We start from the raw sequence: 57,671 nt of genomic DNA, 5'->3' as shown, positions 1-57,671 counted from the left end.
TTTACTTCACAAGAGTTTGGTGATGGTAGTAGTGGTAAGGACGGCGCACTTGTTGTATTACGTGCAGGCGAAGAAAATGATCAAACAGTTGTTTTTAAGGCCACATCCCAAGGCATGGGGCACGGTCACTTTGATAAGCTAAATTGGATTTTTTACGATCATGGTAACGAAATTGTGACCGATTACGGTGCTGCGCGTTTTTTAAATGTTGAAGCTAAATTTGGCGGCCGTTACTTACCTGAGAATAACTCATTTGCAAAGCAAACCATTGCGCATAACACTGTCATTGTCGATGAAACTAGCCACTTTAACGGTGATGTCACTACAGCTGAAAAATATGCGCCTACTGTTCACTATTTTGTTGATGATAAAAATTTAAAACTCACCTCTGCCAGTATCGATACTGCCTACGATGGCGTAAACCTCAGTCGTACTATGGCACTATTAACTGTGGAGGAAAACACCCCAAGTGTTGTCATTGATATATTTGATGTGCAAAGCGATAAACCTCATCAATACGATTTGCCGTTGCAGTACAATGGTCATTTTATTGATAGTAACTTTGCCATTAAAAATAATAGTGAAGTACGACGCCCGCTTGGCAAACAAGATGGTTATGAGCATTTATGGTTAACCGCGTCTGCAAAACCTGAGTCTGATAATACAAAAATTACCTGGCTTAACAGTAATGGCCGTTTTTACACTCAGACCAGTGTTGCCGATGATAATACACACATTCTATTTACTCAAACCGGCGCAAACGATCCTAATTTTAATCTGCGTAATCAAAGTGCATTTATTCAACGGGTAGAAAACACTAATAAACACCAGTTTATAAGTGTGATAGAGCCGCATGGTGAGTACAACCCTAGCAAAGAGTACACATTGCAAGGGACTAGCCGGGTTAGTCAGATCTCAAGTGAAAAACTCGCAAATGTACAAGTCGTTGAAATTAAATTTATAAATGGCAAAACGGCGCTACTGGCGATTAACCAAAATAAAGAACTTTCTAAGCAATCATTTAGCTATAAAGGGAAAAAACACACCTTTGGTGGGCGCTATTTGTTAGTGCAATAATAGGGTGTGCTTAAGAACATTAAAGGCCTTACAACTAAGAGTAAGGCCTTATAACCACAATAAATCGTTTTAACGACTAAAGGAAACAGAATGTTATTTTCAGAATATATGGCGGGTCAAAAATTATTACCGATCATCCAAACCGATTGCCCAGAAACGGGTGTTGCTATTACTAAAGCAATGCATGAAGGTGGTGTTAATTTAGTTGAAGTGGTGCTGCGCCACGATACGTCGTTAAGTGTTCTAAGTGCAATTAAAGAAGCATTCCCAGATCTTAAAGTCGGTGCTGGTACTGTGATTGATAGCACTATTTTAGCGGATGCCTTAAAAGCGGGCGCTGATTATATTGTAACACCCGCAGTGACTCCTAAACTGTTAGAGGCATTGGTTGATTGTGGTGTTCCGGTCTTGCCTGGTGTGTCTAGCACCTCAGATATAACATTGGCACGTGAGGCAGGCTTTAAAGAAATGAAGCTATTCCCTGCTAATCTTGCAGGTGGTATTAACTTTTTAAACACAGTAAAAAGTGTATACAGAGATTGTCAGTTTTGCCCAACTGGCGGTATTAATGAGAAAAACGTCGGTGACTTTTTAGCATTGACTAATGTATTTGCAGCCGGTGGCACGTGGGTGTCTGCTCAGCAATGGATTGATGATAAAAACTGGCAAGCAATTACTGAAGCTTGCCAGCAGGTTGTATAACAGCGTTTCCCTGAGGCGTTAATTCTGTTGTCGGTTAACGCCTTATTTATCAGCTGGGTAGACCACCCCTAATTGCTGCCGTGCTTTATCAAGCACTGCCATAACATCTATGGCGAGTTGATGAGTATTGACCGTTGATTCACAACTATTGCTATTAGCGGTTGCTATAAAGTGGGCCATTTCATGGCGCATAAAGTGTTCATCAAATGGCAATGATAGCTCTTCAACCGTGCCATCATTAGCAATAAATTGCACCCGCTTTAATAGCGAGACAGCTTCTATTCTAATTCGACCTTTTTCACCTTGTATCTCTGTGAAATTATCACCTTGTGATATTTTTGAATAACTGATTACAGCTTGTTTGTCACTGTAATTAAGCAATACATCTCCGGCGCCATCGACTCCGGTATTGAGTAACACACCGCTAGCTTGCACCGAATTAGGTGTACCCCACAATGCAATTAATAGATATAAAGGATAAATACCTAAATCGACCAAAGCACCGTTAGCAAACTCGGGTAAAAACGTGTTTGGGCGTTCACCATTTTTATATTTATCGTAGCGAGAAGAGTATTGACTATATTGGCCTATGTATTTACGAGGTGTGCCGATTTTTTTTAGCGCTTGCCTTAGTACTTCAAAGTTTGGCAAGTGAGTGGTCATCATGGCTTCCATGTATAAGCGTTGATGTTGTTTTGCTGTTGTAAGTATCTGAGCTAACTCATCACTGTTCGCAGCCGAAGGCTTTTCACCAAGTACATGTTTATTCGCTTTTAAACACGCAACCGCGTAGGATTTATGTAAGCTATTTGGCGCAGCAATATAAACAGCATCAACATTATCATCGGCGCAAACCTGAGCTATGTTAGTAAACACTTTGCCCTGCTGCTCGTTATGTTTAGCTAAAAAGGCGTTACCACTTGATTTTGCGCGTGAGCATACGCCGTAAAGAGTAAACTCACTCACTGTTTGTGCGGCTGCGAGTAACGTATCGCTGATAAAATTAGTGCCAACAATTACAAAATTCATCTATTTTTCTCAGTATTATAGTTTTTTAACCATTGCTGCCAATCATTTTCAAGTGATTGCATTTGCAGATGCTTTTTTCCGTTGAAGTGTTTTTTTTTGTCTTCTTCAAAACAAAAGGGACCCGCGCGACATAGCGTACAATGATTATCGGTTAAATAGTTAGGGTAAGTCAGTTTCGACCTCAGTTCTTTATTTTCGCTCGGGCTGAATACATAAGTAATACCGCTGGTGTCTTTAACGTGTTTATCTCTGTCAACATTACGCACTTTATAGCCAGGGAATAGCCTTATATCAAACGGCATTTGGCCGAGGTAGTGCGCGTTTAAACCTTGCGCTAAACTGCCTTCAATATTCCAATGTAGGTATGGTTTAACATCTTTAGAGGTAATATAACAAAGCTGGGGGCCAGCTTTATCAAGTGCATAATCACACGCATTTTTAATATATTGATGAAGTAATGCACGGTTCAATGTATTTGAACTCGCTTGTTGCTTAAAAGTCTGTTCGTTTTGAAATGCAGGTATAAGCGGAAATTGAAAAATAACCACGTCAAATTTTTGCCCATCGAGTTGTTGCCAAGCTGATGGTTTTGTCACGTCGAATTCAGTCAGTATATTAATGCCTGCGTCGCTTAGGGTAGTTAATGCATTATCAGTATACTTAGTCGTGACCGTTGTTCTGCTGTCATAGGTTGAGGCCACTAGGCTATTTGGTTGTAAGGCTGTACGAACAGCATTAGAAAAAGACAAATCGCCATCACCAACCGTGAGGATCCGCCAACTAGGGTTTAAATACATTTATTCAATCAATTGCTAAAACTTAGTTTAAGCAGTATACCAAATATATTAGTCGAGGGCTGCGTTGCAGCATGATTTGCTGTTTTATCTACATACCTTTACCCGACCGAATTTGAGTAGCCAGTAATATAAAAAACACAATTGCCCATTAACATCTAACCTATTATATGGGTGCTTGATTTAAGCTATAGTAAAAGTGGTTAATGCCAAAAGGGATAGCAAAAAGTAACTACAGCGTTAACTTTTTACCTGCTTTTCAGTTTCTGAGGCTGCCACAGTACAGAGCGCAAGTCGTGTTTTGAGCCCCTCAATTGCGATTTGTTTTAGGAGCAAATTAAAGGTTAACAGCACAGCAAAAACAAGATGTATAGGGCCATGGGTAAAACCTTCGCTTGGATCAAAGATCATTAATCCAAACAATAAAAACAGGACCACTAAAAAGATTTCAATGAGTTGGTTTGAATAAAATGACAAACGGCCTTCGCCTTTACGGTCTTTTTTTATGTGAATAGCACAGAAAAAAGGCAGAACTTTTATTTTAAATAAACCATTTTTTTCAACATAGTTTTCACCAAGTTGCTCTAGTTTTAGGCGTAGTTGATCTATCATGCTGGCTCCTTGAATTGGGAGGCGCAATAGTACAGGATCCGTGGGGTTTGCACCACCTAGTCATTTACTTAGGGTATAAACTAATACCGATCACCAATATATGGCAAACAAAAACCACAGAGCTTAAAACAAAGCGCATTTTTTGGTAATCAACATGATAGCTTTGCCATTGTGGTGAGGCTTTTTCAAATAACAGCACGAGCCAAAAGCTTGTCGCTAACCAAGCTAACATCCATTCAGTGGGTAAAAACGATAAAAAAGGAATCGGTATTACTGGTGCAACGGCTTTAACTGCATTGCCATAGCTTTGCTCTCCAGCATGCCATAAGTTACCTGCCATAAAAGCAAGTATGCCAATGCTATAAAAAGTAAAAAATTCTAAATTTACACTATTACTGCCAAACATAAGCGGCCAAGCCACACAGCCTAAAAATGGGAGTAATCCCAAATAGCCCAATTGGATGTGGTTGATAAACTTTTCCATAACAGTTATGCCTTGTTTGTATGTGTATTAAGCATGAGTATTGTAACAGTTTTCTTTACAGTGAGGTAAGTAACCTAGCCTAAGTTAATAACGAATTGAACGTTATAATAGTTTCATCTTAAAAATCGATTGTTTTAATCTAAACAATCAATTTTATTTATTTTGTCGAAGGCCTTATTGTATTAATCAAGCCAACGCAGAATGCCTATATCATTAGGTTGCGTTGAGTAACTTTAATCTTAAAACAAATGAGGAATACTATGAGCACTTCATTAATTAACACAAAAATTCAACCTTTCAACGCAACTGCATACCACAACGGTGACTTTGTAGAAGTATCTGAAAAAGATGTACTTGGTAAGTGGTCAATCTTCTTCTTTTACCCAGCAGATTTCACATTTGTATGTCCTACAGAGTTAGGCGACCTTGCAGATCACTACGCACAGCTTCAAGAAATGGGCGTAGAAGTTTACTCAGTATCAACAGATACACACTTCACTCATAAAGCATGGCACGATACCTCAGACACAATTGGTAAAATTACTTACCCTATGATTGGAGATCCTACTGGCCGTATTACTCGCAGCTTTGGTGTAATGATTGAAGAAGAAGGCCTTGCACTTCGTGGTACTTTTGTAATGAACCCAGAAGGCGAAATTAAAGTAATCGAAACTCATGATTTAGGTATTGGTCGTAGCGCTAAAGAGTTAGTACGTAAAGTACAAGCTGCACAATACATTGCCACTCACGACGGTGAAGTTTGTCCAGCATCTTGGCAGCCAGGTGAAGATACACTAGCTCCTTCACTAGACCTAGTTGGTAAAATCTAATTTGCCAAGCGTAGCTTAGCTACATTAAGCGCTACTTTCAGTGGCGCTAAAATTCCCACTACACAACGTTTAAGCACATTAGCATGTAATGTGTAGTGGGTTCCTTTTGCTGAAAACAAGGGCAGAGCCATGTTAGACAACAACATTAAAAACCAATTAAAAAGCCATTTTGAATCGCTTACTCAACCTGTTGAGCTGCTTATCGCCTTGGATGACAGCAAAAAATCAGCAGAAGTCGAAAGCTTAGCAAATGATTTAGCATCATTAAGCGATAAATTTACTGTATCAAACAACCCAGATGCTAATGCACGTCGCCCATCTATGGTTGTTCATTCAGCGATTAAAAATACCCACATTACGTTTGCTGGCGTACCGATGGGACACGAATTTACAAGTTTAGTGTTAGCGCTTTTACATACTGGCGGACATGCAAGTAAAGCGAAAAGCGAAGATATTGAACAGATTCAATCTTTAGATCAAGAACTAAACTTTGAAGTATACATTAGCTTGAGCTGCCAAACGTGCCCGCAAGTAGTGCAGGCGCTAAATACAATGGCCGCGACTAATAGCAAAATTAAAGCAACAATGATTGACGGCGCACTATTTCAAGAGGAAGTAGAAGAGCGCAATATTTTAGCAGTACCGGCTGTCTATTTAAATGGCGAACCATTTAGCCAAGGTGCATTAAGCCTAACTGATATATTAAACAAAGTAGATAGTAAAGGTGCTGCACGACAAGCCGCGGCACTTAGCGAAAAAGATGAGTTTGATGTATTGGTTATAGGGGGTGGCCCAGCAGGGGCATCCGCCGCTATTTACTCAGCACGTAAAGGTTTAAATACCGGTATTGTTGCGGATAGATTTGGTGGGCAAGTGGCTGATACGTTAGCTATTGAAAACTTTATCTCAATAAAGGCCACGCAAGGGCCAAAGCTTGTTGCACAGCTTGAAGAGCATGTTAAAGAATACGATGTTGATGTTATGCATAACCAACGTGCCGCAGGGCTTGAACGCATCAATAATCAGTACGAAATCAGCCTAGAAAACGGTGCTATTTTAAAAGCTAAATCATTAGTACTTGCAACAGGTGCTCGCTGGCGTGAAATGAATGTGCCTGGGGAGCAAGAATACCGTGGCCATGGTGTTGCGTATTGCCCACACTGTGATGGTCCATTATTTAAGGGTAAACCTGTGGCGGTTATTGGTGGTGGTAACTCCGGAATAGAAGCTGCAATTGATTTAGCAAACATTGTTGAACATGTAACGGTACTTGAATTTGCAGATACATTACGCGCCGATGAAGTCTTGATCCGTAAAGCAAATAGCTTGAGCAATATCACGATTATTAAAAACGCACAAACCACAGAAGTGTTAGGTGATGGTAAAAAAGTCACCGGTTTAAGCTATACCGACCGACTATCAGGTGAAAGTAAAAACCTGAGCCTAGCCGGTATTTTTGTCCAAATTGGCTTAATTCCAAATACTGAATGGTTGAAAGATTCAGAGCTAGAACTTAGTCAATTTGGTGAGATTTTAGTGGACGCTAAAGGTGCAACATCGTTACCTGGTGTATATGGTGCAGGTGATGCGACAAATACACCATTTAAGCAAATCATTATAGCAATGGGCAGCGGTGCCACCGCAAGTCTAGGTGCATTTGATTACTTAATACGCCACAGTGAACAAACTACCGACGCTGCTTAACTATGGTTTAGTTAAAAACCTCTTGATTTAACAGCCATACACCCATGACTGTTATTCTCCAAAGTCGCCCTCTCCAAAGGCGGCTTTTTTTAGTTTTTGAAATACATATCTGTGGTATATTTTATAAAAATAATTGGAGATATGTATGTACCAAGGAAGTTGTTTATGTAAAAAAGTCGCGATTCAAATTGATGGTCTAATCGACAGTATTATCCATTGTCATTGTTCGCTATGCCGTAAGTCCAGTGGTACAGCATTTGCCACCAATGGGTTTGTTAACCGCGTTGATTTTAAAGTCATAAAGGGTCTGGATAGTTTAACGGCGTTTGAATTTAAACCGGGGCGTATTCGTCATTTTTGTACAGCTTGCGGCAGTCCAGTTTACAGTGAGAATCTTGATGACCGAGCTCGCTTGAGGTTACGTTTAGGTATTTTAGACAGTGATATTAATGAGCGCCCACTCAGTCACAACTTTTGCAGCTCTAAAGCAAACTGGGAAGACTTTGATGTAAAGTTACCGCATTATAATGGCTTTGAGCCGAGTAGGTAATAATCGCTTACTGATACTTAGCAGCACCTGCTAAATCCCGCTTGAATTCCCCACTGAATAGTGCTCGTTGGGCGTGAGTAGCAAGCTCTAACTGGCTTGGTGAGGCGGGAGCAGTCAATATAGGCAACATATACATACCACCAGCAAAACCAATAATAAATACAACCACATACGACAGTAAACGTATTAAGCCATTTATCATCATTTCGACCTTAACGTAATTTAAATACTTTTTTTGATGAAAGCTGTAAACGTTGCTCAATGTCACCAAAAAAGGTTAAATATAAAGCGTCAAATTCTCCACTTTTTTGCAATTTTGATAAACCCAACTCAAGTAAGTCAATGAGTTCTTGATTTCTACTATTTGAGTAGAAAAAGTAATTACTTGGGTACTGCAACATAATCGCAGGTTCAATCATCAAATTAAGATGCTTTTGCTTAGCTGTTTCTGCTTCAATCGCTGTTACTGAACGAGGAAAGTAGTCAGCTAAACCAGAATCTAACGCTTTAATCATACCTTTATAATCTAGTTCACCATTAACAGTTAAGCCATTTCTTTTTAACACTGCAAAGTCTGACCAACTTTTCTTTTGCAATGCAATCAATGGCTTTAACTCATCAAGCTGGTTTATTTGAGAGAAAAGGTGTTGTTGATTTTTATTGATCATCAACAAGCGTTTACCATGCAGCCCTTTATAAATTGGCGTACTTGTGTGTATCAAGGAAGGATTAGATTCAGAGGGAATAGAGAGCCAAGCCAAATCAATACTATTAGGACGTTCAAGCTCTTCAACAATCCGCATTTTATTCATTGGTTTTACCGAATAAATAAAATTGACTGTTTTGCCCACTTTAGCAAAGCTTTGTTCTAATAAATTATGAAGGTATTGATTTTTGGGAGAGTCAATGATGCTAGGTCGAGCTAAATGCAGATTAATAACATTTTGTGTTGCACTAGATTGACAGCACCACAAAAAAGAAATCGTAAGTATTAGGCTTGTTATTAGTTTATTAATCATAACTAGTAATTTAGTTTTTAATTTAATTCGACTATAACAAAATTACGGTGATATTTACTACCTAGATTCAAATTGTAAGTGCATAACTTGTTTTGGCTAGATTAAGTGGTCAGTTGCTCATAAGCTAACTGCTTTTTCTCCGGCAAGAGATTTTACAATGAGACATTACAAACAACTGACCTATGAGCAAAGATGCCAGAGCGCTGTTCTAAAGAAAAAGCGGTTTTACGCAACAAAGTATTGCTGAGCTAACTAATTTATCGCAATCTACGATTTCAAGAGAGCTTTCTAGAAATACAGGCAAGCGAGGTTACAAATACAAACAAGCTCATGAGCGGGCTTTGTCTCGCCGAAGAAATGCAAGAAAACCGCTTAAGATGACACTTGAAATGATGGCTTTAATTACCCAGAAGCTTAATGAGAAGTGGAGTCCTGAACAAATAACGGGATGGTTGCGCAAGGAAAATGAACAATCTGTCAGTCATGGATGCATTTATCTATATATCTGGGAAGATAAAAAAGCAGGTGGTGAGTTATATCTACATTTGCGCCGACACGGTAAGAAATATCACAAGCGCAGCCATGGTAAAACAAACCGAGGGCAAATAAAGAATCGTGTTAGCATTGAAGAACGTCCACAAATAGTTGATGAGAAAGGCCGTATCGGAGATTGGGAAATAGATACCGTCATAGGTAAAGGTCATCGCGGCGCCCTTGTTACCATTGTGGAGCGGGTCACTCAATTCACTGTATCAACTCAGGTGGCAGGCAAAACAGCAGAAGCCGTCACTGCGGCGACTATAGAACTATTAAGGACATTATAGGTCAGCGCTTCATACCATCACGGCTGACAATGGAAAAGAGTTCGCTTATCACGAGCAAATCACAGAGACATTAAGTGTTCCTGTTTATTTTGCTCACCCTTATCACGCATGGCAGCGCGGATTGAATGAAAACACGAATGGATTACTACGCCAGTATTGGCCGAAGAGCATAGATTTTAAGGCGGTAACACCAGCGCAAGTTATACCAGTACTTGAGCAACTTAATAATCGTCCGAGGAAGACACTTGGATTTGAAACGCCTGCAAAATTGATGCAGGATCACTTGGCGGCTAAAGCCGCCTAAACGTTATGCACTTCAGATTTGAATCCGCGAACATCGATTCAACATAAAAGTGCAGTTAATAATTGTAATTAAATAGCCTCAACCCACATCACACCGACTTCTTTTTTTACTACTTTAACATGTGTTCCAGCATTAAGCGGTTGTTGGCTTTTCAGCTTCCAAGCAATACCTGAGTAGGTGTGTGTTGTGAGACCTTGTTCATCAATATCATTTGCAAGCACAAAATCAAGTTCAGCAAAGTCGCTTTTGACTTCTTTGCTATCTACATTTTCTTGCATACGTTTAAGTGGCTTCCATAATAGTAGGGCGCAAGCAGCTGTTATAAGTGTATTGCTCCACAGTGCAGTTGCTAATGAATCATCCAATAAGCCAACATTCATCATTAAGCCAGTCGCAAACAGCGAAATACCTAAAAACAATAATATGAACGTAGACATACCTAGCACTGCCACTTCAATGATCAGTGCTAATACACCTAAAATCATTAATGCTTCGGGCAGATTATTAATTATAAGGTCCATCAGTTACTCCACAGATTAACTTTTTTGCTTTTGGTTTAACGTGTTAATAATTGACATGCCTTGGGCGACAAGCGAACTGGCATCGGTGCCGTTATCTGGTAATAAAACAACCGATGACTCACGGGCAATAGCTTCTTTAGCCGCAATAGCTTTCGTTGCTAGATCTAATTGAATGGCTTTTTGACCTTGTTCGGTATCAGCTGCTTCACCGACTTTACGCAGTGCATCCGCTTGTGCTTCGGCGACAGCAATTATCGCTTTAGCTTCACCCTCAGCTCGTAATATTTGCTCTGATTTATCGGCTTCAGCTGCTAATACTTGCGCTTGTTTTTTACCTTCTGCAACATTGATGTTAGCCTGACGGTCACCTTCTGATTCCAGTATTTGCGCACGTTTAACACGCTCAGCTTTCATTTGTGCTTCCATTGCTTCCATAACCGATTGCGGTGGCACAATGTCTTTAATTTCATAACGTAATACTTGAATGCCCCACGGCTCAGCCGCTTGGTTAATTGCCGCGACAATATTGGTGTTGAGCAAATCACGTTCTTCAAAGGTTTTATCCAGTTCCATTTTACCCAGCTCAGAACGCATGGTTGTTTGCGAAAGTTGCGTAACGGCAAATACATAATCATCAACACCGTAAGTTGCTTTGTATGGGTCAAGTACTCGGAAGTATAAAACGCCGTCAACAATCAGCGAAATGTTATCTTTGGTAATTGCAGATTGAGACGGTACGTCTTGCGCTTGCTCTTTTAAACTGCGATCGGCAGCAATCCGGTCAACAAACGGCACAATAAAGTTTAACCCGGCTTCTTTAGTCGATTGATATTTACCAAAACGCTCAATCAACCAAGCACGGTTTTGCGGTACAAATTTAACACTGCTTTTAAGCAGCACTAAAACAAAGATCAGTAAAAACGCTTCAACAGTAAACACCATGTTGATAATTTGCGCGATAGGGTCCATAAATGCTCTCCTTAAATTATTGCCAAATTGGCGAGTCACACAGTTATGTCTGTACTTATAAGCGTGACTAACTTTAGATTACCATTGAGAGAAGCGCTCTCCAAGCGAAAAATCGTGACAAAGTATGTCAAAAAATCATATCGCTATGAAAAGAGCTGATTAGTGCCTAAATCTTGACTTTTAATCTAAAACCGTTGTTATGATATGTTTCAAGTAAACATTTTAGAACTAGGCTGACATGAAACCAAATAGCACTTTTTTACAAAACATAAAACAATCAACTGCGGTTAAGCCTACTTCTGAGCTTGAGCTATTATGGCAACGAATAGATAAACATACCAAACGTAACGCAAACTTTGAGATTAAAAAAGCGACTTTATTCAACCAGTTTCAAGAACAAGTTGAACCACACGAGCACCACCAAGCGAGTATGATAGCAAAGCAAATCATCCACTTGAGCAAGTTTATTCCACGTAAGAGTTTGACCGCAGAGCAGCGTAATGAACTTGTAGATTGGATAAATGCAGATATAGATTATCTATCAAATCACCCGTTTACAGGTGACTTAGATATGGAAGCAATAGCAAATACATTTCGTTCACACCTGGATACGCATAATCAAGAAGCGGTAAACGACATTCCCTCATCCGAGTTGAATATTTTCAGGAGTATGCTCCAGCAAGATTTTCCTGGTTTAGAATTAACGGATGAACAATTAAAGGAAATTACGCTTGATCCTCAACTGCTCTACCAACACCTAGATGAACAAGGCTTTGGTGATAACCAAGAGCATGACTCAGAGTACACAGATGATCCGTTTAATGCCGGCGATGCGCACAGTGATGATGATGAAAATTGGGATGATTTTTTTGACCAGTTTGAACGATTTGATCGTGATGAAATTAAACAACAAAAGACAGATGCAAAATTAGAAAAGCTATTTAAAGGCTCGCAGCTTAACAAAATGTATAAACGTTTAGCGTCAAAGCTCCACCCAGATAAAGAGCCTGATCCTAGCAAAAAAGAAGAAAAGCACGAACTAATGCAGCTATTAGGTCAGGCTCGTAAAACAAAAGACGGTTTTACCTTATTGCAGCTTTATATAACGCATTTTGACGACGACGTAGACTTTGACGAAGAAACTAAAGCTAATTTAGTGCCGTTACTGAAAAATAAGATAGCTGAGCTGAACAAACAGCACCGCCAACAAAAAGAAGGCAATGATCCGCATTCACTCGTGTGGCGTCAATTTAATGGCCGCAGTAAAGCGCAAATTAAACTTAACTTTACTAATCATATCGCAGCATTACAGGGTGAATGTGATGAAATTGCAGAGCGTTTAGGTTATTGCACCTCAGTAAAATTACTCAAAGAAGAACTAAATGATCGAATTTTAGATAAACGCCATATGCCCATGTCTATTGAAGATGCGCTCGAAAGCATGTTTAATTTTTGATTTAAAACAAGCTTATAAAGCAGAAAAGGAATTCTGCTTGTAATCAATAATTTTTCTGATAACGTTAATTAATCATAACAAAAAGAGTGCAGGGAATGCATGACTCCACAATTCGATTATATTTGCCAACGTCGTTTTCACTTTATTGAGCTAATCGTAAAATGGGAAGGGCGGTATTAGGTAAAAGCTTCCTGTAATTTTTATACCGTTCTCTCCCGTGAATGGGGAGGAGTCCATGCATCTGTTACAAATATCGGTTTAACGTTTTTCAGACATTTGAATATTATTCCGGCCTGAGTTTTTTGCTTTATAAAGTGCTTTGTCCGCAGTTTTGATTAGCTGTTCAGGTTTTGTTTCAAGGGTTGGTATACAGCTAAATCCACCTATACTTAAGGTTAGTTGGCTTGAAATTTTAGAAAACTGATGAGGAATGGCTAAGCTTTTTATTTTGCTTTGTATCAGTTCAGAAAATTGCTTGCAGTGCTCAGCATCAATACAAGGTAGAATAATTGCAAATTCTTCACCGCCATAACGGGCGGCTAAGTCACCTTGACGTTTACAGACCTCATCTAAGGTCAGCGCGACTTGTTTTAACACATCATCGCCGTGCTGGTGGCCGTAGTTGTCGTTAAACAATTTAAAATAGTCGATGTCGCAAATAATTAAACTGAGTGGTTGTTGTGCGCGTACGGCACGTTTAATTTCATATTGTAAAGCTTGATCAAAACGACGTCGGTTGGCGATACTGGTTAAGCTATCGATATTTGCTTGTAATTCGAGTTCTTTATTTGCTTTGAGTAATTGCTGTTGAATTTGCTCAATGCGTTTTTTATATAACGCATTACTTAATGCTCGCGTTATTATTTCGCCAATTAACTTGATCCGGATTAAATCCGTATTAGTCCAGTTCCTAGCGTTTTTCACGCAGTCGCAACCAATAAAACCGAACATATTATTATCTGCTTTCAGTCCAACACATAACAGTGACTGAATACCTTCGGCTTGAAATTCAGCCTTTTCGGCATTTGCGCAAACAGGTAATTGGTTAACATCAGAAACATTAAACACCTCAGACTCTTTCATTGTTATATAAAAATAAGGGAGTGCATCTTGCGGAATATTCTGCAATCGATCTTTAAAGGGGCTTACATTGTCATTAACCCACTCATGAGTATTGCTCATTAATTTGCCATCACGACTAAATTGAAACAAATAGCTACGATCTGCTTTGCTAAATGTACCAATAGTTTGCAGTACCAACTCGATTTGATGATCAAGATTGTCGGTTTGGATGTCGATTAGTTGAGTGGATATTTTGGCGATGACTTCATCAAAGTTATCAGCTGAAGCTGCATTATTTGTCGGTTCAAAAATAAAAACCTTAAGTGATGGCGTTAATTGGTTGCGCTTTATGTTGAGTTGATCGCTTTCCAATGAAAAAGCTTTGTCGGTAAAGTCAGCATGAGTTATGAGACTGTATAGTGACAATGTTTTGAGTGTATGTAAATCTGTCAGGTCAAGGGTTTTAAGTAGTGTGCTGGAAAGGTCTAACTGATTTGGTAAGTTAAATAATGCCTGTGTATTAGCGTTACAGTAAACGAGGTTGGTTTGTAAATCCAACAAAATAATAGCGATGGGCAGCGAAGATAGCGTATCCCATGTATTTTTTGTTGTTTGCACTTCATTATTTAACGAATATGTCACTGTTGCTTCAACCCCTTATTAACATATTGAGCATACAAGCAATCTATTTGAATTGGTACTGTTTTAATATTAGCTGGTGATGTCAGGTTTATCATCTTTAAAGGGAATTTTTTAGTGCGTTTGGTTAAGGGACGTATTACAATTGAGATTGTATATCATTGCGACGTAATACTTTCACCAGCATGATATCTATCTTCTCAATTAAGCACAGGTAAACTACACCTTCATGACCGATATTACGACGCACCAAGCTTCACGTCGAAGATTATTAATTGCACTTTCTATCACCTGTGCCTTTATGGTGATCCAAGTCATCGGGGCATATTATGCAAACTCATTAGCTGTTTTAGCAGATGCAGGGCATTTATTTGTACATAACAGCTCTTTATTTATTGCGTTAATAGCTTCAAGTTTAGCAATCCATTTAGCTAAAAACTTTAATGATGGCTATCAAAAGGCGGAGTTAACCGGTGGCTTAATTAATGGCTGTCTTTATCTGGCAATTAGTTTAATTATTTTATTTGAAGGTGGGGAACGTATTCTGCATCATCACGAAGGCCAAGGTGCACCAGTCAATAGTTATTTAATGTCGGTTATAGCTGCAACGGGCTTTTTGTTTCATGGTGCTGCTGCTTGGGTACTCTATAAAGGGCGTAAAGCAAGCATTAACGTGTACGCTGTTTTTTTACATTCATTTTTTGATTTAATTTCTACGGTCTCCACTTTTATCGCGGGTGTGTTAATTTATTTAACGGGTTGGACAATTATCGATATTTTATCGAGCATGTTAATTGCCTCATTTGTGATGTTTACGGGTTTAAAAGTCATTACCTCATGTGTGAAAGGGTTAGTACTGAGCAAAGCAAAGCTGCCCGATGTTACAGATATTGAATGTTCAATAGCTCAAGTAGAACATGTTGAAAATGTTCATAATGTAACAGTGGTTCGCCGTGAAGAAAAACTGGTTGTTGGTGCACATGTGGTGTTGAAGCGCCATTGTACGAAAGAGAAGCATGATGAGGCTTGCCGCTTAAAAGTAGAGCAGATACTTGCAAAGCAATTCAATATTGTTGAGAGCGTATTACAAATTGAAAGCAACGGCTGCCAACATTAAATGTGCTAATACGCTACCGCGTTAATTAATACTTGGCAAAATAGATTTTTTCCCTTACTTTTAATACTATTATTTAGTTGTTTGAGTAAGCTTTTGGTAAACATTCAGCATCGCTATTTTGCATTAACTGGCACAATTGTATTAGCGCTGCTCGCTGGCTTTTTCAATTTACTTCCTTTTTGGTTTCTTGACAGTTCAGAGTTTCTTCTCGGTCAATTGTTCGTTTTATTTTGTCTACTTAGCTTTGGCTTGCGTTATGCCGTGTTAGCTTGTGCAGTGAGTGCCGCGTTCATATTTTATCGCTGGGGACACTGCTGGCCTTCCATTGTATTCATGGGGGAAGTATTTTGGCTTTATTATTTTTGCTACTGCCGCGCAAAAAGATTGTTTTTTCTCGGCATGGCATATTGGCTCATAATTGGTCTACCTGTACTTGGGCTGACTGGTATATTTATTATGGAATTGCCAAATTTAGCCGTACTCACCGCGTTAGTGAAATATTTTTTAAATGCTGCTATTGTCCTTAGTGTTGTTGATTTAATTAGCTTTTTCTTCAATGGTCAATCTTGGCATCGTAATTCTTCGTCTTTGTATAAAATTTTAAATTATATCGTTAGCTTATTGGTTATTTTAGTGGTGTTGATAATCACGATAGCACTGACTAATAACCATTATTCTCGCGTGGAATATGAGGTTAAAAGCCAGTTATTAGACAAGTCCAAAGATATAGCGGTTAAAATTGACCTTTATCTTAATGATTATCGTCGTGGGGTAGTTTTGACAGCTAAAGCAATTGAGCAGGGCGTTGATGAAGAGACTGCCTTAGCCAATTTAATGGCTCAATACCCTAACTTTCGGTCTTCAATTGTCAGTGATGAGAACGCAATTGTGCGCGTTTTTAATCCTGGAAGTTTAAAAACAAGTTTAAATGATGATGCTCCGTCAATTGCTGATCGGGATTACTACAGGCAAGGAAAGGAACAGCCAAATGGTTATATTTCGAATATATTTAAAGGCCGAGGTTTAGGGAATGAGGCTATTGTTGGGGTGTCAGCACCAATAACTATTAACGGAGTTTTTCAAGGAATTGTTGAAGGTTCTCTGGTATTTGGTTCATTGTTGCAATTTAGACCTCACTTTTTTGATAATGAGGGGGAGTTAATTGTTCTCGATGCGAGCAAACAAGTCGTCTTTTCTACACTTAGTAAGCATTATACTGTGTTATCAAAATTAACGGATGTTGACCTCTCTCAGTTTAATGGGAATGCAAGGTCAATTATGGAAAAAACGATTGATGGTGAGCAGCACTATGTGCAATTACAAAAAACACAGCAACAGGGATGGTATGTTGCTACTTTGTTTAAGCGCAAATATGCAAATTTAGTTGCAGCAAGTGCTTGGCTTGAGTCTCTGGTGTTAGCCATCATTATTATTTTATTGATCAGCGTTTTTATAACGCAGTTATGTAAGTGGTTGGTGCGTCCAATTAAGGAACTTAGCTCGCAAATTGATGAATTTGACCCACAATTCAATGCGGTTTCGTTTCCTCAAAATGCCAGTTCATGGTTAGAGTTATTCAATCTGCAACAACAGTTTACTTCCATGGCAGTTAAATTAAGTAATAACTTTAATGAGTTAAAGCAAGTTAATACTGAAAACAATGCACTTAATCAACAACTAAAAAACTTTAATGTTGAGCTTGAATATCAAGTTAATGAAAAAACGGATGAGCTGTTGAATGCTGTTGCAGTTGCAAATAAAGCAAGCCAAGCAAAATCACAGTTTTTAGCTAATATGAGTCATGAAATTCGTACCCCTTTGAATGGCATAATAGGTTTAACAGATATTTTGCTTAGCAGTAAATCTAAGCACGATGAAGAGCATAGCCATTTAAAAATGATTCAACAAAGTGCTGATAATCTATTAATTATTCTAAATGATATTTTGGATTTTTCGAAGATAGAAGCAGGTGCATTAAAACTCGATTTACAAAGTGTAAATGTTGAACAGTTACTCACTCGTTTGACAAAAGTGTTTGTTGGCACAGGTTTAAAACCTGAGGTGAAATTTAACCTTGAAATTTCCCCTAATTTACCCGCCACGCTTTTGTTGGATGGTTTAAGGTTCAGCCAGATCATTAATAACTTGCTCAGTAATGCCGGTAAGTTTACCACTGTTGGTGAAATTACCTTACATGTTCAGTATTCAGCATCAAAACTTGCTATTGAAGTAGCAGATACCGGCATAGGTATATCACAGGCACAACAAAAATTACTTTTTAAAGAATTTACCCAAGCCGATATTTCAACAACCCGTAATTATGGCGGGACAGGGCTTGGTTTAGCTATTTGTAAGCGTTTAATTACATTAATGGGAGGACAACTCAAATTAACCAGTGAGGTTGATGTAGGAAGTTGTTTTCGCTTCGAAATACCAGTGAAGCACGCCCAGACTATTAACCAAGTTTCTGATAAAACAGGGGTCCCCGCTTTAACTAATTATAGTTTGCTACTCGTGGAAGATAACTCAATTAACCAACTGGTTATAGCTAAGATGTTAGAAGCGACAGGGTGTACGCTTGCAATAGCGAATGATGGTGAGCATGCTTTAGAATGTTTAGAGACTATTACACCTGATTTAATTTTGATGGATTGCCAAATGCCTAAACTGGATGGCTTTGATTGCACGGCTCATATTCGTGAAAATACTTCAAAGTATGGTGAAGTTATAATTATTGCCATTACAGCCAACGCGTTCGAAGATGATAAAAATAAATGTATAAGCGTTGGAATGAATGACTTTATAGCTAAACCTGTAGATAGAGAGCAATTATACAAATGTCTTAATAAGTGGCTAACCAACTCAATGTAAATGTGAGTATTTAATTAAATTATTAGCTATTTTATCTTAGATTAAACGTTTTGTAGTTTTTGCAGCAAAGGGCTGAGCTCTTTTTCATCTAAAAGCATATTACAGGACATTGGCTTGGCAAAATAATACCCTTGAAAATCGTAGCAGCCTAATTTGGTCAGAAATTGTATTTGTTCTATAGTCTCAACTCCCTCAGCAATGCAATATAAATTTAAGTTTGCTGCTAGTAAGTAAATTGTTTTGATAATAGACTCATTACTTTTATCAGTGCCTATGTTTCTGATAAAGCTTTGATCTATTTTTATTACATCAATAGGAAACTTGCTTAAATAGGTAAGCGAAGAATAACCTGTACCAAAGTCATCAAGTAATAGTTTAAATCCTGCATTTTTTAATAATTGTAATTGCTTTGCCGCTTTTTCTTTATCATCAAGTAAGGTGTTTTCGGTGATCTCCAATTTTAATTGAGTAGGATTAATGCGGTGCTGCGATAAAATTTCCAAAAGCCGAACATTAAGATTTGTTTTTAATATATGTACAGGGGATAAGTTGAGCGATAAATAAAATTTAGGGTTAGCACGAAGCACTGAGGCTAGCTCTGTTAAGGCTCTAATTAGCGCTTGCTCAGTGAGAATATCAATTAAACCCGCTTCTTCAGCTATAGGGATAAATACTGCCGGAGAAATCATTTTTCCTTTGTGCTTCCAACGCATTAATAGCTCAACGCCATTTATTTTTTTTGTTTTGCTATTAACAATTGGTTGGTAATTGTTGAACAATAGGTCGTCTTTTTGCGCATCTTTTAAGGCATTTTCTAATAGTAACTTTTGTGTTATCCGCTCATTCATTTGTTCGGTAAAAAACTTAAAACCATTTCTACCAGCTTGTTTAGCATGCATCATGGCTATGTCGGCATGGCGGATCAGTGTATCTGCGTTATCGGCATCAAAAGGGTATAGGGCAACGCCAATACTGGCTGATATATTGATTGCAAAATCATTTATTTCAACGCGTTTACCAAGCTCTATTGAAACAGATTTTACTAATTCACTCAGAGATTGAGGTGACTCAAGGTTTTTTACTAACAATAAAAACTCATCACCACTTTGGCGTCCTAATAGTGAATTACTATCTAGCATATTGTTTACACGTTGAGTGATATTACATAAGAGCTGATCGCCAACAGCATGGCCAAAAGAATCATTAACAGGCTTAAATTTATCTAAATCAATAAAAAGGAGTGCCGCGAGAGTCCCATCTTGGTGGGCTGTTTTTATAATATAGTTAATTTTTTTGTACATTAAAGAGCGGTTAGGTAGTTTAGTAAGAGGATCGTAGTTAGCTAAATACCGTAATTCATTTTCTGCCCTTTTTTGTTCAGTTAAATCAGAAATAACAATAACATAGTAGCCAATTAAAGGTGCTTCTTTAGTAATGGCGGTGATGCTAACATGAATAGGGTGCGAAGGATTAGCTTTGGTTTTAATATATGCATCACCACGCCAGTTTTCTTTCGCTTTTAGGGTTTTAAGAACATTAATATAATTGAGGTATTGGTGCTTACCAAGGGCTGATAAGAAACGTTTTATATTTAATTTATCTGCTTGTGAGTTGATAGAAAATGCTTCAGCAAAACTGTTGTTGACCGAAAGAGGTTGATAATTACAGTCTAATATTAATAGCCAGTCATTGATTTGGCTAAATGCTTCGCCTAATATCGCGGCTTGTTGCGCGTTTGCTTTTTGTTGGGTGATGTTGGTATAGATCCCTGATACTCGGATCACCTCGCCAGTTTCGTTTCTTTGCGTTACTTTACCAAGATCTTGATACCATAACCAATGGCCTTGAGCATGTTTTATACGGTATGTTGCTTGCCATTGTTGATTGTTATTTTGGGTTATGAAGTTTTCCCAGTCTTGGCTTAGCTTGTTAAAATCGTTAGGGTGTATTAATTTAGAGAACTCCGAAAAATCGATATTATCAGATAAGCTTTTATAACCAAGCTCTTGCTTTAAACGATGTTGAGTACCTGAATGAGTTAGTAAGTTTACCTCCCAGACGCCACTGTTACTGCTACTCAATGCTAAAGCAGTTTGCTGTTGTGATTGCAACACATTTTTGTGAGATTGCTCTATGGTGATTCGCTTAGTACGGTATTGCCAAAAAATAAAAAGTAGAATGAATACGCTCATAAGCCCATATAAAGATAATGCAATTGGTGAGCGCCAAGGGGCGTAGGCAACTTTAAAGTGCAATGTAGCAGGCGTAGTTAACTTTGTGTCACTATTTAAGTATGAGGCGACGGATAATGTGTATTTACCTGGTGGTAATGTAGGTAAAAAGACTTTATTGTCCCGGTAATTGTTATAACTAAATGAGCTAGGCCCAGTTAAAGAAACTTGATAACGGGCTTTATCAATATTTATAAAATCGAAATTCGAAAAACTGACTTCTAATCCCATATCATCGGCGCTTAACTCCAGTTGTTTATTTTCGTAGCGCATTGGGTAATATTGGATATGTTTTGAAAATAATGAAACGTTGGTTATATGGGTGTTGAGTTTGTTTGTAACATCACTTACATCTAAAAAATCTTGCGGGGCGATTGTTAATAAACCTTGAGTAGTGCCAAAGGCAAGACGGCCATCATCAAGAATTGTGTGTGCATCAAGATTAAACTCGTTGACCGTTAAGCCATCTTTGACCGTATATGAATCGACCTGCATTGAATTTACATCAATTTTGTACAAACCATTTTGACTGCTCGCCCATAAAAAACCAAACTGGTCAATCTGTAACGCAAAAATAGATTTAGTATTTATTCCATCGGCGAAATTTAGGCGATGTTTCTCCTTGTAACTGGTTGCATCTAAGGCAATTAAGCCTTCATGGGATGATGCAAGCCATAAGGTATTATTATAATCAATAACCCAATCATCAATCGTTATATACATCAATGGGTTGTGGTTTTTAACTTGGTAGATAGTGGTGAGCTTTTGCGTTGTTTCATTGTAGCGGTACAAAGCACCTGATGCACTAATGAGAAAATCATTGGGGTAATTAGTCAGCGGTTTTAAAAATGTATGCATTACAAGGGGATCTAATTGGTCAATAAGGCCTTTAATGACTCTGGTTTTCCCTGTAGTGCCATCGTATAGATAAAAGTTTTCAGAATTAAGGAAGGCAAATGTGTCCTTTGAGATTTGATGATAGCCAAACGAACCACGTTGATTAATAACGCGTTGAGTTAGGCCATGGCTTTTTATTGGCGATAAGCGTTGTGTTTTCTTATCAAAAAGGGCAAGGCCATCGTAAACTAGTAACCATAAATATCTATTAGGTTTTCCCAAGTCTGCATCAGTGACACCAAACACGGCAAACTCACCAAAAAAAGATTTTTTATCTTCAGTTGATAAAAATGTTTGGCTTTGTAAGGTGGCCGTATTTAGTTTCGTTAGCCCATTACCGGTACCAACCCAAAGTGTATTTAAGGCATCTTGATATACACTTAGAACGAGATTGTTATGTAATTTGCCATTGTGATTTATTTCTATGTTTTTAAATCTTTTCGCAAGCGTCGACCATCTAAATACACCTTGTGAGCGAGAAGATAGCCACGCCAAGCCGGTGTTGTCTAACATTACGTTCATTATGGTGTTGTCAGAGATATTAAACTTACTTTGATCAAAACTAAGAATAAATTCTTTTTCACCAGTATTACGATGATATTGAAATAACCCACTCTCGGTTGCGATATATTCACCATACGGGCTGTTTATGTAATCCCATATGTTGTGTTCACTTATAAGAGTTTTGATCTGCTTTGTATTTAGTTGATCTACCTCATTAAAAGCAATTCTATAAAGCCCTTCAACCGTACCAACCATTAAACCTAGCTGTTGGTCGGCTCTTAAAAATTTCACATTACTGTTATCTGCGTTTTGTTTGAGTTTAGGTAATAAAGGTATTTTGGTTGTGTATCCATCAATTAATGATTGTGAAAATAAGCCGTCGCTAGTACCAATATAAAGATAGTTGTTATGAACTGTAAGGGCACGAACGACATGATCCTTTTTTTGAATAGAAAATTCATGACTGAACGTTTTTTTCACCGCATTATAAATATACACATTTTGGTTAATAGCTAGGTAAAACAGATCACCTTGTTGTTCAACCGCCATAATTGGAGAAAATATTTTATCTACTTCGTTGAGCTTGCCTGAATATATTTTATTTGTCGCTAAGGTCGTAGGGTCAATAATATAAGCACCAGAGTACTCTGTAGAGACAAAAATTTTTCTGTCTTTGGTTTCGTATATTAGTAATATTGAGAATTGATCAAAGTCAGGTAAAATCTGTACTTGATAGCCATCATACCTATTTAAGCCTTGGTTGGTTGCTATCCATATATAACCTAGCTTATCTTGCAAAATATCATTTACAAGGCCTTGCGAGAGGCCTTCATCGGTAGATAAACGTTGTAGTTGTTGAGCATAATTTTTTGTATTTGCTTGCACATTACATAAAGTCGATATGAAACCTAACAATATGATAAAAAAGGTTCTCAAACGCACGTATATGTTTACCCAGCTAAATTTACTATTATAGATAAATATAGCATAGCAATTCGTTAGTAATGATTTAATTACTAAGTATTTATAAACTTTGTTGCAACAAAGTAGACTGAACGTCAGGGAGCAGAATATGAAAAAAGTGTTTTCACCAGAAAGTGCACAGAGCCTTTTGTTGGTCATTGATATTCAACAAAAACTCGCACCAGCAATGACTCGCTATGAGCAAGTAAAAGAAGTTGCTAAGCAGCTGGGTCAAGCTGCAGTACTGTTTAATGTACCTTCACTTGTCACAGAACAGTATAAACAGGGCTTAGGCGAAACAGATGAGGTATTAAAAAGTCAGTTAGTAGATGCGCAGTATTTTGATAAAATCCATTTTAGCGCGTATAAAGAACCTGGATTCAAAGAACTAATTGCGTGCTATAAAAAGCCACACATTATTGTTGTTGGTATGGAAGCGCATGTTTGCGTGCTGCAAACTTGTTTAGACTTACTGGCACAGGACTATAACGTATTTATTATTGCAGATGGCGTATGCTCACGCCAAGACCGTCATCGTGATATTGCAATAGCACAATTACAGGAGGCCGGCGCTATAATCTCGAACGCAGAAAGTGTGATATTCCAATGGGCTGAGGTAGCAGCCACAGAGCAGTTTAAAAAAGTGCTGAAAATCGTTAAGTGACAACACATTTTTTTGCATTGTAAGGAGCATGCTATAATTAATGGATTAGGGATTTAAAATGATCTAAATGGAGGTTCAAAACGTTTAGAGTTGTTTATTAGGGGTGCGTATGACTCATATTAGTCGCTTGTTTACGGTTCTATTTACTTTACTCTTTATAGAGTCACTAGCACTAGGGTTTTATTTTTCAACCCTAATACCTGCATTAATTGTTGGTATTCCCCTTACCTTATTTCCTATTTGGTTGCTACGAGAACAGCCAGATAGCGCCTTAACAGCCCATGTTGCCAGCGCATCTCTAATGCTATTTGCTTTTTTACACATTCAGCAAACCTTTGGTTTGATTGAAGTGCATTTTGAAATATTTATTTTGTTGGCTGTGTTAATTATGTTTGTTAAATGGCAGGTATTTATAACTGCCATTGCCTTTGTCGCTGTGCATCATCTTTCATTTTATTATTTACAAACTCAAGGCTCCGGTTTTTATGTATTTGACCCCGATAGATTAGCTTTCAGTACAGTACTGATACATGCGCTCTATGCTATAGCTGAAGCAGTCGTAGCCGGCTACATTGCTGTCTCTTTGCGAAGAGAACGTAGAGGGGGCCGATCATTAAGTAGTGCGACTGAACAGATAATGGCAGATCCTGAGCATATCCAATTATCAGTACGTGCTGATGATACTAAAAATATAGTTATTCAGGGTTTTAATTCTTTATTAGATACTTTAAGTAAAGTAATTGAACAAGTTAAAGTTCAATCCGGTTCGTTGCATGCTAATTCGCAGGAGTTAGTGGCTGTACACGATGAGTTAGCTGATGCGGCGGTGCTGAGAGCTCAGCAAACGGACGATATTGCACAATCCGGGGTATCGGTTGCACAGGGTTTTAATTTAGTTGAACAAGAAAGTGAAGTGCTTAAACAACAAGTCGATGCAATTACGCTTGCCGCTGATGATGCGTTGAACGATGTGCAAAAAACAGATGATAAAAGCCAAGAATTACGTGGCCACTTAAACCATACTGAAGAAGAAATTAATCATCTAGTGGCCGCTGGTGATGTAATTTCTAATTTGCTCAATGAAATATCAGGTATTGCCGAACAGACAAACCTTTTAGCTTTAAATGCAGCAATTGAAGCTGCAAGAGCGGGTGAACAAGGCAGAGGATTTGCTGTGGTTGCTGATGAAGTCCGCTCTTTGGCCATAAGCAGTAAAGCAACAACAGATAAAATTGCTCGTACGCTTAATGATTTGGTTAAAAATAGCCAAACCTCAACACAATCTATGAGTCAGTGTTTGAGTGTAGTAAATGAACTCACACAAATTAGCTTCACTATGAAAGAAAATATTTTGGGCATGACACAACAAATTGACACGGTGGCAAAAAGCACGGATTCAGTGGCTCGAGTAGTCGCAGAGCAAGTAAGCAATACTGAACAAATTGCTGCTAGCGCAGATGGCTTACGCATGAGCCAACAACTCGACTCTGAAATAGTAGAAAAGCTTACGGCTAAAGTGCAGATGATTGACGTGAGTATTGATGTACTTGAGCAAAGCATTGCTAAATTTAAATAACCCGAAAGTTAGGCTCTACCTGTTGGTTTTGATTTGGCTCGTCGTGGTTGTCTCGGGACTCGTGTATTTTCAGCTCGCGAGCATCACGACGTTTGATCCCCAAAATGAAATGACCCAATCAAAATGGTCAGAACAATTTAAACGAAACATAAAATGGTCACCTTCTGAAAATCCTAAGCTCATTATTGTTATTGATGAGTCATGTGGTTGTTCTAAGCGCGCTGTAAGCCACATGAATCAACTACAAACACATGCTGTGCGAAATACCTATGATGTGCAAATTATAAATCAATCTTTAACAGCTACTAATTTATTACCTAATACTCCAGGTGCCGTATTGTTAGATGCTAGTGGAGAGCTGGTATACGCAGGGCCACTTTCACAAGGTTTAGCCTGTTCTGCTTCCAGTGGTTTTGTTGAGCTCGCCATTGATAACCTGGTCGCTGGTTTTAACTCAAATTTAGTCGTCACTGATAGTAAGGGCTGTTACTGTAAAGGTTCATAATTGACCCCGTAATAAATGCGAGGGCTAATAAGTATGATCTATAAATGATCTTTAACGTTATTCGGTCGAACACTTTATTGCTTATATGTGCTGACAAATTGCATCAACACATAGATTAATTAATAAAACAATTTTAATGAATTAGTTAGACACATCTTTACATGACTGCCTTTTGATAAATGCACTTGGGATAATCACTTTTTGCGGCGGTGCGTCGTTGTTACTAATGTTATCAAGCAGTAATTTCGTTGCCTCTTTACCAACCTCATAAGGGTTTTGAGTGACGACAGTAATAGGCACTTTTAAGTATTCAGCCATTGGAATTTCATCAAATGCTAATAGTGATACATCATCAGGAATGGATATTTTTTCATTATTTAAAGCTTTTAATAATTCAGTGGTAATAGGTAAGTGCTGGGTAAAGAATACGGTTGGAGGGTTAGGAGCATCAAGCATGTTTTTAGGTGTCTGGACAAACCCTGACTCACGATGCCAATATTGCACTAACGCTTTATCTACCCCAATATTATGTTTTTCTAAAGCATCGCAATAGCCTAAGTAACGGTCTTTTCTTGATTTCATACTTTGAAAGTCTTGAGTCAGAAAGCAGATCCGTTTGTGGCCTAATTTAATTAAATACTCAGTGGCATCGAAAGCGGCTTTTCGATAATCAGAAACCACGATATTTTTTTCATTGCCATCATGCTCTAATTGGAAATGAACAATCGGTAAGCCGTTGCTAATATACTTATCAATTAACTGAGTATTCTTACCCGATGAAGCAATAATGATCCCGTCTACTCGCAGTTGATATAAGGTTTCTAATGATTTTGCCTCTATTTCTGAGTCAAAATCAGTGTTGTAAATCAATACATTGTAATTGCTTTTTTTACAGTAGTCGTCAATTCCACGAATCGTACGGCTGGTATAAAAACCGGTAATATCCCTAACAATTACCCCTATGGTTTTTGTTGTATTCATTTTTAAACTACGGGCGATAGGGTTTGGTACATAATCAAGCTCTTGAATCGCGAGCTTTATTCGTTCCTTAGTTTTTTCTGACATATAGTCAAAGCGGCCGTTTAGGTATTGAGAAACTGTACTTTTTGAAACTTCGGCGAGCTGTGCAACATCAATTAATTTTATTTTTTTTTGCATCTGTATTTTCTTTAAAAGTCTAAATACGTTTAATATTGATATTTTGCAATATTGTGATATTTTAATCAACTAAATCGATTTAGTTGCGGTGCTTATAGTGTGCACTGAATTGGAAAGGTTAACCCCTTAAAATTCACCTAAAGTAAGTTTTTTATATAGGTCATCCTCAAATGAGCCCTCGTGCGTATATTCGGCATAATTTTGCATTAGCGTGGCCACTCGCACTTAATGCATTATTAGTCCAATCAATGTTGATGATTGATACATTGCTTGTTGCGTCGTTGGGAGAAGTACCCATTGCCGCTATGGGGATTGCTACCACAATTATTGCATTTGTACTGGGTCTTGAAATCGCTATTGGTAATGGGGTGCAATTACTTGTCGGGCGAGCGTTCGGCTCAGGCAATAAAGCGGGTTTAACAATAGCCTATTGGTCAGGCCTTTTTATAAGTATTTCAACAGCATTGGGCTGTATCGCTATTTTGACTGTGAGCAGTGAAAGCTTAATTGCGTTTATAACTGACGATGTTGATATAGCGCAATTAGCAGAGCAATATATATCAATTACTAAGTATATTGTTTTGATAACAGCTTACACGCAAGTTTGCACGGCCTTTTGTAATGGTCGCGGTAACTCTAAAGTCTCTTTAAAGGGCTTTATCTTCGAATTACCCATTAATGCATTACTTAGCTACTTTTTGATCAATGGGTTTAATAACAATGAAGGGCTTGGTTTAGAAGGTGCGGCATGGGGGAGCTTGATAGCTGTCAGCTTAAGGGCTGTATTTTTTTACGTTGTATTAGGTACAGATGAAAAAACGGACTTATCCTTCCCTAAAAAAACACTATTCTTACGTGAAATTGGGCCGCAGTTTTGTGAAATATACCCAATTGCAGCTAATTTCCTTTTGCTGAGTGTTGGCTCGACGGCGTATCAATTATTGTTTGCTCAATTAGATCTCTATGCATTTGTGGCTATCACCTTAATTTTCCCTTGGTTACGGGCAGGAACGCAGTTCCCTAACGCCTGGGCGCAAGCATCTGCAATTAGTATTAGCCAACTTTTAGGTCATAAAGAAACGGGGAATTTAAAACTATTTTCCCGTCATAGTACGCAAGTTGCCATGTTCTTAGCGGTTATTATTGCAGGGTTGTTTAGTGTACTGAATCAGTACATGGCGTTTATTTATCCCGATATAGAACAAGAAACGCAAATCGCATTAATGATTATTGCACCCTTATATATCATTTTGCCTATCATTAGAGCCTACAATACAGTGGCAGGAAACATACTTCGTGCATTGGGTAAGAGTAATTTAGTGCTAAAAGTTCATTTTGTTACGCAGTGGGTTATAGCATTACCTGTGTGTGCATTATTAGTTTTGTATTTTGAGGTTTCAATTTTTTGGGCTTTCGCATTACTACCCATTGAAGAGCTGCTTAAAACAATTCCGTTTTATCGCTATAAAAAAGCGTTTATCCTAGATTTATAGCGAAAGTAGTAATGAAGATAAAGCAACCATTGTGCTATATCAGCTAAGCTGACCTCAACACTATGGTTGCTGGGGTAGGTTATTTAATCGAGAGTAATAGCCTTATAACTCTTGCCAAAGCTATCCGTTGAAACAATATGCTTTGAATTTAAAATTGTGCCATCACTTGCTTGCCACTTTAGAGGAGTACTTGCTGTGGTACCTTTTGGTAAAACAAAGTTGTTAAAGTCGCTATTGATTTTAAACGTGTCTTTTCCAATATAGGTCACTCCATCAGGTAAATCCACCTGACTAAGGCGATTAGCCAAAAACGCTTTTTCACCAATATACTCAAGCTCTTTCGGTAAGTTTAAGTGGGTTAAACGATTATCTCGAAAAGCACTTTCTTCAATGGTTTTAAGTCCTGCGGGTAAATCCACTGTGATTAAAAAATTAACATTAAAAGCGCTATCTTCAATGGTTGTGATACCTGACGGAAAAGTTACACGGGTTATACGGTTATTTTGAAAAGCAAAATCCCCAATAGATATTACACCTTTTGGCAAGTCGACAATAACGAGGCTGTTATCTCTAAAAGCACTGCCTTGGACGCTTTTAAGTCCTGTAGGCCAGGTTACATGATTAATACTATTTGTTGCAAACGCACCTTTGCTAACAGTTGTGATCCCCGCAGGTAAATCTACACGGGTTAGTGTGTTAAATTCAAAAGCACCTTTGCCGATTGATGTTAAGCCAGAAGGTAATTCGACACTTGATATACGATTATTTTGAAAAGCAAAATCGCCAATAGCGGTGAGCCCTGAAGGTAAGCCTACGGCTTTTAGGCCATTGGCTTGAAAGGCATTATTGCCAATTTTTTTGATAACTTGTCCATCGAGTTTATTGGGAATAATAACCGAAGGACGATAATTATCACCTGTAGCATCAGTGAGTGTTGTACTTGTAAGCACGCCTTTGATGACAGTTACATCATTATTTTTTAAGGTATAAGCAGTTTGTGATTTGGCGGTAAAAGTGAATGCAAGCAATACAATTGTACTCAAAAATAGTGTCCTGATCTTCATATTATGTGATCTCCAGCAATTGTGCATAAGCTATGTTTTGAAGTTAAAAAATGGACCATATTCATATATGGCCGCTATTTATATCATCTAGAAGTGTTAATTTTACCAGCGGTAACTTGCACCAAAAGTAATGCGGCGATCAGTAAGACCTTGGAAACAAAGTAATGCTCCGCCATTGACACAAGATTGAGCCACTTCGGACTCGGTTAAATTAACCCCTTCGATGCCAATGTTTAACTGCTCTGTTACATCATAACTAATGCTGGCATTAAGTTGCCCTCTGTCTTCTTGTACAACCATGAAGCCCCATGGGTATGTAGTTGTACTGCCGAAATCTTCAGAACGATATGCTTCACGCCAGGTGTAACGCATTCTTGCACTTAGGCCAAATTTTTCGTAATACAAGGTGAAGTTATAGGCGGTTTCAGATAAATCTGGGAGCCCATGCAGCGCTGAGACTTCAATTCCGTCAATCCCCGTTGTTGCTGCAAATACCTCATTTGGACGACTTGCGGCATAATCTAATGCTTCACCGCCATCAAACTTTTGATACGTATAGTTTGCTAAAACACCAAAACCTGATGCCCAACCTAACTCACTTTCAAAGCTAGATAAGTCATACTGAACCGCCATTTCAACACCTTCTTGGGTGGTTTCGCCAGTGTCATTGATCGTTGTTGACCAAGGTACACAAACACCCACGCCCACAGGGCCAAATACATTAATATCAGCAATAGGGTTCCAAATCCCCCCTTGTTCGCAATCAGGGCCTGTTGTATCACGGTACCCTGTTTCTGGGTCTTCATATGGGTCGACTTGTTGATTAGCAAATAGGTTGTTACGTGTTTTATGAAAATAGCCAATACTAAATACACTGGCTTGTGCGAAATACCATTCGGCTGAAAGATCAAATGAAGTCACCTCTTCGGGTTCTAAGTTAGGGTTACCAACTGAAACCGGTGGGTTAGGGCTAGTGCTATACGTTACCGAAGTTGAAAGATCATTAAAGTCAGGGCGGCGTATATCTTTCCCCCAACCAGCACGAAGAACTAAGTCCTCTGTTACATCGCCAACAAGGTTAATGCGCGGTAAGAAAAAGCTGTAATCACCTACGTTTGTGACCTTTGATACTGTGGGGTTGCCATCCGTATCGGTAGTAACAGAATTACCAGTAGAGGTTACTTCTGTTTCTAAATATCGCACACCCACGTTACCGCGTATATAATCGGTTGAAAAGTTTGCTTGGGCGTAAAGTGCGTTTGTCGTTTCTTCAATATCAAAAAATGCACTTACTTCAGACGTTGGCGCTGTAATAGGTGTTGATCCGCCATGGGCGGTTACTGCATCGTTTAAAATACGTAACACATTATCTTGATCGGCTGAAACCATCTCAGGGTTTACCATGAGAAAATCACTTACAAATAACTCTCTACCATCAGCATCGCCAAAGTTATCTGGACCCGCAATTAGCAGTTCAGCAAATAAGTCACCTCGCGGGCTATCTGCTGCTGTTCTTAAACCCACATTAGAGCGGATTTGATCTGTCATACTCGTTGCTTTACTGTGGCGTAATCCGAAATCTATACTAGTAAATATTGACCAATCTAAACCGTAAGTTAGATCAACACGAAAAGCGTCTTCAGTGTTTTCTGTTTTATCGCGAGCGGATTGTACATCACGCAGCATATAATTTGCTGGGTTCATCATATCTGCGACTGTTGGGGAGTTCGCCTCATCGAATGCAACACCAAATGCGAGTGAACCTCCAGTTAAGTCATAAATAAATGGTGTGCCATTTTCATTAGATGAATTAAGTGCAGCATTTGGGTTTATAAAGTTAAGTCTGGTGTTGATGCGTGGGTTTGATGAATCAGACGTTGATGTTGATGCTTCAACAACTACTTTAAGGTTGTCACCTTGCCACTCTCCACCAAGTCTAAATATTTCGCTTTTTGTTACCCGAGAGCTGGTATCAGCATTAACACGTAAGTTTGGATCGCCACCACCATCTTCAACAGGAATAACCCCTTGAGTAGCCGCTTGAATACTACCTAGGTTTTGGCCTTTCAAGGTGCCAAAATTAACTGTTTCAAATGCTGTTGGAACACCTACACCAATAACATCACTGACACCGGATGCTTGTATTGCTACACCTTCAGCATAGCGTTGTTGATCATTTATAGTGGCGTCAAAATAAAGTTTTGAGTCAGAATTTGGAGCCCATTCAAATGAGCCTGATATATTCTTAGTCTCATACTCGTGATTATCGTAATCTTGGTTTAGAAACTGAATACCTAAAAAATCAAAATCTTGAGCGTTTGCAGTACCACCATCTGAAGTAATCACGTTATCACGGTCAACACGCGGACGAAAAGCGGTTACATCTTTTTCAGCATAACTTGCACTAATTACAACGCCAAACTCACCATGTTCAGTAAACCAATTATCACCATATGTGCCAGAAAGACGAGGTTTTATACCATCGGTTGACAGGCTACTAGATTCACCTTGTACTCTAACTGATGCGAGAGGTTCACTTAATTGAAGTGGGCGAATTGTACGCAAGTTAATAGTACCGCCTACAGAGCCTTCAATGGTTTTTGCATCTGGCGATTTTGTAACTTCGACACCGGCAATAATGGAAGCTGATACATCCTCAAAATTAATTCCACTACGACCCGCTCCAGAGCCAACAGTTGATACGCCATTTATTTCAGTGCGGTTAGCGTTAGTACCACGGATTTGTACACCTGTGCCAACACCCGCAGTGCGTGTAATTTGCACACCAGTTACATTTTCTAAAACCTCCGCAAGATTTTGATCAGGCAATTTACCAATATCTTCGGCCTCGATAATTTCGACTAAATTATTTGAATCACGCTTTTCTAAAAGTGCGCTTGTCAGCGCACTGCGTATACCGCTTACTTGAATAACTTCAAGGTCATCATCAGCTTGAACTTCCTGAGCATGAATGTTTGGTGCAGCTAAAAATGCGGCTAACGCGGCACTATACAAAGGTAAATATGACCGACGATTTTGCAGTGCAGAGCTTATTTTATTTAATTTTATGTTCATGATTAACCCTTTAACTATGTGTGTTGTCGTTATTGTTCGTGTAAACAAATCGCTTAAAAAATGTAACCAACCAAAAATAAAACCGATTTACTAAATCGATTTATTAAAAACCTAACACATAATAACCAGATGTCAATAGGGTTATATTTGAGCGATTGTAATAAATGTGTTAACGGTTAGTTTTAAGATGCTAGCTTATTTATAAATTTTATTATTGTTCATTAATTAAACTTCTGATATTTCCTCGTTTATCTTATTTATTAGCGAAGAAGGATCTTAAACGGAGGAGATTTGATTTAAGAAATGTTGTTGACTTAGTAATTTTGCATCAGTACTATAATTTTCAACTAAATCGGTTTAGTAAATTTTAGGTTTGGTAATCTAAATAAGGAAAACCAATGGAAATTAAAGACATAAAAGTATTTGTATGCAGCCCAGGAAGAAACTTTGTAACAGTTAAAATAACGACAGATGAAGGGACTTATGGGTTAGGCGATGCAACGGTAAATGGCCGTGAAATGGCGGTGGTTGCTTATTTAGAAGAGCATCTTGTGCCTTGCTTGATTGGTCGCGACCCACAAGAAATTGAAGATATTTGGCAATACCTATACAAAGGTGTTTACTGGCGCAAAGGGCCAATCACGATGGCTGCAATTGCTGCCATCGATATGGCATTGTGGGATATTAAAGGCAAAGTAGCTAACTTGCCTGTCTACCAATTGTTAGGTGGGAGAAGTCGCAAAGGTGTCACGTTTTATGCGCATGCAAATGGCGAAAATATTGACGATACCTTAAATAAAGCCCAAGAGCATATTGATAACGGTTTTAAGGCTATTCGTTTGCAATCAGCTATTCCAGGGCTAAAAGTGACCTATGGTGTGCTTGGCGATAAAAAAGATTATTTTGAATTACAAGGTAACCGCCCGCTACCACCTGAAGAAGAATGGTCAACTGCCAAGTATTTTAATTCAATTGTTGAGTTATTTAAACAAGCCCGAGAGCGCTTTGGTTATGAAGTGCATTTTACTCATGATGTTCACAGCCGCCTTACCCCAATTGAAGCTGCTAAGTTAGGTAAGTTACTAGAACCTTACAACTTACTATTCCTTGAAGATGCAGCCATCGCAGAAAACCAAGATAGTTACAAGGTTATTCGTAACCATACCACCTCGCCCTTAGCGATTGGTGAAACTTATAACACCATTTGGGACTGTAAAGACCTGATTCAAAATCAATTAATTGATTATATTCGTGTAGCAGCAACGCATGCTGGTGGAATTACAGCACTTAGAAGAATTACCGACTTTGCCAGTATTTACAATGTTAAAACTGCGCCACATGGTGCACCAGATCTATCCCCAGTGTGTTTTGCAGCTCATATGCATTTAAACATTTGGGCACCTAACTTTGGTATTCAGGAGTTTGTTGGTTTTGGTAACGAAGGGTTAAACCGTATTTTTAAACACAATTTCACCGTTGAAAATGGCATGGGAATAATGAGTGAAGCCCCTGGTTTAGGCATTGAGTTTGATGAAGAGGCCGCAGCTGAATATCCGTATAAACGCTCGTATTTACCAGTAAGCCGATTAGAAGACGGAACAGTGTGGAACTGGTAAACACAATTTAGTAGCTATAAAAATAATAGATAATTTAAAAGAATCACAGGTGACAAAATGAGTAATAAAGTCAGAGTATTAGTTCACGGAACTGGTTTTGCAGGACAAGGCCACGCAGAAGCATTTAGATACGCAGGTGCTGAAGTTGTTGGCATAGTAGGAAGAACCGAAAGTGTTGTTAACCAAGTTGCCAAAGATATGGGAATTGCGTACGCGGGCACTCATTGGCAACAAGCACTAGAAGAGTGTAAACCGGATGTGGTATCTATCGCCACACCAGGCGGCGCTCATGTTGAGCCTATCAAACAAGCCATTGCTTTTGGTTGCCATGTATTTTCAGATAAGCCATTAACAGCCGATGGCTCTACCTCAAAAGAGTTGTACGATTTAGCAGTAGCAAAAGGTGTTAAAACCGCTTTTGCATCGAGCTTTAGATACATGCCAGAAATTTTACATGCTAAACGTTTAGTAGCAGCGGGAGCTATTGGTGAACCTCTCGAAGTCGAGTGTATTTCTCACTTTAACCTAGAGCGTGATATTCCATTTGGTTGGTCACATCGCCAAGAAGAGGGGGGTGGGCGCTTAAACAATAACTTTACTCATATGATGTCGATAGTGACCTCTGTGGTCGGTGAAAAAATATTATCCATTATGGGAGAGGTACGTGACGATTTAGGACGAGCACCGATTGTTGAAGGGGTACATAATTTTAAAACACGCCGTGACTTTATTCCTAAGGACATCAATGACCCTTCATTAAAGTGGGGGAAATCGAATGTTGAATGGTCTTATAACGTGCTTGCACAACTTGAAAGCGAATTTGCGAAAAAGCCTGTATCGGTCATGTTTAAACATGGCGGCTTACACCCACGTTTTAATGAAGATCATATTGTATTTTATGGCAGTAAAGGCGCCATTTATATTAAAGGTCATTACGGCGCAGGGCCACTCTATTTATATGGTGAAAGTAATGGGGGGGATGCTAAAGCGTGGCTAGAGCAACCATTACCAAGTGACATAGCTGCAAATATACCTGATGTAGAAGGCGATACCGAAAGAAACTGGCGTTATCTTATTCGTGAAATGGTCAGTGATATTGAAGGCAAAGAGGTACAGCCTTATCAGACTTTTAAAGAAGGCAGTCAATATCAGCAACTCATAGACCTAATTCGTAAAAATGATTACTGGGTAGACGTTAGTAAACTTTAATAAAAGGACGATAACATGTTCTATGATTACGCAGTGATAGTAGGTTATTTTCTGTTAGTTATTGGTATTGGCTTTACCTTTAAAAAAATGGCAGCAAAATCAACCAGTGACTACTTTCGTGGTGGCGGGCGGATGCTGTGGTGGATGGTTGGATCTACCGCTTTTATGGCGCAGTTTTCTGCTTGGACCTTTACGGGAGCAGCGGGCAAAGCATTTACAGATGGATTTGCCGTGAGCTTAGTGTTTTTTGCTAATACTTTCGCTTACTTTTGTGGCTGGGCGTATTTTGCGCACCGTTTTCGTCAAATGCGTGTAGATACTCCAACCGAGGGTATCAAGCGGCGCTTTGGTAGCCAAAATGAATTGTTTTTCTCGTGTGCCTTGATCGTTTTTAGCTTTTTAAATGCCGGTATTTGGTTAAATGCGCTAGGCGTTTTTACCAGTGCAGTATTTGAGGCGGATATAAACGTCACTATTATTGTTACCGGTTTAGCTGTGTTGTTTATTTCGGTGTTGTCGGGGGCGTGGGGTGTTGTTGCCTCTGATTTTGTGCAAACGCTGGTGGTTGCAGTAGTGTCTATCGCGTGCGCGATAGTGGCACTAGTTATGGTAGGTGGCCCGGTCGAGTTAGTCGATAACTTCCCATCAGGATTTGTAATGGGCCCTGATATGAATTATGGCTTATTGTTGGTGGGCACTTTTGTATTTTTCCTCGCCAAGCAAATGATCACCATAATGAACTTAAATGATTCATTTCGTTTTTTAAATGCAAAAGACACAGACAATGCACGTAAAGCGTCCTTATTAGCCATGGTACTGATGGGCATTGGGAGTATTATTTGGTTTATCCCACCTTGGGCATCTGCAATTTTATACCCAGATGCAGCGGTTGCGTATGCTGAGCTTGGTAATAAAGCCGCCGATGCTGTGTATTTAGTGTTTGCACGAAATGCGATGCCGATAGGGACTGTAGGGTTATTGTTAGCTGCGTTATTTGCAGCGTCTATGTCATCAATGGATTCAGCATTAAATAAAAACTCAGGTATTTTTATTCGCAGTATTTATCAACCCATTTTAGCAAAGCGCAACAAAGCAGTAACAGATGAGCACCTTTTAAAAATGGGTAAAATATTAAGCTTTATCAGTGGTTTACTAGTTATTGTGATGGCGTTGTTTTTCAAGTCCTTAAAAGAGCTTAGTTTGTTTGATTTAATGATGTCGTTCTCTGTGATGATCCAAGTACCCATCTTAATACCGTTGATTTTTGGTTTATTTATTAAGAAAACACCCTCATGGGCTCCTTGGGTTACAGTTGCACTTGGCTTATTTGTTTCATGGTTTGTGATGAATATATTAACGCCTGATGTTTTTGCGCGTTTTATTGGTATTGCTGAATTTACGCCAAGAGAAGCAACCGATATGAACTTGATATTAACCATCGGCGCACATTTAGTGATCACTGCTGGGTTCTTCTGTTTAACATCATTGTTTTATAAAGAGGAAAACGACCGATATAAAGAGCAGACAGATGAGTTCTTTAAAGACCTTGAGACTCCTGTAATAGCTGATGGTGAACAAGATGATTACGACCGCCAGCAACGTAACAAACTTGGCTCTATGGTGATGTATATGGGCACCGGGATTGTCTTTATGGCATTAATACCTAACCCATGGTGGGGGCGCTTAATTTTTGTTTGTTGTGCGTTGATCATTTTTGTTACCGGTGTGTTGTTGAAAAAAAGTGCAAAGCCAACACACGCATTAGCATAGCGTTTTAATGATTTTCGGCGTTACAAACAGCAAGCGTAACGCCGTATCCTGCAATACACGTTCGTAATAAATTTAGAAGGAGATACCTGTGAAACTAACAAAATTAAGTTATTCGGTTTTATCGCTAAGTACTTTATTTTTTATATTTGGCTGCACGACTGATACCCAAAAAAGTACTGTTAATGAGTATGTGCAACTTACTCATGGTATTGATGAATCCGCAGGGGGCGTTTCTAGCTACATAATTAACACAACTAACGCGACTTATTATCTTGAAAAGAAAGGAGGGGGGTTATCAAGTCTTGTCGATAAAGAGGGGGTTGATTGGCTTGGTTTTCATAATGAAAAAGGCTCAGGGCATAAAGGAGAGTATCGCGGATTTCCTAATGCGATTCATAAACAAGACGGTAACTATTTCCATGCACTCAATGCTGGCACAGAGCTATCTACATCTGTGGTAGATATTGAATCTGAACAACACGTGCGTATTACCTTTACGTCTGAAAACAAACAATGGCAAGGGCAATGGGATTTTTACCCACGCCGGTTAGATTTTACCATGAGTAAAGTCAGTGAAGGATATAGCTATTGGGTGCAATATGAAGGTGTACCTTATGGCGAAATGGATAGAACAGATTTTTGGTATTCATCTGCAGACACTAAAACTCATTTAATTGATGAACCATTCTTAGGTGATTTACCTTCACCTGAATGGATAGCGTTTGGTGATGTGAATAGCCCGCGTATGCTGTACTTATTACATCATGAAGATGACGAAAATCCGGATAATTACGTAAGTAGGCCTGATATGACAGTATTTGGTTTTGGCCGAAGTAATAAAAATAAATACCTTACTACAGCGCAACGGTTTTCAATTGGCTTTGTTGAGTCATCAGAATATGACACTGTGCAAACAACAATAACACAGCTTTTAGAATAAAGTTTTTATAAGTAGGAATGCTTTTGACCACATCAAAACTTGCATAGTGTGGTTTTAAGCATTTAACTAGATCTAAACAAAAGGCTAAGGGCTCCGCGTACGTATGGAATTATTAAAGCATTTTACTTTAATGGCTAGTTATAACCATCGCATGAACACGCAATTTACAGACGCTATTGCTACATTATCAGATGAAGAAATAAACGAAGACTTGGGTGCATTTTTTAGCTCTATAATCGGAACGCTTAATCATATATTAATCGGCGATATCATTTGGTTATCACGGTTTTCGGCTCATTCAAGTAAGTATCAAACTTTAAAAAATATACTTGAATTACCAAAACCAAATGGACTCGCTGACATATTATTTTCTGATTTTAGTTCGTTCAAAATAGCACGGGATAAAGTCGATCTATTACTTTTGCATTGGCTTAAAAGCGAAGCTGATGAGAACGACTTTGCTAAAAAATTAGCGTATATCAACACCCAAGGCATTAAGAGCAATCGTAATTTTGGAGAGTTAGTTTGTTATTTTTTTAACCATCAGACTCATCATCGCGGACAATTATCAACCTTGCTAAGTCAAAAAGGTCTTGATGTGGGTAGTACAGATTTTTTAATGGAGATCCCTGAACGAAAAAAAATATTCCCATCGTAGGTTGGATCAGCCGCTGGAGATAGGTTTATTGTTAGCAGATATTTTATTTAGTTTTTGAACACCCCCATACTCTTCAATAAATTAAGCTCGGCCACGAAACGCAGAAATACAGCTTGCTAAAATTACAAATCCGAAAGATATTTTAAACGCCAATGAAATGGTACTCATTAATGCGTGGCTATTTTGTGCTGAAAAGGTGCTGTCACCAAGGTAATAATGAACAATCAAGTTGATTAAGCTCATGCCAAATAAATTACCAATTGTACGAGATAAGTTCATTGAGGAAGATGCGACGCCTAGCTCACTTTTATCGACAGCCCCCATAATGGCGTTATTGTTTGGGGTTGAAAATAAGCCAAACCCAATCCCTAATAATAGTAGTGAGCCGCTAATGTAAGTTATGCTTGAACTAACCGATAGTTGGGACAGCATAAAAAAGCTAATCATGGCAATCATACAGCCAAATGTGGCAAGTAAGCGAGGCTGTATTTTATCGGCAAGTTTACCGGCTAGAGGCGCCATTATAGCCATTGAAACTGCTTGAAGTAATACTATTTGCCCAGCTTGTGCAGGGCTCAACCCTTTAATATATTGCAGGTATAAGCTTAATAAAAAGGCCAGTGAAAAGTTACTGGCATACATTAGAAATGAAGTCGACAGTGATAGGCTGAACACTCGGCTTTCTAAAAACATTTGTACTCTAATTAAAGGGCGTCGACTTCTACTTTGATGGACAATAAATAACATTAAACAGATGATTGAAAGCACGGTTAATAACCAGCCCGCTGTACTCGGTAAGTCACTCAGCCCTAATACTAAACACAGTGCAAAAAGCGAGAAAATGACGGTACCCCACCAGTCAAAGGGGGTTTTGGTATCATTTTTCCATTCTCCATGTAAAAACAACTTAATAGCAATGAGCAGCATAAGTACCAACGGAATTTGCGAGTAAAACACAGTGCGCCATCCCCATAGCTCTGTCAGCCAACCTCCTACTGCAGGCGCTCCACTGAGTCCTATGTATACACACGCCGCAGAAGTGCCGAGCGCCATACCTCGTTTGTTACTTGGCGTGACCGAAGTAATGATAGCAACCCCAATACCAAAAATCATGGCCCCAGCCGCACCTTGAATAAAGCGCCAAAAAAGGACCCACTCAATAGAGGTTGCTATCGCACACATAAACGAGGCGAGTGCATTTAAGCCTAAACCAAAAGTATAAACGCGTTTACGGCCATAGTTATCTGCAATTTTTCCGCACGGGAGCATAAATATGACACTACTGAGTAAATACAATGTAGGCATCCAAGCGATCATTTTTGCGCTTGCGCCTAAATCTTCAGCAAGATTGGGTATCGCGATGTTAACGCCTGCCATTCCAAGTGGACCAATAATGGATCCGAAGCAAATGATGATAAGTGCAATAGTCGTCGGGGGAAGTTTAAACAAGAAGGTATCCTTTTATACTCTGGGCTTAAAATACCACGAGATGGCGCTTGCCTCCACAAACTTATAAGACGGTTACAAAGAAGTAATAATTCATTCCTAATTCGGGGTCTTGTGTTCCAAGCTGTATATTAATTAACGGTTAGTATATTAACACATAGTTGAGAACATTTTTACGAGCTAACTTAAGAGGCCTATATGTGTCACTCAATTATGCCCCAAACTGGAGAGGTATATTTTTGGGGTGGTGAGCTCATAATACCCCTCCCTCTTTACTTGGCAAATAAAACAGGACAGACACATTTTTTTGCAAAATCCAAAGTATCAACTACTGTTGTTATATGGCTGTGTTGTAGTTGAGTATGGGTATTGAAAATTCATATCATAATGCCTCTTTTATCCGTGTTTGATCTGAATACTCAGTGTTATCTTCCATAAACCTAAACCAGCTTAAATAATTCTCAATGTAGTCTGTACCAATGCCATTAAAACGTCTTAACCATGCCTTCCATCGCATCATATAATTATTAAGTGTTTGGATATGGTAAATACCTTCTACCACTCTTTGGTTATCCAACCCAATCAAACGTTTATGGTCAATGTCGAGTTCTTTAGCAATACCTTTACACGATAAGTTTCCATCAGTACAAAGCACGGAGCCTGATGATAATAAAGGCTTCAATTGTGCTTGAATATTTTCTTTTGTATTTCGTATTAAAACCTTGTGAGATATATCACCACTACGATCAAGAGCAATGAAAATAGGAACTTTTTCGATTTTTCCACCACCACGTTTATGTGACTGACGGTTAATAGCCCTCTTACCTTTAAAAGATTCTGGTAAAGATGTTTCATCAGCTTCAATAACACCCGTTAGGACTGAAGGATTAAAGCTGGCAGGGGCTTTAATAAACATATGTCGCCAACGAAATGACGTTCTAAGTGTTATATCTAAAGCTTTAGCTGATTTTCTAAGGGATACGCCTTCCCACATCAATTTGGTATATTCGATCCACTTCTCAGCCTTTTTCATTCGGTAAAGTGGTGAGTCTGCAAGTGCATTAAATGTTTTGTTGCATGACTTGCACTTAAAGCGCTGAATTCCTTGCTTTGTCATTCCCCAGCGATTTAGATTATGTGAATCACAATGGGGGCAATGAGATATTGATTCTTCATGGTCAGCAATGGCTTGACCTACTTGGTTAGTGGCAATATTTGATTCAACTTCGTGGCGAAGCTTTTTAAGTTGAGCGTAATTTAAGTTGAAAATGTGATGTAGTATATTTTGAAACTGCTTGGAAGCCATGTTGCATCTGCCGTTATTAGGTTTCCATTATATTGAATATAGTTCACCAACACTGAAATACAACATAGCCTTATTTATACAGTATAGTTTGAAGTGTTGAGCATACCAAGGAAATTTTAAATGTTATATATCATCAAAGCTGACTGTATGTAGATTAAATTTTAACAACCAGATGAATTATAATACCCTATAGAATATGTAATATATTTCCGTGGGGAATTTTTGGTTAGATAGATGAGGGCTTAGTGAAACTGCTACCTAAAACGGAAATAAACTTCTGTTTTTTGATAGCGATAACCTAAATACCTATATAAGCAACTTTTCAAGATCTCTTTGAGTTGTAGTTTCCGATTAATGCTATTATTTAATAGGATTTTTAAACAAAATAAGTGAGATGAACGTGAGCATGAAACACGAACCAGAAGGGTGGGTAGTTTTAACTTATCAATCAATAGATGAAAAACCGTGTTACGTTATTTTTGTTCATGGAGAAGTGGGGATGCCTGGCGACTCAGCTCTGCCTCAACCGTGCTACCTCTCTTATCACTGTGCGGGAATTATTGGCTGTGGTCATAAATAGACAGCTCAATGTATGAGTTGCCCATCGACGGTGAAAATGGCTACACCTTCTTCACGGGTGCGTGTTAGAGAATCTGCTGAAAGAGGGCTATAGTGATGGTACACAGCTCACACGTTGATATACCTGATATGTAAGGTGGTTTTGTAATAATAACTTTAAGTTAATCTCAATAGAATTTCAGTGTCTGGGTAAGTTGGTCTAAAGGTGAGGCTGCTTCAATATCGAGTGTATTTGTATTCTTTTTTTGTTTTGCGCCAAATATACACCCCTCCAATCAAAAATAGAGCAACAATCAGAGGTGTCAATTTGTTGTCTGACTTCCAAGCTTGTTCAGATTCTTCATATGATCGAACAAGCTGCCCGTTAACGCTTAACTCAAAAAAATTATAATATATCGTCGAAGAGTAAATAGGTGAATGACTATCAGTAGCCTCATATAAAATAGTAACAATACGATTCTTTGAGCTTAAAAGAGATGATTTAACAACGTCTTGCCCATTTGATTTTGATGGGTAATTAAAATGCATTGGATCGTTAACAAAGCCAAATCGAATTCCATAACCGTATGCCTCAACCCACTCAACAGTACCACGTTTTTCTACAAGCTCACTTTTAAAAGGAAAGCCACTATTAACCTGATTTAGATTCACAAACCCGATGATTAGGCCTAAGGCTATGCTTATAATAGATATGAATGAATTTTTATAGTATGTGGATTTTGTCATTTAATACGTCTAATTTATATTTATAGTTTTAATTTTAAGGAATGATGGGGGGGCTCACTTCAGGGGCTGTAATGTGCCAGATGTAGTCGTTAGATTCAACTGAATACCCTTTGCGGGTCGTAATTTACCAAAAAATTTGCTAGGTTTATCTTACGGCGTGATGTTTTATTAACACAGGTTGTAATTAATGAGCCACTTGATGCTAAATCAACTGAATAGCTGGAAAGACTTAAAAAGATGATCACTGCTCTAATAATATCTTATGATGAATCAGAAAAAAGAATGTCTGTGTTATTCTTTAGCTTATGTTTGGAACATTTCATGTATAAATTAATGTTTACCCTAAACTGATCCGGATAAACCTTAAGCGATGCATATTCCTGCTGCTATATAGTAATGAATTAATCGTATGTTGCATAAATAATCCAATGCTTTTAGAATGATGAAAAATCAAAAAATCTTAAAGGTACTATATGCAATTCAACGTCACACGAAATGCAGCGAGTGTACTTTATAGTATAATAACCTATTTTTGTCTTGTTATTTCCATTCTAGGCCTTAGTGAGTTCATGCTTTATAAATATGAACTTATGAGTGTAATAACTCCTACGACAGCAATCATTTCAGCTCTAATTTTTCTAGCCCTACTTGTTTTGAAAAATATTGATTCCTCTATAAAATCAAAAAAGTTTTGTATCCCGCTAATTTTATTATGTTTTGTGTTTTTTTTGTTTATTCAATTTTCATTTTTGTTCCATATGGGTGTAAATGTGAATCTAGGCTGGGTTGATCGAAATCCATTTACTCTATCTTTAGCACCTCTTTTTTTGTTTATCATATTTTCAGCATTTTTAATTAAGATATATTTTAAAAACGTTCGGTCAGTTGATGGCAATCGTATTAAACTAGTAGCGTTTATTATTATTTTCTCTGGAACGGCAATCTGGCATCAAAGCTCCTTAAACGTAGTCAAAAATGAGGAAGCTATCGCAAGAGAAAGAGTCCATTTAATTGAATCTATGTTAAATAAAAGTCTTAGCTCACAAAAACAAGCAGTTGCTAGAATCAGAGAAAGGGTCGAAAGCCTCAGCTATGATAATTTCAAGGCTTTAGTAAATATTGACGCAAAAAGTTACACAAAAGACTATGAAGTAATTAAAGGTGTTTTGGTTGTCGACAAAAAGTTGGATTTCTATTCAGGTAACGACTTTGCAAAAACATTTTACGCTAATGGGATGCTTGAAAAGCCGACAATAAAAGCGTGGATGAGGCAGAGCTCAAAAGATATTCAGTTTGCTGTAAACTCATTAACTCTGAATTCAGAAATCCCTATACTCATGTTCTTAGCGCCTATCAAGCTTAGTGATGGCAGTAAGTTTTATTTGTTAACGCTATTAGATATGAATTTATTGTTGGAAAAGGATTATTTAAAGCATTTTAGCAAGTATGACACCTACATCGAGTTAACTCCTCAAGTATATTTCTCTGTAGATTTTAAAGATAAAAAAAGAGCAAGTCTCGCAGAGCTTAAATCAGGCTATAATTATTTCATTGCTAACAAAATTTCTGTGCAGGGCTTAGTTGATCATAATACATTTAGCTTTATAAACAATTATATAGCTATCCATCGAAGTACAGTTATAAATCAACTTATTCTCTGGCTTACTTTCGCTTTTGTCTTTGTCGTCGTTTTAATCGCTGATTCATCTAGGCTCGCAGAGCTCAGAGCTAAATATGATGAGGTTACAGGCCTTTTACGGCTAGAAGCCTTAAATCAAGTGTTCACAAACCTACAATCAATGAAAGTGATAAATGGCTTTTCAACTGCTGTTCTAAAATTAGATTTTTTTGAAGCTACATACAATACGCTCGGGCACAAAACTAGTGATCAGCTTTTAAAGGACGTTGCTCTGAGAATATCGAGTCGAGCCCAACACGATGACAATTCAATTATTGTTGCTAGAGGGACTGGAGATAGTTTTATTTTGTATTTTACTAATACACACCTTCCTGAATTAGAAGAGAAATTAAATAACATCTTGCTAGAGGTTTCCAAAGCATATTATTTAGGAAATATTGAATTGAATTTAACAGCTAGTTGTGGAGCTGTATATTACGAACAACTAGCCTCTTTTGACATTAATTATAATGTGCAACAAGCGAATATAGCTTTAGAGCAAGCAAGAAAGCATGGTGGTAATCAAGTTGAGCTCTACCAACAATCTATGGAAAATATTTATAAGGAAACTATTGAAATAAGAAATAATTTATACAAAGCGATTCAAAATAATGAATTAGAGGTCTTTTATCAACCTATTCATTGCTTGAATAACCAAACTATTACCGGAGTCGAAGCGCTAGTAAGGTGGCCACAAAAAGGAGGCTGGGTTTCTCCTGCTAAGTTTATTCCTGTAGCAGAAACAACAGAGCAAGTCGTTAGAGTGGGTGAGTTAGTCTTAAATAAAGTTATTAGTGATATAAAAAAGTATCCACAGCTACAAAATATTATTGTTGCTGTTAATTTTTCAACAAAACACATTGTGAAGAAAGATTTTTCTAGTAACTTAACTTCACTACTTACACAAGGGAATATTTTATTCAACAACTTTACAGTCGAAGTTACTGAGTCCTCTTTTCAGGAAAAAACGATATTAGAAAACACTCTGCATGACCTGATTGAATTAGGAGTAAACGTTGCTATTGATGACTTTGGCACAGGATATTCAAGTTTGTCTTCGCTCGCTAATCAACCAGCAAATATTATTAAGATTGACCGTGAATTTACTTTAGGAGCTGAGGTAGATTCAAAGGAAAGACGGTTATTAGACACTATAATAACTGCTTGTTTTGATTTGGGTAAAATAGTTGTTGTGGAAGGGGTTGAAGATGAAAGATTAATCAACTATTTAGCGAAACATAAAGACATTCGAATTCAAGGGTATTTTTTCTCTAAGCCTTTACCAATAGAGCAATTGATTGATTATATTAAAAATGCATGAAATAAGTTTCCCCTTAATCATCAACTTTAACAGCTAACTACCATCAAATAGTCATATGTTATTGTATAAACTACATGCCCATACAAGAGCTTATTTGACATATGTGATATGTCTTTTATTTTATATATATCAAGTCTCTGGGCAAGTTTGAACTAGGGGTAGTAACTATTGCTGATTAACTTTAGCTTACTATATCCTTTTAGGAATTATATTTAGCATGACTTACATACGAGAAATGAAAGTTGGTCAGCAAGAAATGTTGGCCGTAAGACACCGCCGCCGCCACACGCTTTGTCAGGTTTTAACTACATTGGGTGTTATATTTCTTACTACATTTGGGACTTTAAGCTTAATCAATGGCGCTTACTTCCTAGGCTCCACATTAATAATCAATGCCATTTTGGGCGTAGTAAACCTTTATCTATTAAAGCTAAGTGGCAATGTCGAACGAGCAGCGAGGGTTTTGAGCGGTATTCTACTTGTCTTATCAATGTGTTTATTAATCACAGGCGGTGAGAGTAATACTGGAATGTTATGGATTTACCCTATTGTTGCCATCAACCTCTTTATTAACCGTTTCTGGCCTGCTGTATGTGTGTTTGGTATTTTCAGTGCTGCCAGTATCTTGGTATTATTTACACCGCTGACTAGCTTGTTAATGACTAGCTACTCACTGGCTGAAGCAATTCGTTTTATGCTCACAATGTTGGCACTGAATGCTATCTGTCTCGCAGCCTTGCGTTCAGAGGAGCAGGCATACCAAACTATTCTGCAGCTGCATGCTGATGATATCCGTCAGATGGCTTATTACGACATGCTTACAGGTCTCCCCAATCGTTGGAGCTTTAAATTTAACCTAGAGGGTATGCTAACCCGAGCAAAGAAAGATAAACAACGCTTAGGTTTGTTGTATATTGACCTAGATAATTTTAAGCAGGTTAATGATCAGTATGGTCATGAAGCGGGTGACCGGCTGTTACTTAAATTCAGCGAGCAGCTTAGGGAAACTATTCGTCCTTCTGATGACTTGCACAAACCACAGGCAGAGATACTAGCAAGATTAGCTGGCGATGAGTTCGTTGTGCTATTACCCAACATCAAGGATCCACTTGATGCTAGCAACGTTGCAACACGTATCTTGAATATTTTTGAAGGGGGATTTAAGGTTGATGATTTTGATCACATGGTCTATGCCAGTATAGGTATAGCTGTGTATCCAGATATAACCACCGAGCCCTTTGATTTACTCCATAACGCTGATGCTGCAATGTATGACGCTAAAAATAACGGTCGTAATTGCTTTAGGTTTTTTACCCAAGAAATTGCTGACAAGCTGCAACAACGTCAGTTGATTGAGAAGGGCCTAAGGCTGGCTCTGAATGAAAAGCATTTCTCTTTAGTGTATATGCCAATATTTGACTGCAAAGATAACAGCATTGTTGCCGTTGAAGTGCTGCTTAGGTGTCAAAGTCCTGAACTAAAAGGGGTTGGGCCTAATCAATTTATTCCCGTGGCAGAAGCAACCGGTTTGATCAAAGATATCGATTTATGGGTCATCGACAATGCGTTACAAGCACAAGGTATTTTACAAAATCAGCACAATTTTAAAGGAAAGATCTGCATCAATATTTCAGGTGTAGAATTGCATAACGAGGCGTTTCCTATACAAATAAAAAAATTATTGGATTATCATAAAATTAAACCTGAAAGTGTTGAGCTTGAAGTAACTGAAACTGCATTCGTTGCAGGTGACATTACTTGCCTAAGGATCTTAAAAGCCTTAGATGAGCTTGGAGTGTCCATAGCATTAGATGACTTCGGAACTGGCTATACGGCATTTAATCAATTAATCCACTACCCAGCTGATTGCTTGAAAATCGATAGGTCATTTGTGAATGATCTCTTTTCAGAACGTGAGGCGCGTAATAAAATGGTGATGATAATTCAAAGCTTGGCCAAGCTCTACGATCTTCGTGTAATTGCCGAGGGTGTTGAAACAGAAGCTCAGTTAACATATTTAAGAGAACACGGCTGTGATTGGGCACAAGGCTACTATTTATCGCGGCCACTTGAATGGGGTGAATTACTTAAGGTATTAAAAACTTGAGTGGCTATCAATACTTATTACACAATAGCGCTTCATTTGTTATACACGATGAATTAGTAAAGCTTTTCATGGCGGTGTTGCCGCCATGTTGCCTAAAGCCTGTTCAGCGAGCTACCTTGAGAAATAAATGTCTGTCCTGATGTCTTGATCTTAAATAGGCTAACATCATTAACTAGAGAAACATCTTCTTTGTCACTAAATAGGTTTTTTCTTGCGGGAAGTTCACAAAGTAACGTAAACCACGCGTACCTTCACCTGACGGAAAAAGCAAGCCATTATCAACTAATGATTTTAAATCCCTCGTTGCGGTTACTGGTGGCGTCCCAGTAATCGCTCGATATTTTTCATTAGTTAAACCATCACGCGCAAAGCCGTTAGCGCCTACAGTGAAGATTTTTTTTGTTGTTGGTTGAGTTTGACTGGACTGCCCAGCTTTAACTAGACACTGGCTTATAACCTTAAAGTACAAACCGGAAGTAAACTTCTGTTTTTTGATAGCGATAACCGGACGGTCGTTTAAGCTCGTTTTTGGACAGAAACGCGTTAGAACTATTACCCTAAATCTTTTTTGTCAGATTAGGAAAAGTATATTGAGACCATAGTCTCTTGTTATGTACGTGCCAACTGCTTCCAAAACTTTTTTGCACTTGTTCTGGCGCTTTTTTCTGACTCAGTGATTGGATAGCTAATACGTTGGAGTAGCTTGTTCAAGCAAACTAAGATTGCCTTCATGTGTGAAAAAAGGCTAAATATGTCTTGAATTGTATGCCCATTACCAGCCACATCATAATCGCCATCTTTATGCGCAAGTAGGCTATCCCTTAACAATTTAACTCTATCGACTATACTTGAAGAGAGTAATTCATTAATGCATGTAATACATTCGTTAAAGGTCTCGTTAAACTCAAGCTTTCGGTCTGCAATGTATTGATCATGCCACCCACCATCTTCTTCATCAAGAACAACAGTTATTGGTGGTTTTGCGTATTCCTCTAGCAAGTGCTTTGATTGGAAACTCCTATCAACCAACTGGACTAGCAGCTGATGTAAGCTAAAATTAGATGATTTCGTTGATCTATCAAATAACCAAGCGTGAGTTTCAACAATCAAAGAGGCATACATTGTATCTTGTATAACATGAATACACCTTTGAACCTGTGGCTCCAAATGTTTAAAAGATTCATGCAAATCAATTGATGTTGATAACAGTTCTTTTCGTTCGAGTAGGTTGAAATAGCCAATCATCGCTGCATCAACTTGCTTTTTAAACTTCGGAAGCTGTTCTTTTCGCATTTTACCCTCAAAGTACATAACGCATAGTTCAGTTGCCAAGTGCTGGCGCTAATTTTTGGAGCCAAAATTCGTGACAGTACGATGTCAATTGGAACGTCTTGTGTACGCCCGACATGGGCATTGACTTATGAGGTGAAAGTTCTCTGTAGGAAGATCACCGTTTAAATAACACACTGTTATTAAACGATAACTACTAGCGAATGGCAAGGGCTAAATCGTGAGAGATAGTCTGGAGGAAGCCGCTAGCAAACCTGTGAGCTGATGAACAAAAACATCATATGAGGCGTAGGCTGGAGATGAGCTAGCACAAGATAGCGAAATCATGTGATCTAACGGCCACCATAAATGATGCAGTTGTGCAGAGAAAGTCGATGCACCTTATTCGGGGAAATCTGATAAACACGCATCCGCGCTAACGCTTGGAGATTACCAGTTAGGGACTGCTTGCTCAACCCTTGGCGCTCTGGTTGCTGCGACCTACAGCGAGCGAAATAGCAGTAAACAAGCGTTAGTTTAGACGCGCTTTATCGAGTAATCGCTAGAGTGATTTATCAGAAGTCAGCAGATGGCATAGTAGCCAAACGCCCATCGTAATGGAGGGGACACGGTGAAGGCCTGAACATCTTAACCAGAGGAGATACTACAAATGAACTTGAATTCACATAGCTCACCGTGTTGGTCGTAAAATCAAAGACAAAACACTCATGCGCCTACTCGGTAAGTATCTACGAGCGGGAGTAGCAGAGCGCGAAACAGGTCTGTGGTTTGAGTCAACAAAAGGCGTCCCTCAAGGTGGGCCATTATCCCCTTTGCTTTCCAACATTTTACTCGATGAATTAGATAAGAAGTTAACCTACAAACGCCTTAAGTTTGCACGTTAGGCTGATGACATAATCATTTTAGTAAAAACGAAAAACGAAGGGCTAATAATGCAACGGGACATTACTGCGTTTATCACTCAGCGATTAAAGCTCAAAGTAAATGAATCGAAAAGTCGGGTCAGTCCCGTATCAGGCTCGAAATTTCTCGGGTTTACCTTCCGTTACGGTCAAGTGCAGACCCATGAACAGGCGCTAAAGAAATTTAAAGCAAATGTAAGAGAACTCACTAACCGCAACTTGGGGATCTCAATGACCCTACAAATTCATAAACTCACACAGTATTTGCGCGGCTGGGGACACTACTACCTGATAGCCAACGCTTATCAGCTAATGGTGGATTTAGATCATTGGATCCGACGTAGGATAAGAATGTGCTACTGGCGGCAATGGCGTAAACCTCGCACCAAAGTACGCAGTTTAATGAAATTGGGTGTTGGCGAACGACTCGCCCTAGCCTGTGGTATCACCAGTAAAGGCCCTTGTAGAAGCTCTAAAACAAAAGGAATTAACATTGCGCTAGGCAATAACTACTTAGCTTCACAAGGTTTAGTGTCATTGAGGGATATTTGGAGCAATATTCATTACGGGAGATGAACCGCCCATTGCGGACCCGCATGATGGGTGGTGTGGTGGCTGGAGGTTAGAGACCTCCGGCTACCCGATTATGTGTTTTTAGAACTTTTTTTCTCATTTTTTGTAAGAACCCTAGCTATCTCAATAGCTGATTCAAATATTCTTGGGTCAAAGTTATCAGAGCCTAATTCCCTGAATGAAGAGTCCTTATCAATATTCCAATGCTGAAACACTTCTTTGACATCATCTGGTGTTACAACATCGCCGTAAACTTGGAGGTAAAATTTTCCGAAGGAGATTGCATGTAAACGGTCAGAGTTTTTTAACGACTCATTCATGTAAGACTTTCCTAATGAAAATGCATACTTCGATGAAGCCACTAGAAGACCAACACCAATTAGGCCTTTGATAGATAGCAGAATAATACCTGTGGTATCGACCTTGCCCCCTAAGCTTTCTTTAATAAGTAACAAAGCAGCAAGAACGCCGAGAATCAGCGCGCCATATCCTATCCCATACCATATATTCGCACTAAGTCCCAGTGAGGCTTCTTTTTTAGTGAGACGCTCTTCGGCTTCTTTGATAAATTCTGTTTTACTTACTTCTAATTTAGAAGCCTGCTCTTTTTGTGCCCTTTTCCTTTCCGTCCGTATTGCTAAGTTGTGCTCTACTGCTCGGTGAATATTCGACACTACCTTAGTTAAATTCTCATTCGAAAAGTCTGGAACCATTACCGCCAGTCTTTCTCGAAGAAAGCTAGGTATCTCAATATTACCAACGATTACTGGCATAAAGATTTTGCTATCTATAGCATCCATCTGCGCTTGAGCTACGGTGATCTCGCTAATCACATTCTTGGAACTCAGTGAGTCTTCCGTAATGATTGCTACGACTGCATCGGCCGCGTGCAAAAGCTCATTGAGAGCCTTAGAAATATTTGCCCCTACAGATAATGAGTCAACCCCTACAACATCGTGGCCGATTTCAATAAGCGCATCCTTTAAAGCACCGTGCAGAGCTTTATCCTGATGACTATGGGATATAAAGATTTTGCTCAAAAATTTCTCCTTTCTCTACACATAACATTTTAGTATTTATGCGACACGCAGTTTGTGTTGCATAATCGCTTGTTGGACTAAGGCGCTACCAGCTCAGTGTGTCAGAATTGGTGTTATTTATGCTATGGACTTTACCTATGTAGAAAAGCTTTTTATGACCTAGGCTTTATCAAGCCAATTTAATTGGTGTGCCTGTCATATCTAAGCTGTCCCTGCGTTACTTAACGTTTATTATATGTCCATTAAACCTAATGTTTGTCGGTTAAGCAATTATATTTTTCGTGCGTACAGTCGCCACTAGCCTGAGCAGTTAAGCAGGTTAACTAGTTGATTTGATGCAGCAAGCTAGGCCACTAACTCGTTCGAACTATTTCATTCGTTGCCACATCTAAATTTATCACTCCAATAAACCGTAATAAGCCAACCTTACACCGCTAACTTTCGCTTACGAAACGCATTAGCTAAAAAACCATAGTGGCGCAAACGTTGTTATTGGCCCTTTGAGCAAAATTCTCTAGCTTGTTTTGGGCAGAAATGAGTTGATTATGAATGACTGCTCATGGCACTTTTAAGAAGTTCGGCTTTGAGCGATAACCGGTCAGTGAAAAAGTTAAATTTATTCCTGTGCTTTGAGTAGAAATCTAATTTTGTCCGATAACATTAATAACCGCCGTTTTTGCAAGATAACAAGCTTAATTCCTAGCTATTTTAATTACTTGTTTACAAAGGTAATTATTGGTGGAATTATCAGGGTATGTAATATACACCGTTTTGGTGTTTTATTTTCAGCCCCTAAACCACCTACTTCAGTAGGTGGTTATCATCAAATAGGCTTTGCCTGTAAAAAGTACTCATGTTAATTCCTAAGTTGATTTTTAGCGAAGTCACAAAAGGAAAAAACATGAGTAGATACGAGAAAGCATCGCATGTGTATTGGCGATGTCAATATCATATAGTTTGGACACCGAAATATAGATTTAGGATCCTTAAAAACAAAGTAGGCAGGGATGTATACAGATGCATTCAGGTCTATTGTGAACAGCTTGGATGCAAAGTTGTTGAGCTGAATGTACAAATAGATCACGTACACTTAGTAGTAAAAGTGCCACCAAAGCTGTCAATTTCAAAATTAATGGGAGCATTGAAAGGTAAAATAGCGTTAAAAATGTTTAGTAAATATCCGTATTTAAGAAAGAATAAGTTATGGGGTAATCATTTTTGGCAGCGAGGGTATTTTGTTGACACGGTTGGCATAAATGAAGAAGTAATACGAAGATATGTCAGGCATCAGCAGAAAGAAGAGAGGCAAGAGCAAGCTCAGTTAACACTGGAGTAAACAACGCCCCCTTTTAAGGGGCTAATTCAAAGCCACCTTCTTTAGAAGGTGGATCTTTTACAAGCCATCAAAATGGTGTTCAATAAGCTATTAGTCATTTCAAGGGGTATGATTTGTACCAGTTAAGGTATTGGAATTTATTAAAAGAACTTAAGGCGCAAATTGGCTACCTTCACAATTATGCTTCAGATGATGAATGGACTGATAAAGCTCTCAATATTTTTATGGCAATCGCCTCTTCAGCGAGTATCGCAACTTGGGCAATATGGAAAGAGCATCAATTAGTTTGGGCTTGTATAATAGCTCTGTCTCAAGTTGTTACAGCAATAAAACCATTCCTACCTTATCAGAAACGCTTAAAAGCTATCTCTGAACTTAATAATCAAATACAAGCTATTTTCTTAGAAGCAGAAAGTATTTGGTATAAAGTTTCAGAAGGTCTCCTTACAGAACAAGAGATACATCAAGAAACTGTTAGACTAAAAGGGCGAATTATCGCTGCTGAAAGAGCTAGCCTAAATGGTTTAGTTTTACCACGCAAACATAAATTAAAAGTTGCTGCTGAGAAAGCCGCAGGTGAATATTTTACGGACAATTACTTAGGAGTATAAGAATGTCAGAAAAATCAAATAGTAAAGATAAAGTTATAGTGCCGAACACAGGTCGAAACTTACCAAATATGAAAGTCGATACCCCAATGCCAAAAGTAAAGCCACCTAAAGTACCAAGTTCAGATAATGGTAAAAGGAATGGCTAACAAGGCCTAAATTAGGACAGAATTAAATTAGCTAGTCACTCGTATTTAGCTTATTCAACTTTGTCTACTAGCTAAGCGTTATATTTATTCAGGAGTATTACTTTGAGCATTGATGCTAAAACCTTCATTAAAATCGGAATTATCACATTTGCAAGCGCGATAATCTTTTTAATTCAAACCTATGTATTCCCCAACGCAGGGAAAGATGACATTAGCAAATTCTCTGAATATTCATTTCAAATGAATTATTGGTCAGAAGAAATTCATGAGAAGTTTGATTTTATTAAATACTCACATAGCTATAAGAACCTTTCTTTGTACACTGGCCAGAAAACGGTTAGTAAAAAGTTCTTTGATGATATTGATGAATATCATTATCAAGTTAAGGGAATGCTTAGGGTATTAAAGCGACATGCTGGCGTTGCTGTAAATACTATGGGAGATTCAGAGCCTTTATTAAATAAAGCAGGTAGTGAACTCGGACTAGAAAAATTGAAGCTAGTACATGAGAACTACAAAGAGCTTGATAAGCACCTGGCAATATATTACGAAAAACTAAAAACTATTGAAGATTACATGCCTGAACTTAGAGATGCATTTACATATCAAGGCAAGAGTTTATCAGAAGACGACAAGATTGAACTTACTGTAAAACAAATTGAACTGTTGAAGTCGTTATATTCTAACGAAGAGCTTTTTCTAAAGCATGGTTCTGATCCATTTGAATTTGTTAGGGATTTTGCAAGTGCTTCTGATAAAATTTTGATGGATTATAGGGATATTAATACCGCTTATAATAATGTAGTCAGCCAAGAACAAGACATTAAAAATTCTATTATTCTATTCCTAATTTTTATTGCATCATATTTCACTTTTAGAAAAGAGAGTCAACCATAAAGATAAAAAGCTGTTTAAAAAGGGCAAAGTACAGTTGGCTTTTGCTCCTTCGTCGCTTATTTTAGCCAACTGCAATTTGTCGCTTAAAACGGCGTTATGATTTTCGAGGGAGTTATGGAATCTTTAGTTAGCGAAGAATATATAGTACCAGTAGTTTCCGCGATCATATCAATGACTACTGCGATAATTGCTTTGGTTGGTTTGTCCTTTACTTATCGTAAAAATAAGTTTGATAATCGACTTGCGCTCGACAAGGAGCTTTTCGAAGCAGCGATCTGAAAACTTGAATCTGCTTTTGAAATGCTGACACAAGGTATGGCAGAAAATGCTCTTGCTGTAAGTGATCGATCAAGTTGGATTATGTGTGCGCGAGAAATAGAAAAGTTCAAAGTATTTAAATCAAAACTGGGTACCGAGCACTACCAGTTAGTACTTGGTTCAATTGAGGAATATTGGAGTCATAAGTTTTACGATGTTGTTGGTAAAAATGACTTAATTCAGCAAGGTTACTACCAAGGACTTCACGCCGGTTCGGTGCTAATTGTATATGCGTTTGCTAGTTGGAAAAGAGATCAAGAATGTCCAATCGATACTGTAGATTATGAGCAACTATTAAAGCAATCATCTGTTTTTCAAGGGCGTTATGGGCTTAAAGCATACGTCAAAAACGACAGAGAGTACTCCCATTTAGTACAATCATAACAAACTGTTCAAGAGGAATTCGCAACTCGTGATATTTTTCTATGCGTTGGATTTAGTGTTTAAAGTGGTATATGGCGGCTTAAATATTACGTTGCTCACCCCTAACAGCCCCTTTGTACCAATGTCTGCAAATGACACACAGCAGTCCTTCGTCTATAACGCGTTTATGTCCAAATGTGCTCCCGTCGGTTGTTAATACCGCTTGTATTAAACTATATGTAAGCGTATAGCTAACGACACCTAGCTTTGCTAAAGTTCCAAGGCAGCAGTGGATCAAGGTTATCTGGCCGCTCTGCAATATGTTGCAAGCACGTCGAGATGTAGTCATGCACCACAAGGTCATTTGCCTTTGCGGCTTCAACAAGACTATAAAGTATAGCGCTGGCATGTGCACCATTGCAGGTATTTGAGAATAACCAGTTTTTTCGCCCTATTACGAACGGTTTTATGGCTCGCTCTGCACGGTTATTATCAATACTGAGCCTGCCATCATCGAGGTAACGCCGAAATTTCTCAAACTGATTTATCGCATAGGTAATTGCTTTACCTAGCGCCATTTGGGGAGGGATTTTATCTTTGTGTTTGAGTAACCATTGATACAATTCATCAACGATTGGTTTGGCTTTTTGCTGCCTAACGGTGAATTTTTCATCGGCCAGCTTACCTTTGATGGCTTGCTCAATACCATAGAGTTTGCGAATAAGGTTAAGTGCAACATCCGCTTTAACGGTTTTTTTATTATTGCCTTTGGCCTCGATGAACTTACGGCGTATATGGGCTAGGCACGCAACCAGTGTTGCATTCGTTTGCTCGTAAGCCTTGTAGCCGTCAACGTGCATGTAGCCTTGGTAACCATCAAGGAAATCAACCGCACATTGGCCTGCACGACTATTATGGTAATCAAACAGGACAATATTAGTGCCTTTACCCGGTTTATCATCGCCGCAGCAATACAGCCACATATAGCTGGTTGCTTTATCTGCATTAATGACGTTTAACGGGGTTTCATCGCCGTGAATAACCGGTTGAGATAACAACACGTCTTTTAAGCGTTTATACAGAGGGGACAACAGGTCTGCGCAGCGCAACATCCAGCTCGACATCGTTTGTCTGCTCAACTCAATACCAATATCGGCTAACATTGTTTCTTGGCGATAAAGTGGTAAGCCAAACTGGTATTTACACATGATTATTTGGCTCAGCAGGCTGGGGGTTGCGATGCTTTTTGGAATAGGGGTTGCAGGCATTAGGGCGGTTTTTACTACACTTTCAATCCCTTCTCGCTCACAGTGACGACACGTATATTTTGGGCGAATGGTTTTGATTACTTTGATATGCGCTGGTACAAATTCCAGTGCTTCACTGCTGCTTTCACCCATTTTATGAAGGGGGCTTTGACAGCAATCACATATTTTGTCATCCTCTTCGAGGTCAACAACCACCTCAATTCGCGGCAACTGCGCCGGCAGTGGGCGGCGTTTCGGTTTGGCTTTTTCTTTCTTTACTGAGGGCGATGTAGCCAATAGCGCTTTATCATGTTCATCGAGAGTGTCTTCTGCTTCATTGAATACTTCGCCTGCACCCGGCATCTTTTCAGATTTCTTGGCGTACTCTTTGGCAAGTTTTGCGTTATAAGCTTGCAGTAATTCGTGAATTTTCGCATCTTTTTCAGCTAACTCTTTATCTTTTTTAGCAACGACTTGTTGCAACTCAAGCCACATGCGCTTGAGTTGTTCTGGGTGGTTAGGAAGTGAGTGTGCATCAATTTTCATGTTCGCAATTTAACAGAATTTGACGTTGCTTTCTTGCTTGACGCAAAGATAAAACAGACGGTGTGGCAACGATCATTTACTGTCAATATGATCGATTAGATCACCGATTGATACTGCAATTCTTCGTGACCAAGCACATCATATCCCGACAACAACCAATCCAGTTGCTCTGGACTGAGTTCAAATTCTTGCAGACTTGCTTTGTTTGGCCATTTGAACTTTTGTTTTTGTCGAGTAGCCAGACCCGATTACTCGAGCCCAGCCCTCTAAGAACGGTACGTGCGAGTTTCCCCGCATACCGCTCAAGTCGTTATAACGCCATGTAGGATGGCGCAGCAGTATTTTGACCCCT

General features: G+C 38.6%; 49 protein-coding genes (1 of these 49 running past the window's edge). 29 read left to right on the top strand and 20 right to left on the bottom strand.

Annotation, left to right across the window (positions count from 1 at the left end; genetic code table 11):
• Both QMA12_RS15245 and eda read left to right on the top strand, forming a co-directional pair.
• Nucleotides 1-1,077 carry the end of an alginate lyase family protein gene (locus QMA12_RS15245; RefSeq protein WP_290210524.1) on the top strand. The gene continues 1,116 nt to the left of window position 1, outside the view, so 1,077 of the gene's 2,193 nt are visible here — the last part of the coding sequence; the start codon falls outside the window, past its left edge; the stop codon is at nt 1,075-1,077.
• A 90-nt stretch (nt 1,078-1,167) separates the two neighbouring features.
• Nucleotides 1,168-1,779: a bifunctional 4-hydroxy-2-oxoglutarate aldolase/2-dehydro-3-deoxy-phosphogluconate aldolase gene (gene eda, locus QMA12_RS15240; protein ID WP_290210525.1), complete on the top strand. Its 612-nt coding sequence runs from the start codon at nt 1,168-1,170 to the stop codon at nt 1,777-1,779.
• Between the two features lie 42 nt (nt 1,780-1,821).
• On the opposite strand, the gene QMA12_RS15235 is transcribed toward eda, so the two are convergent.
• The 4 genes from QMA12_RS15235 to QMA12_RS15220 all read right to left on the bottom strand — a co-directional run bounded on the left by QMA12_RS15235 (nt 1,822) and on the right by QMA12_RS15220 (nt 4,698).
• Nucleotides 1,822-2,808 carry a Gfo/Idh/MocA family oxidoreductase gene (locus QMA12_RS15235; protein WP_290210526.1) on the bottom strand — a complete coding sequence of 329 codons (987 nt, stop codon included), beginning with the start codon at nt 2,806-2,808 and terminating at the stop codon, nt 1,822-1,824.
• Complete coding sequence (locus tag QMA12_RS15230; RefSeq protein WP_290210527.1) at nt 2,805-3,605, bottom strand: class I SAM-dependent methyltransferase; 801 nt, start codon at nt 3,603-3,605, stop codon at nt 2,805-2,807. The genes QMA12_RS15235 and QMA12_RS15230 overlap by 4 nt, the downstream gene beginning before the upstream one ends.
• 237 nt (nt 3,606-3,842) lie before the next feature.
• Nucleotides 3,843-4,214: a hypothetical protein gene (locus QMA12_RS15225; RefSeq protein WP_087533408.1), complete on the bottom strand. Its 372-nt coding sequence runs from the start codon at nt 4,212-4,214 to the stop codon at nt 3,843-3,845.
• A 64-nt stretch (nt 4,215-4,278) separates the two neighbouring features.
• The gene (locus QMA12_RS15220) at nt 4,279-4,698 is read right to left on the bottom strand and encodes a DUF3429 domain-containing protein (RefSeq protein ID WP_087533407.1); all 420 of its coding nucleotides are present in this window, start codon (nt 4,696-4,698) and stop codon (nt 4,279-4,281) included.
• A gap of 260 nt (nt 4,699-4,958) precedes the next feature.
• On the opposite strand from QMA12_RS15220, the gene ahpC reads away from it, so the two are divergent.
• From ahpC to QMA12_RS15205, 3 genes are all read left to right on the top strand, one after another.
• Nucleotides 4,959-5,528: an alkyl hydroperoxide reductase subunit C gene (ahpC, locus tag QMA12_RS15215; protein WP_087533406.1), complete on the top strand. Its 570-nt coding sequence runs from the start codon at nt 4,959-4,961 to the stop codon at nt 5,526-5,528.
• A 129-nt stretch (nt 5,529-5,657) separates the two neighbouring features.
• The gene (ahpF, locus tag QMA12_RS15210; RefSeq protein ID WP_087533405.1) at nt 5,658-7,232 is read left to right on the top strand and encodes an alkyl hydroperoxide reductase subunit F; all 1,575 of its coding nucleotides are present in this window, start codon (nt 5,658-5,660) and stop codon (nt 7,230-7,232) included.
• Nucleotides 7,233-7,377: 145 nt separating this feature from the next.
• Nucleotides 7,378-7,782: a GFA family protein gene (locus QMA12_RS15205; protein ID WP_087533404.1), complete on the top strand. Its 405-nt coding sequence runs from the start codon at nt 7,378-7,380 to the stop codon at nt 7,780-7,782.
• A gap of 7 nt (nt 7,783-7,789) precedes the next feature.
• On the opposite strand, the gene QMA12_RS15200 is transcribed toward QMA12_RS15205, so the two are convergent.
• Nucleotides 7,790-7,987, bottom strand: coding sequence for a hypothetical protein (locus QMA12_RS15200; protein ID WP_140394335.1), 198 nt, complete (start codon nt 7,985-7,987; stop codon nt 7,790-7,792).
• Between the two features lie 7 nt (nt 7,988-7,994).
• Nucleotides 7,995-8,594, bottom strand: a complete 600-nt coding sequence (locus QMA12_RS15195; protein ID WP_254911223.1) for a transporter substrate-binding domain-containing protein — start codon at nt 8,592-8,594, stop codon at nt 7,995-7,997.
• Nucleotides 8,595-9,040: 446 nt separating this feature from the next.
• Between QMA12_RS15195 and QMA12_RS15190 the strand changes: the two genes are divergently transcribed.
• Both QMA12_RS15190 and QMA12_RS15185 read left to right on the top strand, forming a co-directional pair.
• Nucleotides 9,041-9,625 (top strand): IS30 family transposase, encoded by a 585-nt coding sequence (locus tag QMA12_RS15190; protein ID WP_356948025.1) that lies wholly within the window; start codon nt 9,041-9,043, stop codon nt 9,623-9,625.
• Nucleotides 9,626-9,641: 16 nt separating this feature from the next.
• Nucleotides 9,642-9,929 carry an IS30 family transposase gene (locus QMA12_RS15185; RefSeq protein WP_356948024.1) on the top strand — a complete coding sequence of 96 codons (288 nt, stop codon included), beginning with the start codon at nt 9,642-9,644 and terminating at the stop codon, nt 9,927-9,929.
• Nucleotides 9,930-9,997: 68 nt separating this feature from the next.
• Here QMA12_RS15185 and QMA12_RS15180 read toward each other — a convergent pair whose 3' ends face one another.
• Both QMA12_RS15180 and QMA12_RS15175 read right to left on the bottom strand, forming a co-directional pair.
• Nucleotides 9,998-10,450 (bottom strand): NfeD family protein, encoded by a 453-nt coding sequence (locus QMA12_RS15180; RefSeq protein ID WP_290210528.1) that lies wholly within the window; start codon nt 10,448-10,450, stop codon nt 9,998-10,000.
• Between the two features lie 15 nt (nt 10,451-10,465).
• Nucleotides 10,466-11,419 (bottom strand): slipin family protein, encoded by a 954-nt coding sequence (locus QMA12_RS15175; RefSeq protein ID WP_290210529.1) that lies wholly within the window; start codon nt 11,417-11,419, stop codon nt 10,466-10,468.
• 238 nt (nt 11,420-11,657) lie between these two features.
• Between QMA12_RS15175 and QMA12_RS15170 the strand changes: the two genes are divergently transcribed.
• On the top strand, nt 11,658-12,875 hold the full coding sequence (locus QMA12_RS15170) for a J domain-containing protein (RefSeq protein WP_290210530.1): 1,218 nt from the start codon (nt 11,658-11,660) through the stop codon (nt 12,873-12,875).
• A gap of 258 nt (nt 12,876-13,133) precedes the next feature.
• Here QMA12_RS15170 and QMA12_RS15165 read toward each other — a convergent pair whose 3' ends face one another.
• Nucleotides 13,134-14,579, bottom strand: a complete 1,446-nt coding sequence (locus QMA12_RS15165; protein WP_254911222.1) for a diguanylate cyclase — start codon at nt 14,577-14,579, stop codon at nt 13,134-13,136.
• Between the two features lie 226 nt (nt 14,580-14,805).
• Here QMA12_RS15165 and QMA12_RS15160 point away from each other — a divergent pair, with 226 nt between their 5' ends.
• Together QMA12_RS15160 and QMA12_RS15155 are read left to right on the top strand one after the other, a co-directional pair.
• The gene (locus QMA12_RS15160; RefSeq protein WP_087533398.1) at nt 14,806-15,693 is read left to right on the top strand and encodes a cation diffusion facilitator family transporter; all 888 of its coding nucleotides are present in this window, start codon (nt 14,806-14,808) and stop codon (nt 15,691-15,693) included.
• A 399-nt stretch (nt 15,694-16,092) separates the two neighbouring features.
• Nucleotides 16,093-18,564 (top strand): ATP-binding protein, encoded by a 2,472-nt coding sequence (locus QMA12_RS15155; protein ID WP_254911221.1) that lies wholly within the window; start codon nt 16,093-16,095, stop codon nt 18,562-18,564.
• 41 nt (nt 18,565-18,605) lie between these two features.
• On the opposite strand, the gene QMA12_RS15150 is transcribed toward QMA12_RS15155, so the two are convergent.
• Nucleotides 18,606-23,081 carry an EAL domain-containing protein gene (locus QMA12_RS15150; protein WP_290210531.1) on the bottom strand — a complete coding sequence of 1,492 codons (4,476 nt, stop codon included), beginning with the start codon at nt 23,079-23,081 and terminating at the stop codon, nt 18,606-18,608.
• A 187-nt stretch (nt 23,082-23,268) separates the two neighbouring features.
• On the opposite strand from QMA12_RS15150, the gene QMA12_RS15145 reads away from it, so the two are divergent.
• The 3 genes from QMA12_RS15145 to QMA12_RS15135 all read left to right on the top strand — a co-directional run bounded on the left by QMA12_RS15145 (nt 23,269) and on the right by QMA12_RS15135 (nt 25,904).
• Nucleotides 23,269-23,823, top strand: a complete 555-nt coding sequence (locus QMA12_RS15145) for an isochorismatase family protein (RefSeq protein WP_087533448.1) — start codon at nt 23,269-23,271, stop codon at nt 23,821-23,823.
• A gap of 109 nt (nt 23,824-23,932) precedes the next feature.
• On the top strand, nt 23,933-25,399 hold the full coding sequence (locus tag QMA12_RS15140; protein WP_290210532.1) for a methyl-accepting chemotaxis protein: 1,467 nt from the start codon (nt 23,933-23,935) through the stop codon (nt 25,397-25,399).
• Nucleotides 25,400-25,460: 61 nt separating this feature from the next.
• Nucleotides 25,461-25,904 (top strand): DUF6436 domain-containing protein, encoded by a 444-nt coding sequence (locus QMA12_RS15135; RefSeq protein ID WP_290295281.1) that lies wholly within the window; start codon nt 25,461-25,463, stop codon nt 25,902-25,904.
• Between the two features lie 141 nt (nt 25,905-26,045).
• On the opposite strand, the gene QMA12_RS15130 is transcribed toward QMA12_RS15135, so the two are convergent.
• Nucleotides 26,046-27,062: a LacI family DNA-binding transcriptional regulator gene (locus QMA12_RS15130; RefSeq protein ID WP_290210534.1), complete on the bottom strand. Its 1,017-nt coding sequence runs from the start codon at nt 27,060-27,062 to the stop codon at nt 26,046-26,048.
• Between the two features lie 170 nt (nt 27,063-27,232).
• Here QMA12_RS15130 and QMA12_RS15125 point away from each other — a divergent pair, with 170 nt between their 5' ends.
• On the top strand, nt 27,233-28,555 hold the full coding sequence (locus QMA12_RS15125; RefSeq protein ID WP_290210535.1) for an MATE family efflux transporter: 1,323 nt from the start codon (nt 27,233-27,235) through the stop codon (nt 28,553-28,555).
• Between the two features lie 83 nt (nt 28,556-28,638).
• Here the strand turns inward: QMA12_RS15125 and QMA12_RS15120 are convergent, their stop codons facing one another.
• Complete coding sequence (locus tag QMA12_RS15120; RefSeq protein WP_254911218.1) at nt 28,639-29,598, bottom strand: leucine-rich repeat domain-containing protein; 960 nt, start codon at nt 29,596-29,598, stop codon at nt 28,639-28,641.
• 123 nt (nt 29,599-29,721) lie between these two features.
• Entirely contained in the window at nt 29,722-32,694 is a 2,973-nt protein-coding gene (locus QMA12_RS15115; RefSeq protein WP_290210536.1) for a TonB-dependent receptor, read from the bottom strand.
• 398 nt (nt 32,695-33,092) lie between these two features.
• On the opposite strand from QMA12_RS15115, the gene manD reads away from it, so the two are divergent.
• The 5 genes from manD (at nt 33,093) to QMA12_RS15090 (ending at nt 38,887) form a co-directional block, all read left to right on the top strand.
• A complete protein-coding gene (gene manD, locus QMA12_RS15110; RefSeq protein WP_290210537.1) occupies nt 33,093-34,310 on the top strand; it encodes a D-mannonate dehydratase ManD in 1,218 nt (405 codons plus the stop codon).
• 57 nt (nt 34,311-34,367) lie between these two features.
• On the top strand, nt 34,368-35,519 hold the full coding sequence (locus tag QMA12_RS15105; protein WP_087533389.1) for a Gfo/Idh/MocA family oxidoreductase: 1,152 nt from the start codon (nt 34,368-34,370) through the stop codon (nt 35,517-35,519).
• Nucleotides 35,520-35,534: 15 nt separating this feature from the next.
• The gene (locus QMA12_RS15100; RefSeq protein ID WP_290210538.1) at nt 35,535-37,289 is read left to right on the top strand and encodes a transporter; all 1,755 of its coding nucleotides are present in this window, start codon (nt 35,535-35,537) and stop codon (nt 37,287-37,289) included.
• A 142-nt stretch (nt 37,290-37,431) separates the two neighbouring features.
• The gene (locus QMA12_RS15095) at nt 37,432-38,229 is read left to right on the top strand and encodes a hypothetical protein (RefSeq protein ID WP_087533447.1); all 798 of its coding nucleotides are present in this window, start codon (nt 37,432-37,434) and stop codon (nt 38,227-38,229) included.
• Between the two features lie 103 nt (nt 38,230-38,332).
• Nucleotides 38,333-38,887 (top strand): DinB family protein, encoded by a 555-nt coding sequence (locus QMA12_RS15090; RefSeq protein WP_290210539.1) that lies wholly within the window; start codon nt 38,333-38,335, stop codon nt 38,885-38,887.
• An 81-nt stretch (nt 38,888-38,968) separates the two neighbouring features.
• On the opposite strand, the gene QMA12_RS15085 is transcribed toward QMA12_RS15090, so the two are convergent.
• Together QMA12_RS15085 and QMA12_RS15080 are read right to left on the bottom strand one after the other, a co-directional pair.
• Nucleotides 38,969-40,336 carry an MFS transporter gene (locus QMA12_RS15085; RefSeq protein WP_290210540.1) on the bottom strand — a complete coding sequence of 456 codons (1,368 nt, stop codon included), beginning with the start codon at nt 40,334-40,336 and terminating at the stop codon, nt 38,969-38,971.
• 379 nt (nt 40,337-40,715) lie between these two features.
• Nucleotides 40,716-41,639 carry an IS1595 family transposase gene (locus QMA12_RS15080; protein WP_290210541.1) on the bottom strand — a complete coding sequence of 308 codons (924 nt, stop codon included), beginning with the start codon at nt 41,637-41,639 and terminating at the stop codon, nt 40,716-40,718.
• A 406-nt stretch (nt 41,640-42,045) separates the two neighbouring features.
• Between QMA12_RS15080 and QMA12_RS15075 the strand changes: the two genes are divergently transcribed.
• Entirely contained in the window at nt 42,046-42,219 is a 174-nt protein-coding gene (locus QMA12_RS15075) for a hypothetical protein (protein ID WP_290210542.1), read from the top strand.
• 215 nt (nt 42,220-42,434) lie between these two features.
• Here the strand turns inward: QMA12_RS15075 and QMA12_RS15070 are convergent, their stop codons facing one another.
• Nucleotides 42,435-42,944 (bottom strand): hypothetical protein, encoded by a 510-nt coding sequence (locus QMA12_RS15070; protein ID WP_290210543.1) that lies wholly within the window; start codon nt 42,942-42,944, stop codon nt 42,435-42,437.
• Nucleotides 42,945-43,417: 473 nt separating this feature from the next.
• On the opposite strand from QMA12_RS15070, the gene QMA12_RS15065 reads away from it, so the two are divergent.
• Both QMA12_RS15065 and QMA12_RS15060 read left to right on the top strand, forming a co-directional pair.
• Complete coding sequence (locus QMA12_RS15065; protein ID WP_290210544.1) at nt 43,418-45,943, top strand: phosphodiesterase; 2,526 nt, start codon at nt 43,418-43,420, stop codon at nt 45,941-45,943.
• A 217-nt stretch (nt 45,944-46,160) separates the two neighbouring features.
• Complete coding sequence (locus QMA12_RS15060) at nt 46,161-48,050, top strand: EAL domain-containing protein (RefSeq protein WP_290210545.1); 1,890 nt, start codon at nt 46,161-46,163, stop codon at nt 48,048-48,050.
• A 172-nt stretch (nt 48,051-48,222) separates the two neighbouring features.
• Here the strand turns inward: QMA12_RS15060 and QMA12_RS15055 are convergent, their stop codons facing one another.
• Nucleotides 48,223-48,519: a hypothetical protein gene (locus QMA12_RS15055; protein ID WP_290210546.1), complete on the bottom strand. Its 297-nt coding sequence runs from the start codon at nt 48,517-48,519 to the stop codon at nt 48,223-48,225.
• A gap of 140 nt (nt 48,520-48,659) precedes the next feature.
• Nucleotides 48,660-49,343 (bottom strand): hypothetical protein, encoded by a 684-nt coding sequence (locus QMA12_RS15050; RefSeq protein WP_290210547.1) that lies wholly within the window; start codon nt 49,341-49,343, stop codon nt 48,660-48,662.
• A gap of 704 nt (nt 49,344-50,047) precedes the next feature.
• On the opposite strand from QMA12_RS15050, the gene QMA12_RS15045 reads away from it, so the two are divergent.
• On the top strand, nt 50,048-50,224 hold the full coding sequence (locus QMA12_RS15045; RefSeq protein ID WP_290210548.1) for a reverse transcriptase domain-containing protein: 177 nt from the start codon (nt 50,048-50,050) through the stop codon (nt 50,222-50,224).
• A 48-nt stretch (nt 50,225-50,272) separates the two neighbouring features.
• The gene (locus QMA12_RS15040; protein ID WP_290210549.1) at nt 50,273-50,818 is read left to right on the top strand and encodes a group II intron maturase-specific domain-containing protein; all 546 of its coding nucleotides are present in this window, start codon (nt 50,273-50,275) and stop codon (nt 50,816-50,818) included.
• Nucleotides 50,819-50,886: 68 nt separating this feature from the next.
• Here the strand turns inward: QMA12_RS15040 and QMA12_RS15035 are convergent, their stop codons facing one another.
• Nucleotides 50,887-51,855 (bottom strand): toll/interleukin-1 receptor domain-containing protein, encoded by a 969-nt coding sequence (locus QMA12_RS15035; protein ID WP_290210550.1) that lies wholly within the window; start codon nt 51,853-51,855, stop codon nt 50,887-50,889.
• A 901-nt stretch (nt 51,856-52,756) separates the two neighbouring features.
• On the opposite strand from QMA12_RS15035, the gene tnpA reads away from it, so the two are divergent.
• From tnpA to QMA12_RS15010, 5 genes are all read left to right on the top strand, one after another.
• A complete protein-coding gene (tnpA, locus tag QMA12_RS15030; RefSeq protein ID WP_087532237.1) occupies nt 52,757-53,191 on the top strand; it encodes an IS200/IS605 family transposase in 435 nt (144 codons plus the stop codon).
• A 113-nt stretch (nt 53,192-53,304) separates the two neighbouring features.
• Nucleotides 53,305-53,802, top strand: coding sequence for a hypothetical protein (locus QMA12_RS15025; RefSeq protein ID WP_290210551.1), 498 nt, complete (start codon nt 53,305-53,307; stop codon nt 53,800-53,802).
• A gap of 2 nt (nt 53,803-53,804) precedes the next feature.
• Nucleotides 53,805-53,948, top strand: a complete 144-nt coding sequence (locus tag QMA12_RS15020; RefSeq protein WP_290210552.1) for a hypothetical protein — start codon at nt 53,805-53,807, stop codon at nt 53,946-53,948.
• A 102-nt stretch (nt 53,949-54,050) separates the two neighbouring features.
• A complete protein-coding gene (locus QMA12_RS15015; RefSeq protein ID WP_290210553.1) occupies nt 54,051-54,845 on the top strand; it encodes a hypothetical protein in 795 nt (264 codons plus the stop codon).
• 300 nt (nt 54,846-55,145) lie between these two features.
• Nucleotides 55,146-55,547 (top strand): hypothetical protein, encoded by a 402-nt coding sequence (locus tag QMA12_RS15010; protein ID WP_290210554.1) that lies wholly within the window; start codon nt 55,146-55,148, stop codon nt 55,545-55,547.
• Nucleotides 55,548-55,777: 230 nt separating this feature from the next.
• Here the strand turns inward: QMA12_RS15010 and QMA12_RS15005 are convergent, their stop codons facing one another.
• Complete coding sequence (locus tag QMA12_RS15005; RefSeq protein ID WP_290210560.1) at nt 55,778-57,268, bottom strand: IS66 family transposase; 1,491 nt, start codon at nt 57,266-57,268, stop codon at nt 55,778-55,780.
• Between the last annotated feature and the right edge of the window lie 403 nt (nt 57,269-57,671).

It is taken from the genome of Pseudoalteromonas sp. APC 3893 (genome assembly GCF_030408095.1).
In the GTDB taxonomy this organism is placed as follows: Bacteria; Pseudomonadota; Gammaproteobacteria; order Enterobacterales; family Alteromonadaceae; genus Pseudoalteromonas.
Note: the sequence above shows the minus strand (reverse complement) of the source record. Positions and strands in the feature narration are given on the sequence as shown.

What these genes read in the sequence shown, in the direction of transcription:
- eda (WP_290210525.1), top strand. Translation starts at nt 1,168, where the DNA reads ATGTTATTTTCAGAATATATGGCGGGTCAAAAATTATTACCGATCATC.
- QMA12_RS15235 (WP_290210526.1), bottom strand. Translation starts at nt 2,808, where the DNA reads ATGAATTTTGTAATTGTTGGCACTAATTTTATCAGCGATACGTTACTC.
- QMA12_RS15230 (WP_290210527.1), bottom strand. Translation starts at nt 3,605, where the DNA reads ATGTATTTAAACCCTAGTTGGCGGATCCTCACGGTTGGTGATGGCGAT.
- QMA12_RS15225 (WP_087533408.1), bottom strand. Translation starts at nt 4,214, where the DNA reads ATGATAGATCAACTACGCCTAAAACTAGAGCAACTTGGTGAAAACTAT.
- QMA12_RS15220 (WP_087533407.1), bottom strand. Translation starts at nt 4,698, where the DNA reads ATGGAAAAGTTTATCAACCACATCCAATTGGGCTATTTGGGATTACTC.
- ahpC (WP_087533406.1), top strand. Translation starts at nt 4,959, where the DNA reads ATGAGCACTTCATTAATTAACACAAAAATTCAACCTTTCAACGCAACT.
- ahpF (WP_087533405.1), top strand. Translation starts at nt 5,658, where the DNA reads ATGTTAGACAACAACATTAAAAACCAATTAAAAAGCCATTTTGAATCG.
- QMA12_RS15205 (WP_087533404.1), top strand. Translation starts at nt 7,378, where the DNA reads ATGTACCAAGGAAGTTGTTTATGTAAAAAAGTCGCGATTCAAATTGAT.
- QMA12_RS15200 (WP_140394335.1), bottom strand. Translation starts at nt 7,987, where the DNA reads ATGATGATAAATGGCTTAATACGTTTACTGTCGTATGTGGTTGTATTT.
- QMA12_RS15195 (WP_254911223.1), bottom strand. Translation starts at nt 8,594, where the DNA reads ATGAATAAAATGCGGATTGTTGAAGAGCTTGAACGTCCTAATAGTATT.
- QMA12_RS15180 (WP_290210528.1), bottom strand. Translation starts at nt 10,450, where the DNA reads ATGGACCTTATAATTAATAATCTGCCCGAAGCATTAATGATTTTAGGT.
- QMA12_RS15175 (WP_290210529.1), bottom strand. Translation starts at nt 11,419, where the DNA reads ATGGACCCTATCGCGCAAATTATCAACATGGTGTTTACTGTTGAAGCG.
- QMA12_RS15170 (WP_290210530.1), top strand. Translation starts at nt 11,658, where the DNA reads ATGAAACCAAATAGCACTTTTTTACAAAACATAAAACAATCAACTGCG.
- QMA12_RS15160 (WP_087533398.1), top strand. Translation starts at nt 14,806, where the DNA reads ATGACCGATATTACGACGCACCAAGCTTCACGTCGAAGATTATTAATT.
- QMA12_RS15155 (WP_254911221.1), top strand. Translation starts at nt 16,093, where the DNA reads ATGGCATATTGGCTCATAATTGGTCTACCTGTACTTGGGCTGACTGGT.
- QMA12_RS15145 (WP_087533448.1), top strand. Translation starts at nt 23,269, where the DNA reads ATGAAAAAAGTGTTTTCACCAGAAAGTGCACAGAGCCTTTTGTTGGTC.
- QMA12_RS15140 (WP_290210532.1), top strand. Translation starts at nt 23,933, where the DNA reads ATGACTCATATTAGTCGCTTGTTTACGGTTCTATTTACTTTACTCTTT.
- QMA12_RS15130 (WP_290210534.1), bottom strand. Translation starts at nt 27,062, where the DNA reads ATGCAAAAAAAAATAAAATTAATTGATGTTGCACAGCTCGCCGAAGTT.
- QMA12_RS15125 (WP_290210535.1), top strand. Translation starts at nt 27,233, where the DNA reads ATGAGCCCTCGTGCGTATATTCGGCATAATTTTGCATTAGCGTGGCCA.
- QMA12_RS15115 (WP_290210536.1), bottom strand. Translation starts at nt 32,694, where the DNA reads ATGAACATAAAATTAAATAAAATAAGCTCTGCACTGCAAAATCGTCGG.
- manD (WP_290210537.1), top strand. Translation starts at nt 33,093, where the DNA reads ATGGAAATTAAAGACATAAAAGTATTTGTATGCAGCCCAGGAAGAAAC.
- QMA12_RS15105 (WP_087533389.1), top strand. Translation starts at nt 34,368, where the DNA reads ATGAGTAATAAAGTCAGAGTATTAGTTCACGGAACTGGTTTTGCAGGA.
- QMA12_RS15100 (WP_290210538.1), top strand. Translation starts at nt 35,535, where the DNA reads ATGTTCTATGATTACGCAGTGATAGTAGGTTATTTTCTGTTAGTTATT.
- QMA12_RS15090 (WP_290210539.1), top strand. Translation starts at nt 38,333, where the DNA reads ATGGAATTATTAAAGCATTTTACTTTAATGGCTAGTTATAACCATCGC.
- QMA12_RS15080 (WP_290210541.1), bottom strand. Translation starts at nt 41,639, where the DNA reads ATGGCTTCCAAGCAGTTTCAAAATATACTACATCACATTTTCAACTTA.
- QMA12_RS15075 (WP_290210542.1), top strand. Translation starts at nt 42,046, where the DNA reads ATGAAACACGAACCAGAAGGGTGGGTAGTTTTAACTTATCAATCAATA.
- QMA12_RS15070 (WP_290210543.1), bottom strand. Translation starts at nt 42,944, where the DNA reads ATGACAAAATCCACATACTATAAAAATTCATTCATATCTATTATAAGC.
- QMA12_RS15065 (WP_290210544.1), top strand. Translation starts at nt 43,418, where the DNA reads ATGCAATTCAACGTCACACGAAATGCAGCGAGTGTACTTTATAGTATA.
- QMA12_RS15060 (WP_290210545.1), top strand. Translation starts at nt 46,161, where the DNA reads ATGACTTACATACGAGAAATGAAAGTTGGTCAGCAAGAAATGTTGGCC.
- QMA12_RS15050 (WP_290210547.1), bottom strand. Translation starts at nt 49,343, where the DNA reads ATGCGAAAAGAACAGCTTCCGAAGTTTAAAAAGCAAGTTGATGCAGCG.
- QMA12_RS15045 (WP_290210548.1), top strand. Translation starts at nt 50,048, where the DNA reads ATGCGCCTACTCGGTAAGTATCTACGAGCGGGAGTAGCAGAGCGCGAA.
- QMA12_RS15040 (WP_290210549.1), top strand. Translation starts at nt 50,273, where the DNA reads ATGCAACGGGACATTACTGCGTTTATCACTCAGCGATTAAAGCTCAAA.
- tnpA (WP_087532237.1), top strand. Translation starts at nt 52,757, where the DNA reads ATGAGTAGATACGAGAAAGCATCGCATGTGTATTGGCGATGTCAATAT.
- QMA12_RS15020 (WP_290210552.1), top strand. Translation starts at nt 53,805, where the DNA reads ATGTCAGAAAAATCAAATAGTAAAGATAAAGTTATAGTGCCGAACACA.
- QMA12_RS15010 (WP_290210554.1), top strand. Translation starts at nt 55,146, where the DNA reads ATGCTGACACAAGGTATGGCAGAAAATGCTCTTGCTGTAAGTGATCGA.
- QMA12_RS15005 (WP_290210560.1), bottom strand. Translation starts at nt 57,268, where the DNA reads ATGTGGCTTGAGTTGCAACAAGTCGTTGCTAAAAAAGATAAAGAGTTA.